52 protein-coding genes and 1 pseudogene are annotated in these 56,085 nt (G+C 70.2%); 26 read left to right on the plus strand and 27 right to left on the minus strand.

Features of this window, described 5'->3' with window-relative positions; all coding sequences use genetic code 11:
* The 3 genes and pseudogenes from VIP82_RS01170 to VIP82_RS01180 form a co-directional block, all read left to right on the plus strand.
* Positions 1-575: pseudogene (locus VIP82_RS01170) on the plus strand (aminomethyl transferase family protein); the annotation flags it as partial.
* A 44-nt stretch (positions 576-619) separates the two neighbouring features.
* Complete coding sequence (ligM, locus tag VIP82_RS01175) at positions 620-2,026, plus strand: vanillate/3-O-methylgallate O-demethylase (protein ID WP_331905471.1); 1,407 nt, start codon at positions 620-622, stop codon at positions 2,024-2,026.
* A gap of 98 nt (positions 2,027-2,124) precedes the next feature.
* Positions 2,125-2,985: an IclR family transcriptional regulator gene (locus VIP82_RS01180; protein WP_331905472.1), complete on the plus strand. Its 861-nt coding sequence runs from the start codon at positions 2,125-2,127 to the stop codon at positions 2,983-2,985.
* A gap of 83 nt (positions 2,986-3,068) precedes the next feature.
* Here VIP82_RS01180 and VIP82_RS01185 read toward each other — a convergent pair whose 3' ends face one another.
* The 4 genes from VIP82_RS01185 to VIP82_RS01200 all read right to left on the minus strand — a co-directional run bounded on the left by VIP82_RS01185 (position 3,069) and on the right by VIP82_RS01200 (position 8,089).
* Positions 3,069-4,691: a tannase/feruloyl esterase family alpha/beta hydrolase gene (locus tag VIP82_RS01185; RefSeq protein WP_331905473.1), complete on the minus strand. Its 1,623-nt coding sequence runs from the start codon at positions 4,689-4,691 to the stop codon at positions 3,069-3,071.
* A 155-nt stretch (positions 4,692-4,846) separates the two neighbouring features.
* Entirely contained in the window at positions 4,847-5,626 is a 780-nt protein-coding gene (locus VIP82_RS01190) for a DUF1932 domain-containing protein (protein ID WP_331905474.1), read from the minus strand.
* A gap of 10 nt (positions 5,627-5,636) precedes the next feature.
* On the minus strand, positions 5,637-6,566 hold the full coding sequence (locus VIP82_RS01195) for an IclR family transcriptional regulator (RefSeq protein ID WP_331905475.1): 930 nt from the start codon (positions 6,564-6,566) through the stop codon (positions 5,637-5,639).
* Between the two features lie 155 nt (positions 6,567-6,721).
* On the minus strand, positions 6,722-8,089 hold the full coding sequence (locus tag VIP82_RS01200) for an aminomethyl transferase family protein (RefSeq protein ID WP_331905476.1): 1,368 nt from the start codon (positions 8,087-8,089) through the stop codon (positions 6,722-6,724).
* Between the two features lie 284 nt (positions 8,090-8,373).
* Here VIP82_RS01200 and VIP82_RS01205 point away from each other — a divergent pair, with 284 nt between their 5' ends.
* From VIP82_RS01205 to VIP82_RS01225, 5 genes are read left to right on the plus strand one after another with little or no spacing between them, the layout of a single operon-like run.
* The gene (locus VIP82_RS01205) at positions 8,374-9,153 is read left to right on the plus strand and encodes an ABC transporter ATP-binding protein (RefSeq protein WP_331905477.1); all 780 of its coding nucleotides are present in this window, start codon (positions 8,374-8,376) and stop codon (positions 9,151-9,153) included.
* Positions 9,140-9,850: an ABC transporter ATP-binding protein gene (locus VIP82_RS01210; RefSeq protein WP_331905478.1), complete on the plus strand. Its 711-nt coding sequence runs from the start codon at positions 9,140-9,142 to the stop codon at positions 9,848-9,850. Before VIP82_RS01205 ends, VIP82_RS01210 begins: the two co-directional genes overlap by 14 nt.
* A 2-nt stretch (positions 9,851-9,852) precedes the next feature.
* The gene (locus VIP82_RS01215) at positions 9,853-10,734 is read left to right on the plus strand and encodes a branched-chain amino acid ABC transporter permease (protein WP_331905479.1); all 882 of its coding nucleotides are present in this window, start codon (positions 9,853-9,855) and stop codon (positions 10,732-10,734) included.
* The gene (locus tag VIP82_RS01220; protein ID WP_331905480.1) at positions 10,734-11,858 is read left to right on the plus strand and encodes a branched-chain amino acid ABC transporter permease; all 1,125 of its coding nucleotides are present in this window, start codon (positions 10,734-10,736) and stop codon (positions 11,856-11,858) included. The genes VIP82_RS01215 and VIP82_RS01220 overlap by 1 nt, the downstream gene beginning before the upstream one ends.
* Before the next feature lie 50 nt (positions 11,859-11,908).
* Positions 11,909-13,177, plus strand: a complete 1,269-nt coding sequence (locus tag VIP82_RS01225) for an ABC transporter substrate-binding protein (protein ID WP_331905481.1) — start codon at positions 11,909-11,911, stop codon at positions 13,175-13,177.
* An 81-nt stretch (positions 13,178-13,258) separates the two neighbouring features.
* On the opposite strand, the gene VIP82_RS01230 is transcribed toward VIP82_RS01225, so the two are convergent.
* The gene (locus VIP82_RS01230) at positions 13,259-13,918 is read right to left on the minus strand and encodes a GntR family transcriptional regulator (protein WP_331905482.1); all 660 of its coding nucleotides are present in this window, start codon (positions 13,916-13,918) and stop codon (positions 13,259-13,261) included.
* Between the two features lie 306 nt (positions 13,919-14,224).
* On the opposite strand from VIP82_RS01230, the gene VIP82_RS01235 reads away from it, so the two are divergent.
* Positions 14,225-15,721: an aldehyde dehydrogenase family protein gene (locus tag VIP82_RS01235; protein ID WP_331905483.1), complete on the plus strand. Its 1,497-nt coding sequence runs from the start codon at positions 14,225-14,227 to the stop codon at positions 15,719-15,721.
* 22 nt (positions 15,722-15,743) lie between these two features.
* Here the strand turns inward: VIP82_RS01235 and VIP82_RS01240 are convergent, their stop codons facing one another.
* The 4 genes from VIP82_RS01240 to VIP82_RS01255 form a co-directional block, all read right to left on the minus strand.
* A complete protein-coding gene (locus tag VIP82_RS01240; RefSeq protein WP_331905484.1) occupies positions 15,744-16,325 on the minus strand; it encodes a dihydrofolate reductase family protein in 582 nt (193 codons plus the stop codon).
* 63 nt (positions 16,326-16,388) lie between these two features.
* A complete protein-coding gene (locus VIP82_RS01245) occupies positions 16,389-17,228 on the minus strand; it encodes a helix-turn-helix domain-containing protein (protein WP_331905485.1) in 840 nt (279 codons plus the stop codon).
* A gap of 128 nt (positions 17,229-17,356) precedes the next feature.
* Entirely contained in the window at positions 17,357-18,787 is a 1,431-nt protein-coding gene (locus VIP82_RS01250) for an HNH endonuclease signature motif containing protein (RefSeq protein WP_331905486.1), read from the minus strand.
* A gap of 225 nt (positions 18,788-19,012) precedes the next feature.
* Entirely contained in the window at positions 19,013-20,800 is a 1,788-nt protein-coding gene (locus VIP82_RS01255; RefSeq protein ID WP_331905487.1) for a tannase/feruloyl esterase family alpha/beta hydrolase, read from the minus strand.
* A 183-nt stretch (positions 20,801-20,983) separates the two neighbouring features.
* Between VIP82_RS01255 and VIP82_RS01260 the strand changes: the two genes are divergently transcribed.
* Complete coding sequence (locus VIP82_RS01260; RefSeq protein ID WP_331905488.1) at positions 20,984-21,451, plus strand: MarR family transcriptional regulator; 468 nt, start codon at positions 20,984-20,986, stop codon at positions 21,449-21,451.
* Positions 21,452-21,498: 47 nt separating this feature from the next.
* Here the strand turns inward: VIP82_RS01260 and VIP82_RS01265 are convergent, their stop codons facing one another.
* The 4 genes from VIP82_RS01265 to VIP82_RS01280 all read right to left on the minus strand — a co-directional run bounded on the left by VIP82_RS01265 (position 21,499) and on the right by VIP82_RS01280 (position 25,486).
* Entirely contained in the window at positions 21,499-22,113 is a 615-nt protein-coding gene (locus tag VIP82_RS01265; protein WP_331905489.1) for a PadR family transcriptional regulator, read from the minus strand.
* Between the two features lie 114 nt (positions 22,114-22,227).
* A complete protein-coding gene (ligM, locus tag VIP82_RS01270) occupies positions 22,228-23,640 on the minus strand; it encodes a vanillate/3-O-methylgallate O-demethylase (protein ID WP_331905490.1) in 1,413 nt (470 codons plus the stop codon).
* 35 nt (positions 23,641-23,675) lie between these two features.
* Complete coding sequence (gene purU / locus VIP82_RS01275) at positions 23,676-24,551, minus strand: formyltetrahydrofolate deformylase (protein WP_331905491.1); 876 nt, start codon at positions 24,549-24,551, stop codon at positions 23,676-23,678.
* The gene (locus VIP82_RS01280) at positions 24,548-25,486 is read right to left on the minus strand and encodes a methylenetetrahydrofolate reductase (RefSeq protein ID WP_331905492.1); all 939 of its coding nucleotides are present in this window, start codon (positions 25,484-25,486) and stop codon (positions 24,548-24,550) included. The genes purU and VIP82_RS01280 overlap by 4 nt, the downstream gene beginning before the upstream one ends.
* A 337-nt stretch (positions 25,487-25,823) precedes the next feature.
* Between VIP82_RS01280 and VIP82_RS01285 the strand changes: the two genes are divergently transcribed.
* From VIP82_RS01285 to VIP82_RS01305, 5 genes are all read left to right on the plus strand, one after another.
* Positions 25,824-26,807, plus strand: a complete 984-nt coding sequence (locus VIP82_RS01285) for an ABC transporter substrate-binding protein (RefSeq protein WP_331905493.1) — start codon at positions 25,824-25,826, stop codon at positions 26,805-26,807.
* Positions 26,808-26,923: 116 nt separating this feature from the next.
* The gene (locus VIP82_RS01290) at positions 26,924-27,751 is read left to right on the plus strand and encodes an ABC transporter permease (RefSeq protein ID WP_331905494.1); all 828 of its coding nucleotides are present in this window, start codon (positions 26,924-26,926) and stop codon (positions 27,749-27,751) included.
* On the plus strand, positions 27,748-28,572 hold the full coding sequence (locus VIP82_RS01295; RefSeq protein WP_331905495.1) for an ABC transporter permease: 825 nt from the start codon (positions 27,748-27,750) through the stop codon (positions 28,570-28,572). Before VIP82_RS01290 ends, VIP82_RS01295 begins: the two co-directional genes overlap by 4 nt.
* The gene (locus VIP82_RS01300; protein WP_331905496.1) at positions 28,565-29,368 is read left to right on the plus strand and encodes an ABC transporter ATP-binding protein; all 804 of its coding nucleotides are present in this window, start codon (positions 28,565-28,567) and stop codon (positions 29,366-29,368) included. The genes VIP82_RS01295 and VIP82_RS01300 overlap by 8 nt, the downstream gene beginning before the upstream one ends.
* Complete coding sequence (locus VIP82_RS01305) at positions 29,365-30,225, plus strand: PaaX family transcriptional regulator (protein WP_331905497.1); 861 nt, start codon at positions 29,365-29,367, stop codon at positions 30,223-30,225. Before VIP82_RS01300 ends, VIP82_RS01305 begins: the two co-directional genes overlap by 4 nt.
* A gap of 38 nt (positions 30,226-30,263) precedes the next feature.
* On the opposite strand, the gene VIP82_RS01310 is transcribed toward VIP82_RS01305, so the two are convergent.
* Genes VIP82_RS01310 through phnD form a run of 5 tightly spaced genes read right to left on the minus strand, consistent with a single transcriptional unit; the run spans position 30,264 to position 35,979 of the window.
* Positions 30,264-31,232, minus strand: coding sequence for a PaaX family transcriptional regulator (locus VIP82_RS01310; protein ID WP_331905498.1), 969 nt, complete (start codon positions 31,230-31,232; stop codon positions 30,264-30,266).
* Positions 31,233-31,256: 24 nt separating this feature from the next.
* Positions 31,257-32,522: a cytochrome P450 gene (locus VIP82_RS01315; RefSeq protein ID WP_331905499.1), complete on the minus strand. Its 1,266-nt coding sequence runs from the start codon at positions 32,520-32,522 to the stop codon at positions 31,257-31,259.
* The gene (phnE, locus tag VIP82_RS01320) at positions 32,522-34,159 is read right to left on the minus strand and encodes a phosphonate ABC transporter, permease protein PhnE (protein ID WP_331905500.1); all 1,638 of its coding nucleotides are present in this window, start codon (positions 34,157-34,159) and stop codon (positions 32,522-32,524) included. Before phnE ends, VIP82_RS01315 begins: the two co-directional genes overlap by 1 nt.
* A 1-nt stretch (position 34,160) precedes the next feature.
* Entirely contained in the window at positions 34,161-34,946 is a 786-nt protein-coding gene (locus VIP82_RS01325) for a phosphonate ABC transporter ATP-binding protein (RefSeq protein WP_331905501.1), read from the minus strand.
* 37 nt (positions 34,947-34,983) lie between these two features.
* Positions 34,984-35,979: a phosphate/phosphite/phosphonate ABC transporter substrate-binding protein gene (gene phnD / locus VIP82_RS01330; protein ID WP_331905502.1), complete on the minus strand. Its 996-nt coding sequence runs from the start codon at positions 35,977-35,979 to the stop codon at positions 34,984-34,986.
* A 296-nt stretch (positions 35,980-36,275) separates the two neighbouring features.
* On the opposite strand from phnD, the gene VIP82_RS01335 reads away from it, so the two are divergent.
* Positions 36,276-38,912, plus strand: a complete 2,637-nt coding sequence (locus VIP82_RS01335) for an alpha/beta fold hydrolase (protein ID WP_331905503.1) — start codon at positions 36,276-36,278, stop codon at positions 38,910-38,912.
* Between the two features lie 154 nt (positions 38,913-39,066).
* Here VIP82_RS01335 and VIP82_RS01340 read toward each other — a convergent pair whose 3' ends face one another.
* The 6 genes from VIP82_RS01340 to VIP82_RS01365 all read right to left on the minus strand — a co-directional run bounded on the left by VIP82_RS01340 (position 39,067) and on the right by VIP82_RS01365 (position 44,826).
* A complete protein-coding gene (locus VIP82_RS01340; protein ID WP_331905504.1) occupies positions 39,067-39,528 on the minus strand; it encodes a DUF3237 domain-containing protein in 462 nt (153 codons plus the stop codon).
* Positions 39,525-41,096, minus strand: coding sequence for an acyl-CoA synthetase (locus VIP82_RS01345; RefSeq protein ID WP_331905505.1), 1,572 nt, complete (start codon positions 41,094-41,096; stop codon positions 39,525-39,527). Before VIP82_RS01345 ends, VIP82_RS01340 begins: the two co-directional genes overlap by 4 nt.
* Before the next feature lie 65 nt (positions 41,097-41,161).
* Complete coding sequence (locus tag VIP82_RS01350; protein WP_331905506.1) at positions 41,162-41,614, minus strand: MaoC family dehydratase; 453 nt, start codon at positions 41,612-41,614, stop codon at positions 41,162-41,164.
* A gap of 75 nt (positions 41,615-41,689) precedes the next feature.
* Entirely contained in the window at positions 41,690-42,895 is a 1,206-nt protein-coding gene (locus VIP82_RS01355) for an acyl-CoA dehydrogenase family protein (RefSeq protein WP_331905507.1), read from the minus strand.
* Between the two features lies 1 nt (position 42,896).
* Complete coding sequence (locus VIP82_RS01360; RefSeq protein ID WP_331905508.1) at positions 42,897-43,799, minus strand: amidohydrolase family protein; 903 nt, start codon at positions 43,797-43,799, stop codon at positions 42,897-42,899.
* Positions 43,800-43,896: 97 nt separating this feature from the next.
* Positions 43,897-44,826: an SDR family NAD(P)-dependent oxidoreductase gene (locus VIP82_RS01365; RefSeq protein ID WP_331905509.1), complete on the minus strand. Its 930-nt coding sequence runs from the start codon at positions 44,824-44,826 to the stop codon at positions 43,897-43,899.
* 93 nt (positions 44,827-44,919) lie between these two features.
* Between VIP82_RS01365 and VIP82_RS01370 the strand changes: the two genes are divergently transcribed.
* Entirely contained in the window at positions 44,920-45,384 is a 465-nt protein-coding gene (locus VIP82_RS01370; protein WP_331905510.1) for a MarR family winged helix-turn-helix transcriptional regulator, read from the plus strand.
* Between the two features lie 85 nt (positions 45,385-45,469).
* On the opposite strand, the gene VIP82_RS01375 is transcribed toward VIP82_RS01370, so the two are convergent.
* The 3 genes from VIP82_RS01375 to VIP82_RS01385 form a co-directional block, all read right to left on the minus strand.
* Positions 45,470-46,714 carry an MFS transporter gene (locus VIP82_RS01375; protein ID WP_331905511.1) on the minus strand — a complete coding sequence of 415 codons (1,245 nt, stop codon included), beginning with the start codon at positions 46,712-46,714 and terminating at the stop codon, positions 45,470-45,472.
* A gap of 178 nt (positions 46,715-46,892) precedes the next feature.
* Positions 46,893-48,077 carry a 4-hydroxybenzoate 3-monooxygenase gene (locus VIP82_RS01380; RefSeq protein WP_331905512.1) on the minus strand — a complete coding sequence of 395 codons (1,185 nt, stop codon included), beginning with the start codon at positions 48,075-48,077 and terminating at the stop codon, positions 46,893-46,895.
* A 98-nt stretch (positions 48,078-48,175) separates the two neighbouring features.
* Complete coding sequence (locus tag VIP82_RS01385; RefSeq protein ID WP_331905513.1) at positions 48,176-48,928, minus strand: IclR family transcriptional regulator; 753 nt, start codon at positions 48,926-48,928, stop codon at positions 48,176-48,178.
* 148 nt (positions 48,929-49,076) lie between these two features.
* Here VIP82_RS01385 and VIP82_RS01390 point away from each other — a divergent pair, with 148 nt between their 5' ends.
* The 9 genes from VIP82_RS01390 (at position 49,077) to VIP82_RS01430 (ending at position 55,968) form a co-directional block, all read left to right on the plus strand.
* Positions 49,077-49,835 (plus strand): IclR family transcriptional regulator, encoded by a 759-nt coding sequence (locus tag VIP82_RS01390; RefSeq protein WP_331905514.1) that lies wholly within the window; start codon positions 49,077-49,079, stop codon positions 49,833-49,835.
* Positions 49,836-49,951: 116 nt separating this feature from the next.
* Complete coding sequence (gene pcaH, locus VIP82_RS01395; RefSeq protein ID WP_331905515.1) at positions 49,952-50,821, plus strand: protocatechuate 3,4-dioxygenase subunit beta; 870 nt, start codon at positions 49,952-49,954, stop codon at positions 50,819-50,821.
* A complete protein-coding gene (pcaG, locus tag VIP82_RS01400; RefSeq protein WP_331905516.1) occupies positions 50,821-51,408 on the plus strand; it encodes a protocatechuate 3,4-dioxygenase subunit alpha in 588 nt (195 codons plus the stop codon). The genes pcaH and pcaG overlap by 1 nt, the downstream gene beginning before the upstream one ends.
* Positions 51,398-52,843 (plus strand): lyase family protein, encoded by a 1,446-nt coding sequence (locus VIP82_RS01405; RefSeq protein ID WP_331905517.1) that lies wholly within the window; start codon positions 51,398-51,400, stop codon positions 52,841-52,843. The genes pcaG and VIP82_RS01405 overlap by 11 nt, the downstream gene beginning before the upstream one ends.
* Positions 52,840-53,325: an alpha/beta fold hydrolase gene (locus VIP82_RS01410; RefSeq protein WP_331905518.1), complete on the plus strand. Its 486-nt coding sequence runs from the start codon at positions 52,840-52,842 to the stop codon at positions 53,323-53,325. The genes VIP82_RS01405 and VIP82_RS01410 overlap by 4 nt, the downstream gene beginning before the upstream one ends.
* A 17-nt stretch (positions 53,326-53,342) precedes the next feature.
* Positions 53,343-53,633: an alpha/beta fold hydrolase gene (locus tag VIP82_RS01415; protein ID WP_331905519.1), complete on the plus strand. Its 291-nt coding sequence runs from the start codon at positions 53,343-53,345 to the stop codon at positions 53,631-53,633.
* The gene (pcaC, locus tag VIP82_RS01420) at positions 53,630-54,031 is read left to right on the plus strand and encodes a 4-carboxymuconolactone decarboxylase (protein ID WP_331905520.1); all 402 of its coding nucleotides are present in this window, start codon (positions 53,630-53,632) and stop codon (positions 54,029-54,031) included. Before VIP82_RS01415 ends, pcaC begins: the two co-directional genes overlap by 4 nt.
* A gap of 38 nt (positions 54,032-54,069) precedes the next feature.
* On the plus strand, positions 54,070-54,504 hold the full coding sequence (locus VIP82_RS01425; RefSeq protein WP_331905521.1) for a MarR family winged helix-turn-helix transcriptional regulator: 435 nt from the start codon (positions 54,070-54,072) through the stop codon (positions 54,502-54,504).
* A gap of 96 nt (positions 54,505-54,600) precedes the next feature.
* A complete protein-coding gene (locus VIP82_RS01430) occupies positions 54,601-55,968 on the plus strand; it encodes an alpha/beta hydrolase family protein (protein WP_331905522.1) in 1,368 nt (455 codons plus the stop codon).
* The last annotated feature ends 117 nt before the right edge of the window (positions 55,969-56,085 follow it).

Below are 56,085 nucleotides of genomic sequence, written 5' to 3' on the forward strand. Positions count from 1 at the left end.
ACGACCGGCTCAGGGCCTATCGCGAGTGGCTGCCGGCCCCGGCTGCAGGGTCGCTGGGCGGCAGCTTCGATTCACCGGACATCGAGGACTACTACCTGACACCCTACGACCTGGATTACGGCCGCTCGGTGGCGTTCGATCACGACTTCACCGGGCGCGACGCACTTGAGGCCCTGCCCGAGGGGTCCCGGCGCACCAAGGTGACGCTCGTCTGGAACCCCGACGACGTGCAGGAGGCGATCGGCTCCCTCCTGCGCCCGGGCCTCCCGGCCAAATACATCGACCTGCCGAAGGCGCGGTACGCCCTGTACCAGGTGGATCGGGTGATGCTGGATGGTGCCACCATCGGCCAATCGTTCGACTGCGGCTATATCGCGAACGAGCAGTCCTTCGTGTCGCTCGCCAGCCTTGACCCCGGGACCGCCCGGGACGGCGACGAGGTAACCGTCCTCTGGGGTGAAACGCCCAACTCTGCCAAGCTCCAGGTCGAACCGCACCGGCAGGTTGAAATGCGGGCAATCGTCGCGCCCGCCCCGTTCGTACAGTACGCGCGCGAAAACTACCGCGCCGCCTGAGCGCGCGGCGCAGGAAACCGGACCCCTACCGAAGGAGAAACCTGATGGCCCAGACGACCCTGCAGGATGTGCTCGACGAGGCAGGCAACGCCGTCGAACTGTTGCGCAACTCCCAGCTTGGCACCTACATCTACCCGGTGGTGCCAGCGGAGTTCACCAACTGGCGGCGCGAGCAGCGGGCCTGGCGCGAAACCGCGGTGCTCTACGACCAGTCCCATCACATGGTGAACTTCTTCATGACGGGACCTGGCGCGCTTAAGCTCCTGTCCGACACTGGCATCAACAGCTTCGCGGGCTTCCCCGTAAACACCGCCAAGCAGTTCGTGCCGACGGCGTCCAACGGCGGCGTGATCGGCGACGGCATCCTCTTCCACCTGGCCGAACACGAGTTCGTCTACGTTGGGCGCGCCCCCGCAGCGAACTGGCTCCAGTTCCACGCCGAGACCGGCGGGTACGACGTCGAGTGCAGATATGACGACCGGTCGCCGTCGCGGCCCTACGGGCAGGCAGTCCAGCGAGAGTACTTCCGCTTCCAGATCCAGGGTCCGAACGCCTGGCAAATCATTGAGAAGCTCAACAGCGGAAAGCTTGAGCAGGTGAAGTTCTTCCACATGGGGCACCTGGCGATTGCTGGTGAGCAGGTACGCACACTGCGCCATGGCATGGCCGGCGCTCCCGGACTGGAGATCTGGGGACCGTATGGGCAGCACGGCAAAATCCGCGACGCCGTGCTGGAGGCCGGTGCCGAGTTCGGCATCGAACCCTGCGGATCCCGCGCGTACTCGTCGAACACCCTTGAGTCGGGCTGGATCCCTTCGCCGCTGCCGGCAATCTACAGCAGTGAGGCCGAACGGGCCTATCGGGAGTGGCTGCCGGCCACGAGCTACGAGGCGATCAACGCGCTGGCCGGCTCCTATGTGTCCCGGAACATCGAGGACTACTACCTGACGCCATGGGAGCTCGGCTATGGCTCGTTCGTGAAGTTCGACCACGACTTCATCGGCCGGGAGGCCCTCGAGCAGGTCGATCCCGAGTCGCAGCGCAAGAAGGTCACGCTCGCCTGGAACGACGAGGACCTGGGCAGGATCCTCACGAGCGTGCTCGACCGCGAAGGCCCGGGGTATCAGTTCTTCGACCTGCCGAACGCGAACTACGGATCGTCCAATTACGACGCCGTGATCGACGCGGACGGCAGCCACGTCGGGCTGTCGCTCTTCACCGGCGTCACCGCCAACGAGAAGCGCGGCCTCTCGCTGGCGACGGTCGACCGCGACGTGCCGATCGGCGCGGAGCTGCGCGTGGTGTGGGGCGAGCCCGACGGCGGCTCCGGCAAGACCACGGTCGAACCGCACGAGCAGATCGCGGTGCGCGCCGTCGTCAGCCCGGTGCCGTACGCCGAGACCGTGCGGCAGGAGTATCACGGCGGCTGGCGCACCGCGGGAGCGGCCTAGCCGGCGGCGCCGGGTCCCGGACGCTTCGACAGGCGCAGCGACCTGGCTCAGCGACCGGCGGCCCCGGCATCCGTCTCCCCACCCGAAGGAGGTTCGACGTGGCACGCGGCTCGGACGGCGAGTCCGTCCTGCACAAGCACCTGCGGGTGCTGCAGGCGTTCGACGTGCTGCGCCCGTTCCTCACGCTGACCGAGATCGTGGAGACGACCGGCCTCGCCGTGTCGACCACCCACCGCCTCGTCGCCGAGCTCGAGCGCGAGGGCCTGCTCGAACGGATGCCGGACCGCTCGTACCGGCTCGGCATCCGGCTGTGGGAGTTCGCGTCGCGAACCCCCGGCGCCCTGGGGCTTCGGGAGCTCGCCCGGCCGTGGCTGGAGGCCGTGCACTCGCGTGTGCGTCAGCACACGCAGTTGGGGGTGCTGAGCGGGCGGGACGTGCTCTTCATCGAACGCCTCTCGACCAGGGAGGCGGTCGTCAACGCCACCGTGATCGGCGGCCGCGTGCCGCTGCCGGTCAGCTCGAGCGGCCTGGTGCTGCTCGCCCACTCCGAGCCGGGCGTCGTGGCAGACGTCATCGCAGCCGGCTGGCCGGCGTACACGACGGCGACCATCCGCACCGGAGAGGAGCTGCGAGCGCGGCTGCGTCGGGTGCGGGCAGACGGATTCGCCGTCACCGACGGGCACATCCATCGTGAATCGCGGGGCATCGCCGTGCCGGTCCTCGATGCGCACGGCCTGGTGCACGCATCGCTGGGCGTCGTCGTGCCGAACGACGGCACCTCGCCGCAGGCCGCGGTCGAGCTCCTGACCGTGGCGGCGGCCGGCATCTCGCGTGCGCTCGAGGCGGCGGGTGGCGCGGGCGGGCACGGCATGCGCACGCTCGCCAGCACCTCGCGGCGATCGCTGGACTACTTCTCGTCGCTCGACGCCCACACCCTGCCGTCGGCATCCGCCGGCTGAACGGGGTGACGAAGGCCCGCGCTGCGAAGGCCCCGGGGCGGACCCCGGGGCCTTCGCGCGTCACGACGAGACGGGTCGCGCGGTCACCCCGTCACGCAGGTGAACGAGCTCGCGTCGTCGATCGATCCGGTTCCGGAGTACTCGGGCCAGGCCGGGTACTCGCACATCGGGCGCGTGCGATCGGCGCCCGCGTTGCCGTCGCTGGCGACGAGGCCGGACGGGGCGATGCCCTGCTCGACCCAGTCGACGATGGCGTCGAGGCCGTCGTACTGCGCCAGGAACCGGCCCTGGCCGTGGCCCCAGCCGGGCACCATGTAGAACTTCGCGAACTTGTCGAGGCGCTTGCCGAACTCGTCCTGCAGCGACTCCCAGTACTGCACGGTGTTGTGCGGCGTGATGAAGTCGTCGATGGTGCCGTGGGTCAGGATGATCTTGCCCCCGTGCGCGCGGAACTGGTTGAGCGAGACATCCGTCACGTCCATGATCTCGCCGACCTCCTGCACCCGATCGGCGTAGTCCAGCGGATCGACCGTGTACGGGTCGAAGCCGGGGGGATCACCCGCGACGCCGTACCGCATCGTGGCCTCGAACACGGCGAACTGCAGCCCCTGCGCCTGCGCGCTGGAGCCGAAGCCCGCGAAGCCCTGGTAAAGGGCCCCTTCGAGGAGCGCGCTCTTCGCGAAGATCGAGTTGCCCTCGATGTCGATGCCCAGGTCGTAGTCGGTGCTGATCTTCACCGCGGCTGCGATCTCGACGTCCGAGAGGCACGTGTCGACGGTGCCGGCATCCACTCCCGCAGGGCAGGCGAGGGACTGGATGTCGAACGCCGCGTCGCAGCCGGCGACATCGCTGATGATCCCGTCCACGGCACCGTCCAGCCCGTCGCACGTCGCGTAGACCGCGTTCGTGATCGTCGCCGTCTCGGCGGAGTTGAGGTGCCCGGCGCCGCCCTCGAGCTGCAGCGCGTCGCGGAAGTTGACCGCGCCGACGTGCATCATCGTGACGTTATAGGCCGGGTAGTTCGCGATGACGCCGTCGTAGTCCTTCGGGTAGCGCGCCGCCGCGTCGAGGGCCTCGTGCCCGCCCTGGGAGCCGCCGATGAAGTACGACCACTCGGCGTCCATGCCGTAGGCCGCGTCGATGACGACCGCGGCCGCATCGTGCGCCTTCTTGACCGACCACTGCCCGTAGTTGAGGAACAGCTCCTCGTCGAGCTGGAACGTGCCGTCGAACCCGGGCGCCCCCTGGTGCCCGCCGTCGGAGCCGAGGGTGACCCAGCCCTGCGACAGCGCGGTCGGGGTGCCGGCCGGCTGAGCGGTGTAGGCGCCGGTCGCGGTGACCAGGGATCCGTCGAACCCGCCGCCGCCGAACTGCAGCGTGCGCTCGTTCCAGAGCGCGGGAAGGTTGACCCGGAACTGCATGTCCTGCGGTGCCGAGACCGCACGGATCCAGCCGGTGACCGCGCAGTAGCTGCCGGCGGCATCCCACACCGCCGTCTCTACGTCGGCGCCGCTCGTCGGCAGTCCGATGTCCTTCGCGTCCATCGTGAGGCCGGCGAGCGACGTGCACTCGGATGCCGTGAGGGTGGGCGAGCCGGCGTGGGGACCGCCGGGTGCTGCCGTGGCCGACGTGACGCCGGCCGTGAGGACGAGAGCTGCGGCGATGCCCAGCGACACCGCTGACAGTCGCCTGAACGTTGATTTCATCGACGCTCCTTCGCGTTGTGAACCGCAGCCGCCGTGGGGTCGGCGCCGTGCGTGTGCGGCGAGGATCGCATCCGCTCACGCCGGCGGCAACGCCACTTCCGTCCAATGCGCTCCGCCGTTGTGCCGGGCGGGCGGTGCGGGTATCGTGCCGGGCTTCAGTCGTGATCGCGCTCGGCGACGAGCCGCTCGAACCAGGCCAGCGTCGCGCGGGTCATGTCGGCGGGCTGCCCTGACGACTCGAGTGCCGCCAGGGCCGCGCGCACCTCGTGCTCGCGGCGCACGGCGTGCAGGGTCGAGCCGTCGACGAGCCGCTCGACGAGCGCGGCGCCGTCGGGACCCAGCTCGTCCACCATCTGCCCGCGCAGCCACTCCTCGGCGCCGGCGGCGCGCGCGGCACCGAGCCCCTCGAGCACGAGCGCCGCGAGTCCCTTCATGAACACGCTCCGCAGCAGCCGCAGGCGCGCGGCTTCGCCCGCGTCGCCGTCGATGACCTCGACGGGCACCTCGAACGGGCCCACGCGCTCGGCGAACGCGCGTGCTCCGGGCCCGCTCGCGAGGAGCGGCGTCCGGTGCCCGGCCCGCACCACCGGTGCGAGCACCGCGACATCGGCCATCGCGAGTCCGCGGTCGGCGGCGAGGCGGGCGATGCGCTGCTTGAGGTCGGGGGCGGCGGTGTTGAGATCGGCGTACACGGCCCCCGCGGCGATGTGCGGCAGCGCCTCGCGGGCGACGGATGCCGCGGCATGCCCGGTGACGAGGCTCAGCGCCACGTCGGCCCCGGCGACGGTGTCGGCCAGCGTCGCGAACTGCGGAACGTCGGGATCGCCGAGGTCGTGGGCGGGGTCGAAGGCGCGGATGTCGGCCCCGGCATTCGCCAGACCGCGGGCGTAACGACGGCCGGCCTCGCCGAGGCCGAGGATCGCGATCGTCGTCATGGCCGCCACCCTAGAGCACCGGCGCAGGCCCGAGGCCGGCACCGGTGGCGGGATCGGAGGCACCCGGAGCGACGGGCGTTCCGGCGTCGTGCGGGTCGGTGTCGAGGCTCTCGAGATACTCGAGCGAGCGCCGCGACCCGCTCACGAGCGAGCGGATGCCGTGGGTGCGCTCGTCGACGTCGGGCCGGTAGGCGATCGCGAGCTCGCGGGCGATGCCGGCGGCGGCACGGCGCAGCAGTTCGGCGTAGCCGTGGGTCGAGGCGCCGTCGTTGGGCACCACCACCCCGATCGCCGCGTAGACGCTGCCGCCCGGTCCGGTCACGGGCACCGCGATGCCACGGGACTCGGGGTGGATCGCGCCCTCCGTCACCGCATACCCGTCCTCGCGCACGCGTCGCAGCTGCGCGCGCAGTTCTGCGCCGCTGCGGATCGTGTTGTCGGTGTACGGCCGCAGCCCGCGCGCGATCACGTCGTTGACGAGGGCGTTGTCGGCATGCGCCAGCAGCACGAGACCGCTGGACGACGCGTGCAGCGGGATGCGGCCGCCGATGAGCGTCGCGTTGACGACGGCCTCGCGGGTCGACATCCGGTCGATGAACAGCACGTCGTGCCCGCTCAGCACGCCCAGCTGCGCGTGCTGCCGCACCCGTTCGTGCACGGCGCCCAGCCAGGGCCGCGCGATCTCGCGGAGACCGACCGCGCCCGGCGTGCGGCTGGCGAACTCCCACAGCCGCACGCCGAGACGGTACGTGCGATCCGGCAGCCGCTCGAGGAGCCCCTCGCGCTCGAGCTCGGCGATCAGTCGGTGCGCGCTCGAACGGGGCACGCCCGCGGCATCGGCGATCTCGCTGAGCGTGAGGAACGGATGCCACGCGTCGAAGCTCTCGAGCACGCGCAGGTGCCGGTGCAAGACCGACTCACCCGCAGATCCTCGTGCCACGGCATCCTCCTCGATGACGCCGCCATCGTAACCCCGCGGTCATCGCGGAGTTCCGTTCAGCGGAAGCCCAGGGCGTTTCGTCTCGCTCGTTCCTCGCTCGCTCAACGACCGCTCGTTGAGCGAGCGAAGCGAGCCGAAACGCCCCCGAACGCGGCTCAGGCGTTCGCGCGATAGACCGTCCGCGCGTAGTCGTGGTACGGCGCGGGGGCGACGGTCGCACGGATGCGCACCTGGCGGTGGTCGGCGTCGACCGAGTCCTTGCGCGAGACCGGATCCTCGCCCCAGACGACCTCGACCTCGTCGCCGTCGCGGAGTCCCGCGTCCAGGGTGGCCAGCGACATGTAGAGCTGGTCGTACGCCACGTAGCCGGCATCCGTCGAGATCCCCACGCGCTCGCCGTCCTTCAGGATCTCGTCCATCTGGTACAGCCCGTAGCGGGCCTTGGGGAAGTCCAGGTACTTCGCGGGCGTGCCCGGTTCGACCTGCGAGCGGACGACCGCCGCGACGTCGTCGGCGTTCCAGATCAGCGTGACCTTGCGCCGGCGCTGGTTCTCGGCATGCTTCTCGAGCGCCTCGCGGCCGTGGAAGTCGTGGTCGAAGCGCACCGAGCGCCCGAGGCCGATGTCGAACGGCGTCATGTAGAAGTCGTGGACGTCGGTCGAGTACAGCGAGCCGGCGACCGAGCCGATGCGCGCGGCGGGGAGCCAGGCGCGGTACTCCGCGAAGTCCTCGTCGAAGACGGCGGGGAACGGCGTCGGCACCCACCCCGACTCCAGCGGCGACGACGAGTACGCCTTCGCGCCGACGCGGCGGATGTCGTGCTCCTCTCCGGCCGACATGAGCGCCTCGAGCACGATCTCGTTGTGTTCCCAGGGGCCGTAGAACTCGAACCCGGGCTGTCCGGCCATGCCGTGCCGGAGCGCCTTGACCGGCCGCCCGGCGATGGTCACGTCGCCGATGTGGAAGAACTTGATCTCGGGCGCCGGTCCGCCGAACACCTTCTCCATGACGAGGTCGGCGTGGGGGCCCTGCAACTCGTAGCGGTAGAAGGTCGGCGGTCCCTGCCGCATGTGAGAGTTCGCCTCGAGGCGGTAACGGACGTCCTTGCCGGCGGACTGCGCCTTCTCGACGTTGAACCGCACCCAGTCGATGAGGATGTGGTGCCCGATGAGCACGAGCCCCTCGGGGCCGTCGGAGTTGTAGAACAGGATCCCGTCGCCGATGAGGTAGCCGTCCTGGTTCACGGAGATGAGCTGCTTGGCGACGCCGGGCCGGAACGTCGCGAACGTGTTGGGCGAGATCGAGCTCAGGAGCGGGATGAGGTCGGCGCCGTCGAGGAACAGCTGCGTCATGTGGTGCGACTGGTCCATGAGCGCGACTGACGTGTTCCACGCCCGCTGCTCGTCGCGCCAGTTCGTGAACTCCGGTGCGACCGGGAATGTGAATGCCGGCCAGTTCTGGTTGCGCAGCAGTTCCACCGCGCTGCCTGCGCGATCGATCGCCTGGGCGAGTGTCTCGGTCATCGTCGACCCTCCTTCGTTGTTGCGGAAGCTGCGGTCAGCGTAGGAGCGATGCCGTGCGATCTCACGGGGCAGTTCCGTTGAGCGGAAACAGATGCCCGCGGCGGTCGCTCTGCGCGTCACCATCGAGTCGCAAGGTCACGGTCGCGGAACTTCACACCAAAATCGTTGACAATCTCGCCGCACGTCCGTAGTTTTCCCAGCAGGGGAGGACTCGAGTCCCCGGACCGGCCGCGACGACGCGAGATGCCAAGGCGCGATGACGCGAGAGTGCGAAAGGTGGAGCGATGGGCGCTCGGCTCGCAGTCCGTGACGTCAGCCTGCAGTTCGGCGGCGTCAAGGTGCTCGAAGACGTGACCTTCACGGTGGAAGCCGGGCAGATCTTCGGTCTCGTCGGGCCCAACGGCGCCGGCAAGACGTCGCTGTTCAACTGCGTCAGCGGCCACTACCGGCCGAGCTCCGGCTCGATCACGATCGACGGCGACGAGGTGTTGGGCTCCGCGCCGGCCACACTCGCCCGCCACGGACTCGCCCGCACGTTCCAGCATCCGGCGCTGCAGCTGCGGGAGACCGTACTCGAGAACGTGCTGCTCGGCGCGCACAGCCGTCTGCCGGGCGGACCGCTGGAGTGGTCGCTGCGCCTTCCGCGGACGGTGCGATCCGAGAAGGCGCTGCGCCAGGAGGCGCTCGCCCTGCTCGAGAGCCACGGCCTCGGCTGGGCCGCGAAGACGCGCGCCGACGAGCTCTCGCACGGACTGCACAAGGGCGTCGAGCTATGCCGGGCGCTCCTCATGAAGCCCCGGCTGCTGCTGCTCGACGAGCCCGCCGCCGGCCTCCCGCACTCCGAGGTCGAGCAGCTCATCGAGACCGTGCGCCGCGTGCGCGACGACGACATCACGGTCGTGATCGTCGAGCACAACATGGGTCTCATCTCCGCCCTCACCGACCGCGTCGTCGTGCTCGACCACGGCCGCAAGCTCATGGAGGGCTCGGCCGCCGACGCTCAGTCCGACCCGCGGGTCATCGAGGCGTACCTCGGAAAGGACGCGGTCGATGACGCTGCTTGAGCTCGCCGACGTCCGGGCGTTCTACGGACGCGTCCAGGTCCTCGAGGGCGTGTCGCTGACCGTCCCCGACGGCGGCGCCGTCGGCATCCTCGGCGCCAACGGCGCCGGCAAGACGACGACCCTGCGCGCCGTGTCGGGCACGGTCCGCTCGACGGGCACGATCCGCTTCGACGGCAAGGACCTCCGTGGCCTCCGTCCCGACCAGGTCGCGGCGCTCGGCATCGCCCATGTGCCCGAGGGGCGCGGCACGCTGTCCGATCTCACGGTGCGCGAGAACCTGCGGGTCGGCGCCTACCGCCGCAAGGACGCAAAGGGCATCCGCGCCGACGTCGACTACTGCCTCGAACTCTTCCCGCAGCTGCAGGACCGCGTCCGCTCGACCGGCTCGGCACTGTCGGGCGGCGAGCAGCAGATGCTGGCGATCGCCCGCGCCATCATGTCCAAGCCGCGGCTCCTGCTGCTGGACGAGGCGTCCCTCGGCCTCGCACCCAGCACCGCGAAGGCCGTGTACCAGGCGATCGGGCGGCTGCGCAGTGAGTCGGGCATCGCGATGGTCGTGGTCGAGCAGAACGCCAACCTCGCCTTCACGCTCGTCGACAGCGCCATCGTGCTCGAGACCGGGCGCAGCGTCCTGACCGGCTCGACGGCGGAGCTCAAGGGCATGGACGAGATCCGCCGCGCGTACCTGGGAGGTTGACGGTGGGCACCTTCATCCAGCTCGTGATCGACGGCCTGTCGACGGGATCGATCTATGCGGCGCTCGCGCTCGCGATCGTCCTGGTCAACCAGGCGACGGGCCTCATCAACTTCGCCCAGGGCGGCATGGCCGTGCTGTCGGCCTACATCGCGTGGGCCCTCAACGGCTTCGGCGTGCCGATCCTGCTCGCGATCCTCGCCGCCATCGTCGCCTCGTTCCTCCTCGGCGCGATCATCGAGCGGTACCTCATCCGCCGCTTCGAGCGGGGCGACCCCGACACCGCCGTCGTCGTCACGATCGGGCTCCTGACCCTGATCACCGGGTTCTGCGCCTGGGTCTGGACGTACAACAACCGCCTCTTCCCGTCGTTGTTCCCGCTCGAGACGATCCAGGTCGGTGGGGCCGTGATCAGCGTGCGCTCGCTCGGCACGATCATCGTCATCGTCGTGATCATGCTGCTGCTGCAGGCGCTCTTCCTCGGCACGAAACTGGGCCTGGCCCTCCGCGCGGTCGCGATCAACCCCGCATCCGCGGCGTTCTCGGGCGTCAACGTCGGCCGCAGCCTCATGGTCGGCTGGGGACTCGCCGCCGTCCTCGGCGCCGTCGCCGGCGTGCTGGTCGCCCCGCAGCTCACTCTGACCCCCGGGATGATGGACTCCGCCCTCGTGTACGCGCTCGCGGCGTGCATCCTCGGCGGTCTCTCCAGCCCCATCGGCGTGGTCGTCGCCGCGTGGCTGATCGGCGTGCTCGAGAACCTCGCGGCCGTCTACATCCCCTTCATCGGGCACGACCTCAAGATCGCCGTGCCGTTCATCCTCATCTTCGTCGTGCTCATCGTGCGGCCACAGGGCCTGTTCGGCCGGAAAGCGGTGGTGCGCGTCTGATGCCTTCGACCGCGGAGTCCTCGAGCCGGATCCCCTTCCTCGCCCGTCCCTGGGTGAGGTGGGCGGGGATCGGCCTCGTCGTCGTGCTGCTCGTGGTCGGGCCGCTCATCCTGCCCGAGTTCGCCAACCAGACGATCGCCCGCATCGGCGTCTTCGCCGTCGCCGTGCTCGGTCTCAACGTGGTGATGGGCTACACCGGTCAGGTCTCGCTGGGTCAGATCTTCTTCGTCGGTGTCGGGGCGTACGCCACCGCGTGGGGCGTGGAGCACGACTGGAACGTCGTGCTGGTGTTCCTGCTGGCGTGCCTGGTGCCCGCGGTCATCGGACTCCTCATCGCCCTCGCCGCGGCGCGACTGGGCGGCCTCGCCATCGCGATGGTGACGATCGCCCTGCCCATCGTCGGCGTGCCGCTCGCGAAGCGGCTGTCGGACCTCACCGGCGGATCCCAGGGCACCTCCGCGCGTTTCACCGACGCCCCCGAGTGGACCGGGCTGTACGACGACCAGTGGCAGCTGTACATCGTGATCCTCATCGGCGGCATCACGTTCCTGCTGACCCGCAACCTCGTCCGCGGCAAGTACGGCCGCGCGTTCGCGATCGTGAAGGGCAACGAGGCCGTAGCCGGCTCGATGGGCATCTCGCCGTACCGCTACAAGGTGCTCGCGTTCACGATCGCGTCGCTCATCGGCGGCGTCAGCGGCTTCCTCTACATGGTGGTGATCCAGTACACCTCGCCCGAGACGCTGCACTTCGGGCACTCGATCGAGCTCCTGGCCTCGATGGTGATCGGCGGTGCCGGCAGCATCGTCGGCTCCCTCCTCGGCGGCGCCTGGTACGTCCTGCTGCCGCAGATCACGAACCTCATCGACCCCAACATCACGGCGATGCTGCAGGGCGCGATCCTCCTCATCGTCCTCTTCATCCTGCCCGGCGGCCTCGTCTCGCTGCCGAGGCTGTGGCGCCGTCGCCGGCGCGACGGAGACTCGCCCCGCGGCGCCGCGCCGACCGGTGGCATGGCACGGACGGATGCCGCGGCCGGCGTATCGGGATCCTCCTCGGTCGCCGACGCACTGGGGGCTCCCTCGGCGCCCCCGCCCACGACCCCACCACCACCCACCCCCTGAGCAGTCTTCAAGCACCGTGCAGTCTTAATCCACACAGAGAGGCAGGACCAATGAGTACGAACCGCAGGAAGATGCGTGTCGCCTCGGTCGTCGCAGGGATCGGCATCGTCGCCGTCCTCGCCGCCGGCTGCTCGCGCGGCGGCGGCACGCCGAACAGCACCGAAGACGGGGCCGCCGAGGCGAGTCCCGGAATCACCGACACCGCGATCACGCTGGGCATCACCACGCCGCTGAGCGGCCCCACGGCAGGCCCGGGAACGTGCACCGTGGCCGGCATCACGGCCTACTTCGGCGCCAAGAACGCGGACGGCGGCGTCGAGTTCGGCGACGGCAAGACCCGCACGGTCGAGATCGAAGCGCTCGACGACGAGTACGACCCGCAGAAGGCCAAGGCCAACTACGACCAGCTGAAGAGCAGCGTGTTCGCGATGACGGCGGGCCTCGGCACTCCCACCAACCGTGCGTGGCGCGAGGCGGCGATCGCCGACGAGGTGCCGCAGGCGCTGATCATGTCGGGCGACCCGATCTTCAGCGACCAGCAGGAGAGCCCGTGGTCGCTCGGGTTCGTGCCGATCTATCAGAACGAGGGCCAGGCCTTCGGCGAGTTGCTGGCGAGCTCGGGGGAGGACCACACGGTCGCGATCCTGTCGCAGAACGACGATTACGGCGAGGGCTACGTCGAGGGCTTCAAAACCGGCATCGAGGGCGCCGACAACATCGAGATCGTGAAGGAGCTTACCTACGAGGCGACCGACACCTCGGTCGACGCGCAGCTGACCGAGCTCGCGGGCTCGGGCGCCGACGTCTTCTTCAACGCGATGTCGATCACGCCGCTCGTCATCTCGTCGCTGCAGAAGACGCAGGAGCTCGGCTGGCTGCCCTCGTGGTTCCTGCCGTCGAACACCTCGAGCCCGAGTGCCATCCTCGAGCCCGGCGGTGCGTCGGCGTTCCCTGGCGTCTACACCGTTGCGTTCGCCCAGTCGGCGGCCGCCCCGACGTTCGCTGACAGTGAGGACGGCGGCGCCTTCCTCGACGGCCTCAAGGAGTACGCCGACTACTCCGACGTGCCCGCGTTCCCGCACTGCGTCTGGTCGTACCAGGTCGGCGCGACGCTCGAGCAGGTCTTCGCGAAGATGACCGAGCCGACGCGCGACGACTTCATGGAACAGCTGCGCAGCATCTCGGGCTACACCGCGCCGCTCATGCTCGAGGGCTCCACCGTCGACACGACCGAGGACGGCCTGCCCGCCGTCTCGACCGTGCAGGTGCAGAAGTACAACGGCAAGGGCTACGCCCCCGCCGAGAGCTGGGACGAGTGAGCTAGCTCGCTCGACGCGTGAAGCGTGCGGAAGGGGCGGCCGGAGGCATCCGGTCGCCCCTTCCTCTTCGCCCGTCGCGGCTCACTCCATGCCGTGCAGGACCTCGACGATGCCAGCGAGGTGGGCGCGCGTTGCGGCCTCGGCGGCGTCGGGGTCCTTGGCGAGGATCGCGTCGATGATCGCGATGTGCTCGGGAGCCGACGTGGCGGCCCGGCCGGGGTGGAACGCGAGGCGGAACTGGTGGCGCGCAGACTGGGCCCGCAGGCGCTCGAGCAGCTGTGTGGCGGTGCCGTGACGGCTGAGGTCGCGGATGCGGCGGTCGAGCTCCTGGTTGAGACGCGAGTAGGCCATGAGGTCGCCCGACGTGATCGCCGCTTCGATGTCGGAGCGCAGCGCGCGCAGGCGCTCGGCGTCGGCGGGCGTGAGGTTCTCGGCGGCCTTGCGCGCGCAGAGCGTCTCGAGGCCGATGCGCACTTCTACGATCTCGATCGCCTCGTCGACGGTGATCGCGCGCACGCGCGCGCCGCGGTTGGGCAGGCGCTCGACCAGTCCCTCGCCGGCGAGATTGAGGAGGGCGGTGCGCACCGAGGCGCGGGACGCGCCGTACCGCTCGCTCAGGTCGGCTTCGATGAGGCGCTGATGCGGTGCGAACTGGGCGTCGAGGATCGCCTCGCGGATGACCTGGGTGAGGTCGGGCCGCTCCATCGTCGCGTCGTCACTGCGCACTGCGGCATCCGTCATCTCGGCCATCCCCTTCGGCGCCCTCGTCCGTGCACTGACACTATCTCTCGACGATGGTCCCACCGGGAAGCATTCCATACGAAATCTGCGCGAAAATCGTCGACAATCTTGATTCACGCGCATGCGGGAGGCACGCTGGGAGCAGGTGTCGACGGCGCATCCTGCGCCGACCCGCCGACAACCCGAACATCGTGCTTCGGCGATAGCCGGAGCGAGAAGAATGCACACGCCCCGGCGAGCGCCGGAGCCCGACAACACACGCCCTGGCGAGAGCCGGAGCAAGGAAGCACAGAGAGGTGGCGTTCCATGGGCGAGACCGCGATGGGGACATCGGTTCGGACGGGACTGTACATCGGCGGTGAGGAGCGGTTCACCGACGACGTGCTGACGATCCCCGACCCTGGCAGGCCTGGGGCGGTCGTCGGCGAGGCGGCCGCGGCATCCGTTTCTGATGTGAAGGATGCCGTTGCCGCGGCGAAGGCGGCCTTCCCGGCGTGGGCGGCGCTCACGGCTCAGGAGCGCGCCGCGAAGATGGCGGAGGCCATCGCCGGGATCGCAGATGATCGCGACGAGGACGCCGCGATCCTGTCGCAGGAGAACGGCAAGATCCGGATGGAGGCGTGGATCGACGCCCTCGTGTTCGAGATCCGCTGGAACCTCGCCCTGATGCTGGCCGACGAGGTGGACGCCTCCAAGACACTGCCGCCGGTGCCCGGGGCGATCCCGGTGTCGACCGAGGTGACGTATCAGCCGCTGGGCGTCGTGACCGTGATCGTGCCGTTCAACTGGCCCATCGCGATCCTCGGCGCCGCGCTGCCGCACGCGCTGCTGGCCGGCAACACCGCGATCGTGAAGCCGCCGCCCTCGGCGCCGCTGGCGACCACGCGGGTCGTGCAGCGGGTCGCCGAGAAGCTGCCGCCGGGCGTGCTGAACGTCGTCACCGGACGCGATCAGGACATGGCCGACCTCATCCAGAACCCCGACGTCGCCAAGGTCTGCTTCACCGGCAGTGTGAACGGCGGCAAGCGGATCATGGAGATGGCGTCCAAGACGCTGACCCGCGTGACGCTCGAGCTGGGCGGCAACGACGCGGCGGTGTTCCTCGACGACGCGATCCTCGACGACGCGCACCTCGACCGGCTCTACGCCGCGATCTACGACACCACCGGGCAGATCTGCATGAACGCCAAGCGGGTCTTCGTCCATCGTTCACGGCTCGACGAGCTGGTGTCTGGACTCGCCGCGCGGCTCGAGCAGGCCACGCTCGGCCACGGCCTCGACGAGGGCACCACGATGGGCCCGCTGCATCAGCCGGCGCAGAAGGCCTTCGTCGACGAGATCATCCAGGAGGCGAAGGATGCCGGGGCCGACGTGCGCGAGTACGGAGAGCTGCCCGGTGGCGACCTGGCCGGGGGCAACTGGGTCCGCCCCGCGATCGTCGTCGATCCCGAGCTCGACCTGCGCGTGGTCACCCAGGAGCAGTTCGGCCCCGTCATCCCGGTGATCCCGTTCGACGACGAGGACGAGGCGGTGCGCCTCGCCAACGACACGTGGGGCGGGCTCTGCGGATCTGTGTGGACCGGTTCGCCGGAGGCCGCGCAGCGCGTCGGCTCGCAGCTGGAATGCGGCTACGTCTGGGTCAACGACCACGGGGCGACCCGCCTCGACCTGCGGGCGCCGTTCGGCGGCATGAAGCAGTCGGGTTTCGGTCGCGAGCAGGGGATCGAGGGCGTCCGCGCCTTCCAGGACACCCGCTCGATCGCCACGCTCGACCCGGAGGTGCTGGCGTCGATGGCGCACTGACCGGGACAGGGTCGGCGGACGGTCAGCGACGCACCGGAAAGCGCAGGTGAAGCACCCGGCTGCCCAGAACAACGAGGTCTGGGTCTTCCAGCAGGTGCTGTGAGTCGACGGAGCCGAAGTAGCGCTTGCCGGATCCGAGCACGACGGGTGCGACGTCCATGCGCACCTCGTCGACAAGACCTGCGGCGAGCACTTGGCCGCCGACGTCGCCGGCGGCCACCTCGACAGTGCGGTCACCCGCGAGCTCCTGTGCCTTGGTCACGGCGGCCTCGATGCCCCGGACGAAGTGGAACGGCGCGTCGGGGTTCCAGCCTTCGGGCGCCGGCCGGTGTGTCACGACGACGACGTGGTCGATCCCGCTCGGAGGCTGCCCGTCCCACCCGTCCGTGATGTCGAAGCTGTGGCGGCCGGCGATCGTCACCCCGATCTCGTCCCAGTACGGCCGGATGTGGTCGTACGACGCCTGCGTCACGTTCAGTACGCCGCTGCCGTCCAAGGGCACGTCGCCGTTGACCAGCCATTCGAAGAGTGGACCGGGATCGTCGTTCTCAGCCGCGATGAAGCCATCCACCGAGACCGACGCGTTCATGACCACCTTGCCCATGGGCTTCTCCTCTGTTCGCAGTCACAAGTCTCGTGTGTCGTGCGTCGTGGATCTTGTAAGAAATCAATCGGCGGGCAGCGGCCACTCGGCCAGCACGTGGTCGGGATGTTCGCGGAGGAAGCGTTGCCGGACTTCGACATACCGTGTCGGTGTGAGCCCGGTGAACTCCCGGAACTCGTGGACGAAGTGGGCCTGGTCGAAGTAGCCTGCGCGAGCGGCGACGTCGCCCCAGTCGATAGGCGCGGCGACGTTGATCGCCAGCACGGTGGCGGTGAATCGGTAGCTGCGCGCCAGCCGCTTCGGCGTGACGCCGATGACCTCCTTGAACCGCTGAGCCAAGTACGTGCTGCTGGCGCGGGCTGCCACGCCGAGGTCGCTGATCGGCACCGCTCCGCCGGTCTCCGCGATGGCGCTGCTCATCTGGCGGACGATGTCCAGGCCGTTTATCGTGCGCCGCCGTCGCACCAGTTCCGCCTCGAGCAACGTCAGCATCTCGTACGGTCCGTCTGCCAAGGCCAGTCGGTGTCGCAACTCGGCGGTAGCGGGCCGGTCCCAGATCTGCTCCACCGTCGCCGGCCGGTCGCACAAATCGGCCGCGGGCATCGGAAGGAACGGCGCCAGCCCCCACGGTTTGAAGTGGACACCCACGGACCGCGTGGGTGTCGGGTAGCCGAACTCCCACGCCCGGGTGGGCGTGGTGACCGCGCAGCCGTCGGTGTACTGGACGGCTGCTACGTCGGTGCCTGCCCGGATGAGAAACGGCGACCCGAGGTTGACGATGAGTAGAGGCGCCGGGGCCGCCGGCAGCAGTAACCGGGAGTAGGGCGGGTCGCCCTCCAAGTAGTAGAGGTCGTCAACGAGCCCGTCGAGCGGCGGACCGGCCGCCCTGGATACGTACTCCACGCTGCCATCATGGCCGACCGCTCAACGCGCTCGGGTGGCGAGGATGCGCGTCCGCATTCCTCTCACCACGACTGCTGAGGCGCTCGCGAAGCGATCCCCGTACGCGCACGGGACTCTCGAACTGCCCGTCACACGCGTCGTGCGATGAGGTCGTGTTTTCGGGTGGGCGATGTGGTGGCGGGTCGCCATTTGACCTGGGCGTCCCACCAGTAAGGCCCTCTGACGTAGGGGATGCCGTCGATCATGCGGATCTGCCAGCCGCCACTGTCGATCGTCCGATGATGAAACCAGCAGAGCAGGACGCCGTTGTCGGTGTGGGTCGGTCCGCCGCGGGAGTGTTCTTCGACGTGGTGGATCTCGCACCATTGCGGAGGGACAGGGCAGCCGGGGATGAGGCAGCCGCCGTCGCGGAGGGTGATCGCTTTGCGCTGGTAGTGGTTGAAGATGCGGTCCAGGGTCGTGATCGACACGATTCGCCCGTTCTCGCCCAGCACGACGCGTTGGACGGCGCCCGTGCAGGCGATGTGCCGGGCGACCGCGACCGGGACCGGCTGGTCGTCATCGGGGAGGTGGGCGCGACCGCGGCCGGAGGCGAGGTCTTCCTGGCGTACGGAGACGACCAGCGTCGGTGCCGCACCGCCGAGCATGGGCAGCTCGCCGGATGCGGCCGCCGCGGTGAGCAGCACCGCGAACGCGTCATGCAGCTTCTGAGTGTGGCTGCGCAGGTCGGCGGCTGACGCCATCGGCTCCGATGGATCGCGGTCCGCATCATCGACGAAGCAGGGCCCCGGTGCGGGTGCGCCGTCGCCGCGCGGGTTGAGGACGCTGTCGAGTCCCAGCCGCAGCTGCGCGGCCACTTCGGGCAGCAGCAGGCCGCGGAGCGGGACGAGTCCGTCGCCGCCGCGGCGTCCCACGGTGATGCCGCGTTTGCGGAGGGCGCGGGTGTCGTCGGGTTCGGCGCCGTCCTGGTCGAGGTACGCCGCCCATACCTGCGCCAGGGCCCGTAGTTCATCGGCGGACGCGGGAGGTGCGGCATCCACCCCCTCGCCACACGCGGCGGCGGCCAGCTCAGTGTCTGCAGCGAGCATGCCGGCCCGACCGATCTGGCAGCCGCGGAACGCGCCGGTTGCCGCGATCACCCCGTCGATCCCGACCTGCCCGCCGCTCAGTGCGGCTCGCAGCCCCGGAAACTCCGCCGGCAGCACCTCCCCGGTGGACAACGCGACAGCCTGCTGCACCGCCCCCGCGGCCGCGATCATGTCGGACGCCGTCCGCCCCGAGACCCGGGTCGCGCGCTGCACGAGTTCACTGATGTTGCGGCATCCGTGACGCGTCGTGACCCGGTCAGCGTGACCGACGCCACGGTCGCGGTCCACGATCACCGCGACCGCCTCGACCATCACCGCTTCCGCGCTGCGGCGGATCCGGCCCGCCGTGGCGAGCGCACCGAGCACGTCGGCGTCATCGCACCCCCGCAACCCGCCGTCGGCGAGCGCCGCCGCGGACACCCTCGCGAGCGCATCGCCGAGCTCCGTGAGAGCGTCGGCGAGGTTCGTCATACCTCCATTCTGGCGGGAGCCACCGACATTCAAATACCCAGATCAGCATACGAAAAGGGGCTGTGGAGAACGTGAAGAAGAGGCCCGCGAGACGCGCCTGTGGAGGAACAGAGGCTCCGCCGACGACCACGACCACGGTAGGGCCCGAGGTGCCAGAGCCGACCGGCCGCGGCGAGAGGGCGGGTCCTGGCCGAGCCCACCCTCTCGCGCTTGCATGCCGACCGGTCAGCGCGTGCCGTAGGCGAGGCCGGGGCGCGGCGTCTCGCAGGCGAAGCTGGACGCGCTCTCGGGGTCGCCCGAGATGTACTGGGCGATCTCGGGGTAGACGCACAGCGGGCGCGTGCGGGTCCGAGACCAGTCCGCGGGCACCTCGGGGTTCGCGGGGTTGACCGACGCGATCAGCTGGTCGGGTGCGGATCCCTGCTCGACCCAGTCGATCAGGGCGGCGAGTCCGCGGTGCTGGTCGGTCGCCGGTCCTCCGGCGACGTGGCCCATGCCGGGAACCTCGAAGTACCGGGCGAACCGCTCGGCGTCACCGCCGTTGTTCCGGTCGAGTTCGTCGAACCACGCGGCGGTGTCGTCGGGCGAGAACACGCCGTCCGAGGCGCCGTGGATCACGATCATCTTCGCGCCGCGGTCGCGCAGCGTGTCGAGGTGGGTGGGGTCGGGCGGCGTCATGAACGACATCGAGCTCTCGGTGTAGATGCCCGAGGTGGCGTAGATCTTCGACGCCTCGGTGTCGACGTCGAAACCGAGCGCGTAGCCCTGCAGATCGGCGAGGATGCTGGGATCTGCCGGCGGCGTGGTGAAGATGAAACCGACCGCCGGCGCGTCGCGGGTGATCGGGGAGCCGAACTTCCAGCCGGCCCAGCCGCTCTGGGTCAGGCCCGGGTCGAAGGGGAAGGACGAGTAGATCGCCTTGTTGTTGCTCGTGTGCGCTCCGGCGAAGATCTCACCGATCACGTCCTGCTGCTCCTTCGTGAGGCAGGTTCCGTTCCGCTCCCCCGTGCACCGCGGCACGTCCCGCTTGATCGAGAACGCCTGCTGACACGTCGTGCTGTTCTGGACCATGCCGTCGGCCAGACCGTCGAGGCCGTCGCAGCGGGCCAGGATCGCCTGGGCGACGAGCGTCCGCTCGGCCGGGGTGAAAGCGGTGCTCAGGTCTGCGGGAGTCGTGGCGACTGTCGCCCACTGCTGCGCGCCCCACAGCTGGGCGACCGCTGCCTGCGGCAGGTTGAAGCCCGGCGAGATGGCGAGGAAGCCGTCGTACTCGTCGGCGTAGCGCGCGGCGGCCACCATCGTGTGACGGCCTCCGTTCGATCCGCCCGTGATGTAGGAGCGATCCGGTCCGCGGCCGTATGCATCGGTGATCAGAGCCTTGGCCATCGGCGTGAGTGTGCCGACGGCCTGGTAGCCGTAGTCCAGACGCGCCTGCGGTTCGCGACCGAACAGCGGATTCTGGCTGCCGTTGTGGCCGGCGTCGGAGCTGATGACAGCGAACCCCATCTGCAGTCCGCTCTCGCCCCCGCGCGTGGCGCCGAGCGCGGGGGCGATCGAGCCGTCCAGACCCCCGTTGCCCTGGTAGAGGAAGCGCCCCGCCCAGGCCGAGGGGAGCCGCATCTCGAACCCGATGGCGTACGTCTGGCCGTCGAACGTGCTCACGCGCTCGTTCATCGTGCCGCGCACTAGGCAGTGCTCGCCGATCGGCTGGCCACCGTTGCTGACCGTGCCCGCCGCCACCCGCGAGACCTGGGTGATCTTCGTCGAGGGGAAGGCGAAGTCCACGAGACTCTCGCACGCCTGCAGCGTGCCCGGCTGTGCGGGCGAGAGCTGCGGCAGCGAGCTCGTGCTCCCTGGCGGCGCGGCGGCGGCGGGCATTGCGAGGCCGACAGTGAGGACGACGGATGCTGCGGCCGCACCCACCAGCGCCGACAAGCGGTGTCGCCGACGGGCGTGCCGAGATCGTGCGTCTCGGGGGATGCCCCCGCGTGTGCCGTCGAAGAAGCGTGACATGGAGTCCTCTTCCGGGTCCGGTCCGGCGAGGTCGTTCTCCCCGGACGATCGGGATGCCCGCTTCGTTGCGGGTGTGCTGACAAGCTAGAGAAATTAGTTGCGCATTGCAACTGTTCTCTCAGTGAGCGGGTGTCGGCGTGGCTAGAATTCGAGTCACAGGTCGGGGCACGGAACGGGGATTCGTTGGCACAGGGGAGCGACGCGCGCGCCGCAGGACACCTCGCCGGCAATCCCGGCTTCCTCTCCGCTCGGTTCACATCGGTCGCCGCAACCGTGTCCAACCGGGTGCTCGCCCCCTACGGACTGCGCGCCCGCAGCTACTCCCTCGTCGAGGTGGCCGTGGCATCCGGGGGCCTGTCGCAACGAGACATCGGGCGCATCCTCTGCCTCGACAAGGCGCACGTCGTGCGACTCGTGGATCAGGTCGCCGCGATGGGGCTCGTCCTGCGCACAAGGGATCCCCGCGACGGCCGCGTCTGGCTGATCCGGGCCACGCCGCAGGGAGCCGCGATCGCGGAGGAGGCCGGCCGCGCGCTCGACGTCGCCTTCGGGCAGCTGCTGCGGCGCCTGAGTGAGACGGAGCGCGACGCAGCGATGACGACGCTGCAGCGACTCGCGTTCGACCTCGAGGCCTCCGACGACGAAGACTGAGCCCTGCCGTCGGCGCGGACGGGAACTCGCCCCGTGCTGTCGGAGGCCTATGCCTTCGCGATACCGGAGACCTCGGCTTCGGCGCCGTCCAGGCGGTCCACGAGCTCGAGGCCGCGGCGCGCCCAGGCGATCTCACCCTGCGCGCGCTCGACGAGCCCTTCGTAGGCGAAGCGCTTGTAGGCGATGGTGCGCTCACGGTCGGCGTCGGCGGTGACCGCGAGGCGGCGCACCAGCATGGGGTTGGCGACGGCGTCGATGCGGTCGAGCTCGCCCTCCCACTGGGCCAGCTCGCCGGCCCACTGCGCGATATGCCGCTCGAGGAACCCGCGCGCATCCTCGGGCGTGGCGGCCTCGAGGTAGGCGGCTCGCAGGTGAGCGGGGTCGCGAACCCGCTGGTAGTCCAGGGGAGAGGCCATCCAGTCGAGGAACGCCCGGTTGCCGGCATCCGTCACGTGGTACATGCGGCGCGTGCCGCGCTCGCCGCGCGTCTGCTCCTCGCCCTCGATGAGGCCGAGCTCCTCCATCTTGCGCAGCTCGGGGTAGATCTGGGAGTCGGGCGCATGCCACACGTGTCCGACGGACTGGTGGAACTGCTTCTGCAGGTCGTACCCCGACAGCGGACCCACCCGCAGGATCGCCAACAGCGCGTACCGCAGACTCATGCGACTCCTTTCCCTCCACGAGAGTAGCGATCAGCGGATGCCGCGCCCCGCCGGCTCGGCGGAATGGTACGAGGGGGCCCGCCCGAGCGGGCGGACCCCCTCGGGTCTCGTGGGTCAGGCGGGCTGGGGCTCGTACCCGGTGCGCCAGCCGCCGTGGTAGCTCTGACGCACCACGGTGGAGTACGGCACGGGCGAGACCACCGCGCGGACTTCGAGCTGCTGGTGCGGTTCGACCGAGGCCTTCTTGGTGCCGCCGTTCGGCTCGCCCCACACGACCGTCACCTCGGCGCCCTCCGGCACGTCCGGGTTCACGGTCGCGAGCGAGAGTGCGCGCTTCTCGTTGGCGCTGTACCCCGTGAACATAGAGAAGCCCACGACGCTGCCGTCGGCATCCGTCACCGAGTCGTAGTTCGCCGACCCGTAGTTCGCCAGCGGCAGGTCGAAGAACTTGTAGCTGTCGCCTTCGACGTCGAACAGCGACGCGAAGATCTTCGTCACGTCCTCGGGGTTCCACGCGAGCGTCACCTTGCGGCGCTGCGTCTCGGGGTCGACCTTCTCGAGCGCGTCGCGGCCGATGAAGTCGTGGTCGAACTTCACGAACGAGCCGTAGCCGAGCTCCCAGGGCGTCAGGTAGTAGTCCTCGATGTTCTCCGACACGAACGAGCCGGCGAGCGTGCCGGTGGCCTCGTAGCTGTCGACGCCGAGCCACTCGCGGTAGCCGCGCTCGGCCTCGCCGGAGTAGATGGCGGGCAGCGGCGACGGGATCCAGCCCGACTCGAGGGTGTTCGACGGGTACGCGCGCGAGCCGACCGGGACGAGGCCGAACTCCGCGCCCGCCTCGACGATGATGTCGCGGACGCGGTGGTGGTCCTCGTACGGTCCCCATACCTCGAGGCCGGGCGCTCCCGCCATGCCGTGGCGCAGGGTGCGGACGTTGGCGTCGCCGATCTGCATCTCCGACATGCTGAAGAACCTCAGCTGCTCGAGGGGTCCGCCGTTCAGCTTCTCGATGACCTGCCATGCCGCCGGGCCCTGGATCTGGAACCGGTAGTAGCGCCGGCTGACGGCGTCGCCATAGGGACGCGAGGGCGAGCGGCGGTCGACGGTGACGTCGAGGTTCGCATAGCCGCCGGTCTCGCCGTGGTACAGCAGCCAGTTCGATGCCGGCGCCCGACCGACGTAGACGTACTCGTCCTCGGCCTCGTGGAACAGGATGCCGTCGCCGATGACGTGCCCCGACGCGGTCGTCGGCACGTACTGCTTGGCGCGGTTCACCGGGAAGGTCGCCACGGAATTGATCGCGGTGTCGGAGATCAGGCGGATCGCATCCGAGCCCTTGAGGAACACATTGTCCATGTGGTGGGACTGGTCGTAGAGCACGGCGGTGTCGCGCCATGCTTTCTGCTCCTTGATCCAGTTCTGGAAGTCCGCGGGGACGACCGGATAGATGTACGAGCCGATCTGCGAGTTACGCAGCATCTCGACGGCGTTCTGGCCGTCGAGTAGCTCCTGCAGATTCTTCGCCATGGGGAACCTCTCTGTTCGTGGGGTGTGGTTCGGGATTACGTGAAGACGATCGTGCTGTTGCCGTGGCGGATCACGCGGTCTTGCGCGTGCCATTCGACCGCCCGCGAGAGCACCGCGCGCTCGACGTACGCGCCGCGGGCCTGCAGGTCTCCGGCGGTCATCGCGTGCGTGACGCGGGCGACGTCCTGCTCGATGATCGGCCCCTCGTCGAGGTCGGCGGTGACGTAGTGGCTGGTCGCGCCGATGAGCTTGACGCCGCGCTCCTTGGCCTTGCGGTAGGGGGCCGCACCGATGAACGCGGGCAGGAACGAGTGGTGGATGTTGATCACCGGCACGCCGACCTCTTCGAGGAAGCGATCCGACAGGATCTGCATGTAGCGGGCCAGCACGACGAAGTCGACGTTGCCCTTCAGCAGCTCGACGATCCGTGCTTCGGCGGCCGACTTGTCGGCTCCCTGCGAGGGGACGTGGAAGAACGGGATGCCGAAGCTGCGGACGTCCTCCGCGGTGTTGGTGTGGTTCGAGATGACCATCGGGATCGTGACCGGCAGCTCGCCGCGACGGTGTCGCCAGAGCAGCTCGAGCAGGCAGTGGTCCGACGTCGAGGCGAGGATCGCCATGCGCTTGGGGATCGACTGGTCGGTCAGTCGCCACTCGAGACCGAGCGGGCCGAGCGTCTCGTCGAGGTCGGCCTCGATCGCGGGCAGGGCCGCCTGCAGGTCGACGCGGTGGAAGACGACGCGCTGGAAGAACTCGCCGCCCTCGGGGTTGTCGGAGTACTGGTCGAGCGTCACGATGTTGCCGAGATTGCGCGCGACCAGCGCGGTCACCGCAGCGACGATGCCGGAGCGGTCGGGGCCGTGCACGATCAGGCAGGCGTGATCCCGCCGCACGTCGAGGTGCGGCGTCATCGCCGCGCCCCGTGCGCCTGCGCGGCGACGAACTCCCGCGCCCACTGCGACGTGGCGAGCAGGCCGCCGAACGTGTAGAAGTGCAGCTTGACGTCGCCGTACGCGCTCGTCGCGCCCGTTCCCGCCGCCGCTGTGTCCATCGAAGCGCCGGCCGGCTGAGGGGCCGAGGTCAGGCGCTCGGCCAGGTCGGAGACGAAGCGGTCGGGGCCGGCGGTGCCCATGAGGTTGGTGAGCGAGAACCCGTACTTCTTCACGATCATCGCGTTCGCACCGATGCCGAAGCGGCGCGCGAAGCCGAGCAGCCGCTTGATGCCGGCAGGTCCGGGCGTGCCGATGCGGATCTGCGCGTCGATGCCGCGATCGCGCACCTGGCCGATCCAGGTCATCACCGGATCGGTGTCGAACGCGAACTGGGTCAGGACGACGGCATCCAGTCCCTCCTGCGCCAGCGTGAGCGCCTTCTCGTCGAGGTGGCGCCAGAGCACGTCGGCGGGGATGTCGGGGTGGCCCTCGGGATATCCCGCGATCGACACCTCGCGCACGCCGAACTTCTGCAGCACGCCCGACCGGATCACGGTCAGCGCGTCGGGGTACGGACCTTCGGGCTCGGCCGGGTCGCCGCCGACCGCGAACACGTGCTCGGTCGCGCCGACCTCCTGGAGGCGCCCGAGGAACTGCTCGAGCTCGTCCTGCGACCGCAGCCGCCGCGCCGACAGGTGTGGGACGGGGATGAACCCCATCTCCTTGACGGCCTTTGCGGCCGCGACGCGCATCTCGAGGTCTTCGTTGCCGAGGAAGGTCACGTTGACCTTCGTCCCCTGCGGGATCGTGTCGCGCGCCTCTTCGAGGCCGGCGATGTCCTTGCCGGTCATCTCGAGCGAGAAGCCGTCGACGAGGGCGGCCGCCGAGGGCGATGCGGGGGTCGCGTGGGCCATGAGAGAGGTCCTTTCCTCTTCCGGGTGCGTCTCTGCACCGCGGTAAACCGAGAATACCTATGACCATAGGTAATGGCAATAGGCACGCAGTGCGTGCGGACCCATCCTGCGCGGGGCGGCTCGCGACGCACGCCACGATTTCCATTGAGCGGATGCCGCGGCGCGAAGTCCCGGGCTGATTCATGCAATCCGTGACGCGCGTCACAAAAGCATTGACAATCGACGCTGAGAGGCGCACGATGACTCTTGTCCGGCACGCCGCGGTGCCGACCCCGACTCCTGGTCGGACGGACGCGGCTGACGGCACCCACAGCACCCGCTTCTGAGAGGCCCGTCAATGAAGAAGAGTCTTGTCACCCTCGGCGTACTCGCCGCCGCCGCGCTCGCGCTCAGCGGCTGCACCGATTCCGCCGATACTCCGTCCTCCACCCCGTCCGGCGACGCCGGCGGCGGGGAGCTCACCAAGGTCCGCGTCGCCGCGCTGCCCATCGCCGAGACCGGCGCCCTCTGGGCGGCGATCGACGAGGGCATCTTCGAGGATCACGGCCTCGAGATCGAGGTCGTGCCCGCCCAGGGTGGCGCCAATGCCATCCCGGCGCTGCTGAGCGGCGACATCCAGTTCGCCATCGGTCAGCCGTTCGGCCCCATCCGCGCGGACGTCCAGGACCTCGGCGTCGTGATCGTGGGCAACTACGCCAACAGCCTCGCCGAAGGCGACGACGTCAACGCGGTCGTCGCGCTGGGCGACTCCGGCATCACGCGGCCGGCCGATCTCGCCGGCAAGAAGGTCTCGGTGAACACCATCGGCGCCGCCGGAGACCTGACCATCCGCAAGGCCGTCCAGGACGACGGCGGCGATCCGTCGACGATCGAGTTCGTCGAGGTCGCGTTCCCCGACGTTCCCGCACAGCTCGCCGCCGGCACCATGGACGCCGCGTGGGCCCCCGACCCGTTCCGCGCAATGGTCCTCGGCGACGGCGGCGTCTCGGTCGTCGCGCCGTACCAGGCCACGATCCCCGGGCTGTCGGTGCTCACGAACATCACGACGCAGGCGCTCCTCGACGACGACCCCGACCTCGTCGCCGACTACTCGGCCGCGATGGCGGAGGCGCTGGAGTGGGCGAGCGACAACGAGGACGCCGTGCGCGCCGCGATCGCGACCAACCTCGACATCCCCGAGGAGGCGGCTGCCGGCATCACGCTCCCGACCTTCACGTGGGACCTCGCCGACGCCGGCATCGAGGACCTCGGCACGCTGGCGGTCGAGTTCGGCTACATCGACGCCGAGCCCGACTTCGACCGGCTGCTCCAGCAGCAGTAGCCCCGTGACAGGAGGGTGACGGATGTCTCGAGTCGAGGCATCCGTCACCGCCCACGTCCCTCGAGGGTCACACCCCGCCCTCACTCACCCCCGACATCCTCACCGATCGGAGCCTCATGGCCACCGTCGCCGCCGCGCCCGCCCCCCTCAGGCGAGGTCCCCGGCGGATGCGCACGCTGCGCAAGTTCGCGCTGGGCGTGGCCGGCATCCTCGGCTTCCTCATCACCTGGCAGCTGCTGCCCACGCTCGGCATCGTCGACCCCGCCTACTTCCCGACGGCGACCGCCACGCTCGCCGACCTCGGGCAGCAGTTCCGCGACCTCGAGTTCTGGCGGAACGTCGGGCGCACCATGACCGCCTGGGCGATCGGCCTCGTGATCGCCACCGTTCTGGCGGCCGTGCTCGGCACGGTGATCGGGCTCGTGCCGTTCCTGCGCCGGGCGACCCACACCACTGTGGAGTTCCTCCGGCCGATCCCGTCGGTCGCGCTCATCCCGCTCGCGGTGCTGATGTACGGCTACCAGCTGCAGGCCGCACTCGTGATCATCGTGTTCGCGAGCTTCTGGCAGGTGTTCATCCAGGTGCTCTACGGCGTCGCCGACGTCGATTCGGTCGCGCGCGACACCGCCCGCAGCTTCGGGCTCTCACGGGGCTCGCGCATCGTGAACCTCGTCTTCCCGACCGCGCTGCCCTACCTCATGACGGGGCTGCGCCTGGCGGCGACCGTCGCCCTGATCCTCGCGATCACCGCCGAGATGTTCATCGGCAATCCGGGGCTCGGACGCGAGATCGTGTTCGCCCAGTCGGCCGGGGACTGGCCCCTGGTCTACGCGCTCGTGCTCGTCACCGGCATCCTGGGCGTGCTGATCAACCTGGTCTTCCGCATGATCGAGCGCCGGTCGCTGTCGTGGCATCAGTCCGTGCGAGGGGAGGAAGTGCTGTGACGCTGTACACGAGCACCGTGGTGACGCCCCGTCGCCGCTCGCGAGTGTGGTCGAAGCTCGGCGAGAGCACGCTCTACGCCATCGGGCTGCCCATCATCCTCCTCGTGATCTGGGGAGTCTGGGCCACCCTCGCGCCCGCGACCTTCTTCCCGCCGCCGCTGGAGATCCTCGACGCCTTCGTCGAGACCTGGATCGGCCCGGCGTTCCTCACCGACGTGCTGCCCAGCCTCGGCAGGCTGGCCATCGGCATCGTGCTGTCGATCGTCATCGGCATCGTCGCCGGCACGCTGATCGGCCTCAACCGGTGGCTGCGCGAGCTGCTCGAGCCGGTCTTCGAGTTCTTCCGCGCCGTCCCGCCGCCGGTGCTGCTGCCGATCGCCGTGGTGCTGATGGGCCCGACCGACGGCATGAAGGTCGTCGTGATCATCATCGGCTCGGTCTGGCCCATCCTCCTCAACACCATCGAGGGCGTCCGCGCCACCGACTCGGTGATGACCGAGACCGCGCGATCGTTCGCGCTGCGCCCGACGGAGCGGCTGCGGTTCCTCACCCTGCCCTCGGCGAGCCCCCGCATCATGGCGGGCGTGCGCCAGTCGCTGTCGATCGCCCTGATCCTGATGGTGATCTCGGAGATGTTCTATTCGTCGTCGGGGCTCGGGTTCAAGATCGTCTACTTCCAGCGCAACTACCTCATCGCCGAGATGTGGAGCGGCATCCTGCTGCTCGGACTGATCGGCATCCTGCTCGCGGCGATCTTCAGTGTCGTCGAGCGGCGCGTGCTTCGCTGGTATCACGGAATCAAGGAGGTCGAGCGTGCCTGACACACTGCTGAACGTCGAGCACCTGCGCAAGGTGTACGAGTCGACGACCGGGAACGTCGAGGCGATCGGCGACATCGGATTCCGGATGGATGCCGGTGAGCTGGTGTGCATCGTGGGCCCGTCGGGCTGCGGCAAGACCACGCTGCTCAAATGCATCGCGGGGCTGCTCAAGCCGACCTCGGGCGTCATCGAGCTCGGCGGTCGACGCGTGACGGCGCCGCCGCCGAACATGGCCCTGGTCTTCCAGGAGTACGGTCGCAGCCTGTACCCGTGGCTCACCGTTCGCGGCAACGTCGAGCTGCCGCTGAAGCACAAGAAGCTCAGCCGCACCGAGCGGGACGGGCTCGTCGACGACGCGCTCGTCGCGGTCGGCCTCGAGCACGCGACCAAGAGCTACCCGTGGCAGCTCTCCGGCGGCATGCAGCAGCGCGTCGCGATCGCGCGGGCCGTCGCGTATCAGCCGGAGGTGCTCATCATGGACGAGCCGTTCGCTGCGGTCGACGCCCAGACGCGCGCCGACCTCGAAGACCTGGTGCGCAAGCTCCACCGCGAACGCGGGATGTCGATCCTCTTCGTGACGCACGACATCGACGAGTCCGTGTACCTCGGCGAGCGGGTCATCGTGCTGTCGAAGTCGCCGACGTGGGTGCAGGAGGACCTCGCCATCGACCTCGCGCCCGACCGCGACCAGATCACGACACGCGCGCTGCCGCGCTTCACCGAGTTGCGCACCCACGTGTACGAGCAGATCCAGCGTGCCAAGCGCGGCGAGGCCGTCCGCCCGGAGGCCGCGTGAGCGTCGCAGCCGCCAGGGCCGCCGTCGCGGTGCCGGCGCTCTCGGCCGTCGAGACGTCGGTGCTCACGCGCAAGCCGCGGCAGCTGCTCCTGGCGTTCTTCGGCGAGTACGTGTGCGACCGGTACTTCGAGCCGCTGCGCGCGAGCGTGCTGATCGGCGCCCTCGAGAGCGCCGGCGTCGCGGCCTCCGCGGTGCGGACCAATCTCGACCGCATGGTGCACAGCGGGCTGCTCGAACGCCGGCGCCTCGGCCGTGAGATCGGGTTCGTGCTGACCGGGCACGGCAGCGAGGTGCTGCGCGAGGCATCCGGACGCGTCAACGGCCCGGCGCCTTTCGAACCCCAGGGCGAAGGCTGGACCCTCGTCACGTACACCGTTCCCGAGCACCTGCGCGACCTCCGCCATCGCCTGCGCGCAGCCCTGACGTGGTCGGGGTTCGCCGTGCTCCGCGACGGACTGTGGATCGCGCCCGGCGCGGTCGACCTCGCCGCAGCGCTGGGAGCGATCATCCCCGACCTGCCGCCGGGGTCGGTCAACGCGTTCTCGGCCGCCGAGCTCGACGGATTCCCCATGGTCGAAGCGGTGCGCGTCGCGTGGGACGTCGAGCGCATCCGAGAGGCGCACGACGAGTTCATCGCGCACTGGGAGCGAGAGGATGCGGCATCCGATCTCCCTCCGCTCACCGCGCGCACGCTGCTGGTCGCCGACTGGCTCGCGCTGCTGCGCGCCGATCCGCGCCTGCCGCGCCAGTACATGGGCGAGGACTGGCCCGCCGACCGCTCGTTCGCGCTGTTCACGCAGCGCCACCGCGAGTTCGCCTTCCCCGCGGTGCGGGACTTCGCCGCAATCGTCGGCTGAGCCCTCGCAGCGCTCATCGGGCGAGCCGCGGCGCGCGGTCAGGGAGTGCGCGCCGCGGGGACTCTCGTATACGCGGCGAAGGTGTGATGCGACACCAGCTCCGCCAGCTCCGCGGAGTGCGGCTCGAGGAGGCGGCGGAACTCCGCCTCGGCAGCCGGACCCGTCGAGTCGTAGATCATCGAGCAGACGGACAGCGCCCGCTCGAACGGGAAGTCGTCGCCGAGGAGCGGCTGGGGCAGCATCGGATCTGCGTGGCGAAGCTCGCGCCACTCGCGCATGATCGACGTTCGCAGCCGGAGCGCATCGCCATCGCGAGGCGCGCGCTCGTCATGAGGATCACGGTGGCGTGCGCGTCCGCTCTCCTGAAGCTCCGCCGCGATCGGCTCCCACCGGACCGTGAAATCGCGGTACGCCGTGGCGATGTCGTCAAGGCCGAAGGCGTCGCGTGCGGTGGTCGGCACGCTCTCATCGGGCAGACGTGCACCCACGAAGACCGTCAATTGCCCCGCTGACGGTCGATCCGCGAGTTCGCCGACGATCGACTCCACGTCCGATCGACGATCTCCGGGCCGGATCCAGAGACCGTCGTGAACGTTGCCGAAACCTGATTGCCGCAGCCGCTCTCGGAGGGCGTTGCGCGTGCCTCGCTGGTCCTCCCCCAGGGAGTATCCGACAACAGTCCATGTGCCGTCCCACGGGCGGGGGATGTGACTGCGGAAGAGCAGCTCCACGTGGGCGTCGACCGACTCCTGGCTCATCGGCGAGACGGAATACGAGGTCGTCCGCCCGCTCTTGACGCTGACGAGGAATCCGCGCTTCGCGAGGCGCTGGATCGCCGCCCGGGCGCCGGCGGGTGTCACGTCGAACAGCTCCAGCAGCGCGACCAGCGCCGCCGACGGGATGGGTTCTGTGCGCAGGTGCCAATAGTCGCCCAGGAGCACGATGAGAAGCTGCTGCGAACGGGCGCCCTGCTGGTCGCGCGGAAGCAGATCGTCGGCTGGCCTCATGGAGCGATTGTGCCAGTCAGCCGGTCACGCGACGTTCGCCGGCACGAGCGCGAGGGGAACGGCGCGCGGACCGTACTCGAGCCAGTTCATCATCCGGACTTCGCCGGCCAGCTCGAACGACGTCGTCCGCTCCAGCAGCGTCTGCAGCGCGATGCGCAGCTCGAGCCGGCCCAGCGTCGCGGCGGGGCACTTGTGTGCGCCGCGACCGAAGGCCAGGTGGGAGTTGTTCTTGCGATGCAGCACGAACTCGTCCGGCCGGTCGAAGGCTGCGGCATCCCGGTTGGCCGAGGGGAACACGAGCGCCACCGGTTCGTTCTTGCGCACCATGCGTCCGTGCACCACCGTGTCTTCCCTCGGCGTGCGCGCGAAGACGCGATAGGGAGCGTGGAGGCGCAGGAACTCCTCGATGGCCGAGGGGAGATCCTCCGGGTGGCGACGCAGGTGCTCTTGCAGGTCGCGGTCCTGCGCGAGGTGGACGACGCAGCTGCCGAGCACGGCCTGAGGCGCCCCCATACCTGCGACGATCATCTGCCGGATCGTCGCGATCGCCGTCCGCTCGGTGATCTGGTTCGCGGGATCCATGGCGGCGGCGTGCAGGCTGCCGACGAGGTCCTGCGCCGGGTCGGGGTCGACGGCGAGACGCGCGCCATAGACGCGTTCGGCGATGTCGTAGAGCTGGACGCTGCACTCGGCGATGATGTCGGCGTCCATGTCCTGGATGGCGAATCCGTAGCGCACACCGATCGCTCGCACGTGCCGCGTGAGCTCGACCGGGACGCCGAGGAAGGCCGCGAAGCAGTCGACGACGAAAGGTGCGGCGAAGTCGGCGACTCCGTCGGCGTTCCCGCGAGCGAGCATGTCGCGCACCAGCTCGTCGGCGCTCGCGCGGAACTTCGACTTATGCGTCGCGACGACCGCGCGGCGCATCACCGGATCGATCGCCTCACGATAGGCGGTGTGCTCAGGAGGGTCGAAGTGCAGCGGCGGGCGACGGGCCGATCGCGGGACGTGAGGCACGACATTCTGCACCGATGTGATGAAGCGCTCGTCCTGGGCGATGGCGACGACGTCGTCGTACGTCGTCGCTGCCCAGAAGCCACCGAAATCCTCGCTCCAGGGGAATGGATCGGTCCGCCGCAGTTCGGCGTAGTCGCGGTGTGCGCTGCCGAACGTCTCGTCCAGTGCGGGCGACCACTCGCTCCGGCGCTCGGAGCGCGTGCGCGTGTCGACAGAGGCAGACGGCACGGCGCTCTCGTCCTGCGACGTGAAGCCGAAGGGGCACGTGGCCATCAGATCACCTTCCTGCGCGCCCAGCGCGCAACGGACTCGAGGCTCACGACGACCGCGATGAGCCCGATGAGGATGCCGGCGGTCGTCTGGTAGTGAAGCGTGGCCACCGACTCCTCGAGGAGGAAGCCGATGCCACCCGCACCGACGATGCCGAGCACCGCGGACTCCCGCAGCGCGAGATCGGAGGTGAACAGGCTGTTCCCGATGAAGCTCGGCACGAACTGGGGCCACACGCCGCTGACGAACACCTGCACGCGGTTGGCGCCCGTCGCCTCGAGGCTGCGCAGCGGCGCGGGATCGACCTTGACGAGCGAGTCCGTGAAGAACTTCGCCGCGAGCGCGGTGCACGAGATCGCGAGGGCGAGGAAGCCCGCGAACGGTCCGAGGCCGAGTGCGGCGACGAACAGAAGGGCGTAGATGATGTCGGGGACGCCGCGCACGAGCACCATCAGCCCGCGCAGTGCGAGGGACAACGGCTCGAAGCGGATCAGATGACGAGTCGACAGGACGGCGATCACGAGGCCGATGATCACGCCGAAGGTGGTCGCCGAGATCGCCATGATGACGCTCTCGAAGATCCCGTAGGCGATGTCGAGCGTGAAGACGGGCGGAAAGAACCCCGAGATGACGGCGAGCGCGTTCTCCCAGATCCGCGCCAGTCGAGGGGCGTCGGCGAACAGCTGGGCGAGTGAGAAGACGAAGAGGGCGAGCACCGCGACACCGGAGCCCACGCGCAGGATGCGCGAGCGGTTCCATCCCGGCGTTGCCGGCGTGCGTCCGGCTCCGTACAGCTCAGCAGTGGTGTGCTCTTCGGCGTGCTCGGCAAGGGCCCGCTGGGCGAGGTAGGCCACGGACTCGAGCAGGAGCAGCATCACGACGATGACGAGGATGATCCCGAGAGCCCGGTGGTAATCGAGCGATCCGATGGCAGTCTGCAGCGCCACCCCGATGCCTCCTGCGCCGACGAGGCCGAGCACCGCGGAGGCGCGGATGTTGATGTCGAGGCGGTACAGCACGATCGACGTGATGCTCGGCAATGCTCGGCTGAACGTCGTCGCGACGAAGTTCTGCGACCGGCTCGCTCCCACGGCCGCCACCGCCTCGCGTGGGGCGGGATCCTGCTCTTCGAAGACATCGGCGAACATCTTCCCGATCATTCCGACCGAGTGGAACGCGATGGCCAGCCCACCGGCCAGTGGGCCCAGCCCGACGATCCGCACCAGGATCAGGGCGAAGACGAGCGAGGGGACAGCGCGAGTCACGATGATGATGCCGCGCGCCAGCCAGCCGAGGACCCGCGGTCCGGTGAAGTTCCGGGAGGCGACTGCGCCCAGGAAGACCGAGGCGATCGTGGCGAGGCCGGTTCCCGCGATGGCGATCCACAGCGTCTCGAGAGCGAGCGTGACGAGGTTCGCGGGATCGCCGACGGTAGGCGGCACCATGCGCTGCAGCAGGGCGGCGATGTCTTCCAGCCCGTCGATGAGGGCAGCCGGACGGATGTCGAGCCACCACATGCCGAAGAGCGTGATGGCGAGGTAGGCGAGGGGGATTCCCACGGTCGCGGCCGACGCGCGGGGACGGCGGGGCTCCGGATGCGCCGGAGCGTTCACCGGGGGCCGGTCGACGGTCAGTGACATGTCAGGCCGGCTTCCCCTGCTCGTACACGGCGCGGATCTGCTCCTCGGTGGTGTCCGCCGTCAGGGCATCGTGGACGAACGCACCATTCCTCACCGCTACCACGCGATCCGACACGGCCAGGGCGAGTTCGACCTGGTGCAGGGAGCAGATGACGGTGAAGCCGTCCTCGGCGCTCAGCTTCTTGAGCGTCTGCAGCACCGAGACGCTCGCGTTGGGGTCCAGCGACGCGACCGGTTCGTCCGCGAGCACGAGCTCGGCCTCCTGCATGAGCGTGCGCGCGATGGCCACCCGCTGCTGCTGGCCGCCGGAGAGGGTGTCGCAACGCTGGTAGCGCTCGTTGAGGAGTCCTACCCGCTCGAGATTCGCCACCGCACGCTCCCGCAGTGCCCTGGGATAGGTCGAGATGCCGTAGCGCGGCATCCGCAGCGAGCCGAGCGCGCCCATGAGCACGTTCTCCATCGCGCTCAGTCGCCCGACGAGCCCGAACTGCTGGAACACGAATCCCACGCGGGTGCGAAGTCGCTGGAGGGCGCCTCGGCCGCACGTCGCCGGGTTCACTCCGAGCACCGACAACGCGCCACCGGTCGGCCGGTGGCTGCCGTTGATGAGACGCAGCAGTGTCGACTTCCCCGCGCCGGATGGTCCGACGAGGGCGACGAACTGGCCGGTGGTCACCTCGAGATCGACTCCCTTCAGGACCGTCTTGTCGCCGAAGCGCATGCTGACGTCGCTGAGCGCGACACTCACGGTCCCGGCGTCGATCGGAGCGGTTGTCTGGTCGGGCATATCAGGCGCCTTCTGCATCACCGGGACGGTCATCGGGTCATTCCTCGCCGCGGCAGACGTCGGTGTTGAGCGTCTGGCAGATGGCGCTGATCACGTCGTAGTCGGATGAGGTCGCCGGCTCGAACGCGAAGGCGCCCGTTCCGCCCCACTTGCACGCCGTCTCCCCGGCGAACTCCTCACCCCACTCGGCGGGTGCTTCGCGGTTCTGCTCTTCGCACAGGCCGGCCTCGAACGCGGTGACGGCGTTGTTTTCCGTCACGGCCTCCACGATCTGGTCGCGGAGTTCCTCGTTCAGCCAGTTGCCGACGACGATCGGCGTGCCGGGGATGGGATCCGAGGTCCACACCGTCTCGGTGTCCCCCTCGGCGATGACGCCTCGATCGGGCAGGATCGTCGTCACGAACGTCTCGGCCACGAAGGCGATGTCGCAGTCCCCGGCCAGCATCTGCGTCACGGCGACGTCGTGCGATCCGACGAAGAGCGGGCTGATGTCGGCCTCGGGGTCGATACCCGCGTCGGTCATCGCCGCCGCCGCCGTGAGGTAGCCGGTCGTGGAGGCCGGGTCGGTGAAGCAGACGTTCTTGCCGGCGACGTCCTCGATCGACGAGATGGCCGAACCAGGTGCGACAACGCCCACGGAGTTCACCGCGCCGGAACCGGCCTCGGGCGTGCGCTGGTCCTTTGCGATGGGTGCCACGTCCGCGACGTCCGCAGCCAGGTAGTAGGAGAAGGCGCCATACGTCGCGATGTCGACGCGCTCGGCCACCTGCGCTTCGATGACTCCGGCGTTGCTGCTGACGGCTTCGATGCGCGTCGGGATCCCCGTGGTCTTCTCGATGGCAGCGACGACGGGCAGAAAGCTGTTCTCGAGCTCCTCGCTGTCATCGGTGGGAACGACCGCGAAGACCAGCTCGGCGGGCGCATCAGACGCGGCTCCACCGTCATCCGGTCGCGCGTTCGGGCTCGCGCCGCATCCCGCCAGGAGCAGCCCGGCTGCCATGACGCTCACGGCCAGAACCATTGTCTTCTTCATGTCGGCACCTTTCGACTTCGGGAAGACGGCCGCGACGCTTCGCACCGACACTGGTGAGAAACACATTGAACTACGTCCGTCGTTGGAGGTGTGGTCTATAAACAGAAACACGCATCGTTGCGATTGTCAACGGATCGGTTTCGCAACCGTTGACATCGTCAACCGATCATGTCAAGGTCAAACGGCAACACATCCCGCTGCGCACGTCACCACAAGTGTCGTGCGCTCGGTCAACGAAGACCTGATGGTGCGACGCTCGACGGCGAGCCCCGCTCGTGCGTCGCGGGAAGGGAACCATGTCATCTCGCTCGATCCGCGTCGGAGTCGGTCTTGCCGCGTCCGCCGCTCTCGCCCTCGCTGCCGTTCCGGCAGCTGCGGCGCCGCCATCGCAGCCGACGGAGATCCGTGGCTCGTTGCCCAGTGGCGGCCAGTACGTCCTTCACGAGCCGGAGCGATGGAACGGCACCCTGCTGACGTGGAGCCCGGGGTATGGCGGCGGAGGAGGGACAGCGTCCGCAGGCCCCTCGAACGAGGTCGTGTCGTGGCTCACAGGGCAGGGATACGCGCTCGCCGGCGCTGCGGCCGGGACGGGATGGGCGGTCGAGGACCTCCTCGTGGCGCAGCCGCAGGTCGTGGATGCCGCGACAGCTGTGCTCGGTGAGCCCGAGCACGTCGTCGCGTGGGGGGCTTCGATGGGAGGCCAGATCTCGGTCGCGCTCCTTGAGCAGCATTCCAGCACCTTCGACGCCGCGCTGCCGCTGTGCGGGTCGATCGCGGGGGCCATTCCGATGCTCAATGGTTCGCTCGACGGCACGTACGCGCTGAAGACCCTTGTCGCCCCCGAGGATGCGCGGCTGGAGCTGGTCAACGTGACGAACGAGCCGGCGCGGCAGGCTGCGTTCACGGAGGTGCTCGACGCCGCCCATCAGACGACCGAAGGGCGGGCGCGGATAGCCCTCGCCGCCAGCCTTGCCCAGATGCCGACGTGGTCGCAGACCGGGACCGCGCAGCCGGACAGACATGACATCGACGCGCAGCAGGAGCAGCTCTACCGCATCTTCATGTGGGGCGCGGTCTCGCCCCGGCAGCCGCTGGAACAGCGAGCGGGTGGGAACTTCTCGTGGAACACCGGAGTGGACTACGCCGACGCTCTCCGCGAGTCGGGCAACCTGCAGCTCGTCCGTGAGCTCTATCGCGACGCCGGACTCTCGCTCGACGACGATCTCACGGCGCTGAATGCCGGGGACCGGATCGCCGCAGACGAACCGGCTGTCGCGTACATGCAGCAGAACGCCACACCGACCGGGGACATCCACGGCCCCGTCCTGTCGCTTCACGAGACGGGTGACGCCGCACCGGTCGTCGCCCAAGCGGGAACGTACGCGGATCGCGTCCGGGCCCGCGGGCAGGCAGCGCTCGTGGAGCAGGCTTTCGTCGACCGCCCGGGTCACTGCGCCTATGCCGACGCGGAGGTGGCGGCGCTGGTCACCGCCCTGCAGGACCGGCTCGATTCCGGCCGGTGGAAGAACCTCGCGAACCCCCGAGCCCTCAACGACCGCGCCGACGCCATCGCCGAGAGCAGCGGCCTGGAGCGAGGGGGCACGTTCGCCCGCTATCAGGCGGGCTCGCTGCTGCGACCCGAGCGCGAACCGGAGGTCTTCGCGCCACGCCCTGAGGACCGCACGACACGCACGGGTGCACTTCCGGACGGGGCGGCCTACACCGCCGTCACCCCCGGCGGATGGAACGGATCGCTCGTCGTCGTGCCGGGGCGTTCCACCGCGGAGTTCGCCTCGGCGGAATGGCTGCTGCAGCGCGGCACAGCGGTGATCGGGTACGACCTCTCCGACGGCTGGGACCTGGTGCGCGATCGCGACAACGCCAGTGCGGCCGTCGCCCGGTTCACCGACCTCGTCGGCGCACCCGACGACGTGGTGCTCGCCGGACGGTCGCAGGGCGGACTCGTCACCCGGATCGTCGCCGATTCCGCACCTGCATGGCTCGACGGCGCGGTGCCGATGTGCGGCGGAGGCGCCGGAGCGGTGAGCACGTGGAACTACAAGCTCGACACGGCCTTCGTCCTGCGGGAGCTCGTCGACCCGGCGTCCGCGATGCGGATCACCGGAATCGCGGATCTCGAGACCGAGATCGCGGAGCTGAACGCGCTCGTGGCGAAGGCCGGGGGGAGCGCGGAAGGACGAGCGCGGGCGACTTTCGCGGCAGCGCTCAGCAAGATCCCCGCCCTCGACCCGGCCACGGGTGCGGAGATCACGGACCGCGACGCGCGGATCGACCGCTACCTCGTCTCCCTGCCGTTCGCGGTCGGTTCTCATGTGCGTGCAGGCTATGAAGCCACCGTCGGCGGGACGTTCTCGTGGAACACCGACGTCGACTACGAACGCGCGCTGCACGACTCCGGAAGATGGAGCGAGGTCTCGGCCGCCTACCGGGACGCCGGGCTCTCGCTCGACGATGATCTGCGTACGCTCGCTCGAGCCGACAGGCTGGAGGCGGACCCCGCAGCCGTCGGGTTCGTCGAGCGCATCGCGTCATTCACCGGCGACCTCGAGGTGCCTGTGCTGTCGCTGAGCACCGCCGGCGACGGTGCCGGCTCGACGCAGGATGACGAGGCCTACGCCACGACGGTGCGCGACGCGGGGGAGCGAGCGCAACTGCGTCAGGCGTTCGTCCAGGCGGAAGGGCATTGCACCTTCAACGCGGCCGAGGAGGCTGCGGTGTTCGAGGCCATCTTCACGAGGATCGCCGAGGGCGGGTGGCCCTCCACGTCGCCGAACGCACTCGTCGAACGGGCAGCGGCGATCGACGAGCAGAGCGGCCTCGTGCTCGGTGAGGCCCGCTTCGAGGGCCCGCGGCATGGCGGCATCCCGGCCCGGATGTGGGATGCCGACGACTGGGGCTCGTACGGCGGATAACTGAGTTCCGGACGCGCGAGCGAAGGCCCCGGGATCCGTCACTCGGATGCCGGGGCCTTCGGCCCGTTCGAGCTGTTCACGCAGCGCCACCGCGGGTTGGCATTCCCGCGTTGCGGATCTTCGCCGCACCTCGTCGGCCGAGCCGCGGCGTGGGTCAGGTGACGCGGTAGGCGACGTACCGGACGCGGCTCGCCTCACGGATGTACGACGCGACGTAGACCGCGCGCTCGAACTCGGGGTGCGACGCGGATTCCAGCGTGAGCGCGGCGCGGAAGTAGTAGGCGTCGGGATCGACGTCGTCGCCGCCCAGCAGCGCCTCGAGCACCTCGGGGTCGCCGCTGCGCACACCGCGGGCGCGGATGTAGAGCAGCGACCCGTCGTCGCCGCGGGCGCTATAGCGGCCATCGATCTCGATGGAGCCGTCCGCTCGGACGGTCTGCCAGTCGGCGCCGCCGGCGAGGAGCGTGCCGGTGAAATCACCAGTGACGGTGCCACCCACCACCGGGATGATGCGCCGATGGCCGGCGCGCGTCATGCCGTGGTCCTCGAGCGGGCCGAGTTCGGCGACCACCTCGAACGCCGGCTCGAGCGACGGCACCGGCGGGATGCGCGTCATCGGCTCTCGCCGAACCGCGTGCGCAGGTCGGCCTTGCGCACCTTGCCCGAGGCGGTGCGCGGCAGCTCTTCCACCACGACGACGTTCTTCGGCAGCTTGTAGCGGGCGAGCACGCCGTCGAGGTGCGAGCGCACGATCTCGGTGTCGACCTCGGCACCCTCCTTGAGCGTCACCACGGCCCACGGCACCTCACCCCAGCGATCGTCGGGAACGCCGACGACGGCCACCCCCGAGATCCCCTCGATGTCGGAGATGAGGTTCTCGACCTCGGCGGGATAGATGTTCTCGCCGCCGGAGATGATCATGTCCTTCAGTCGATCGGCGATGTAGAGGTAGCCGTCGGCATCGAGGTAGCCGAGATCGCCCGAGCGGAACCAGTGGTCGTCGGTGAACGCGGCCGCCGTCGCCTCGGGCTGGCCGTGGTAGCCGAGGAAGACGTTGGGGCCCGAGATCTCGATCTCGCCGACGGTCCCGCGTGGCACGACGTCGCCGTGCTCGTCGGTGATGCGCACCTCGGTGAAGAAGTGCGGGAGGCCGACACTGCCCTGCTTCTCGCGGGTCATCGAGGGTGCGAGCGACGTCGCGCCCGGGGAGGTCTCGGTCATGCCGTAGCCCTGCGAGAACGACAGCCCGCGTTCCTCGTACGCGTTGAGGATGCGGGTGGGCACGGCCGACCCGCCGCACGTGAGCTTCTGCAGCGTCGAGATGTCGGTCGCCGCCCAATCGGGGTGGTCGGCCAGCATCTGGTACGTGGTCGGCACGCCACTGAGCATCGTGATGCCGTGGCGCTGGATCTGCGCGAGCGCGCGCCCGGGCTCGAAACCCTTCTCGAGGACGAGCGTCGCGCCCTTCAGGATCACCGGCAGCGCGCCCATGCCGAGCGAGGCGACGTGGAACAGCGGCGAGATCATGAGCGAGACGTCGGTCGAGACGACGTCGTAGTCGACGATGCAGTTGACGGCGACCCACGTGAGGTTGCCGTGGCTCAGCACGGCGCCCTTCGGACGCCCCGTCGTGCCCGACGTGTAGATGATGGCGGCGGGGTCGTCGAGGCCGACCTCGGCGACGGTGTGGCCGCCCGGGGCTTCGGACACGAGTCGGGCGAGACCGGGGTGCTCCGGCAGCCCGTCGCCGGTCACGATGACGTGGGCGACGCGCCCGGCCTCGATGCCCGGCATCGCCCGTTCCAGGAACTCCGGGTCGAGCACGACGGCGCGCGCACCGGAGTCGACGAGGATGTGCTGCATCTCGGGACCGGCGAGCCGCGTGTTCAGCGGCACGAAGACGGCGCCCAGCTGTGCCGCGCCGAACATGACCTGCAGGAACTGCGGGCTGTTCTCGCCGATGTAGGCGACGGCGTCGCCACGACGGATGCCGCGGTGCCACAGCACGGCGGCGACATGGTCGGCGGCATCCGCGAGCCGGCGATAGCTCAGCTCGTCGTCGCCGAAGACGACGGCCGTCTTGTCGGGGTCCTTCAGCCGCCGCTTGGCGAGCCAGAACCCGATTCCCTCGTGCATCGTTGCGGAGTCCTCTCCCTCGAGGAAGGTGGTCGTTTCGGGCCACATGGGCCTTGAGCCTTGTCTGGTCGCTGAACTTGTCGAAGGCGCTTCGACAAGCTCAGCGACCGGGGTCAGGCGTAGAAGCGGTAGAGCCCTCGCGCGACGACGGCGGGCTTCTCGCCGCCTTCGATCTCGATCGTCTGGTCGACGGCGAACTGGTAACCGCCGCGCACCTCGGTCACCTCGTCGATGACGGCGTTCATGCGCACGCGGGACCCGACGGCGACGGGCGAGACGAAGCGCACCTTGTCGAGGCCGTAGTTCACGCGGGTCGTCACGCCGGTGACGTCGAACAGCTCCGACCAGAACTTCACGGTGAGCGACAGCGTCAGGAACCCGTGGGCGATGGGCCCGCCGAAGGGGCCGTCGGCCGCGCGCTCGGGGTCGACGTGGATCCACTGGTGGTCGTCCGTGGCTTCGGCGAAGAGGTTCACGCGGTCCTGCGTGACCTCGAGCCACTCGGTCCAGCCGAGGTCGGTGCCGGCGAGCCCGGCGACGTCGGCGTAGTCGACGGTGGTGGTCATGGGTTCTCCTTCGGTGGGGTGGTGCTTCGACAAGCTCAGCAACCAGTCGGGGCGAGTCAGCTATCGGTGGGTCGATCACGTGAAGGCCGACGCGCCGGTGAGCGCGCGGCCGACGATGAGGGCGTTGATCTCGTGCGTGCCCTCGTACGAGTACACGGCCTCGGCGTCCGCGAAGAAGCGGGCGACGTCGTGCTCGAGCAGGATGCCGTTGCCGCCGAGCACCTCGCGCCCGAGGGCGACCGTCTCGCGGGCGAGGCGGGCCGTCTGCATCTTCGCGAGCGCCGAGTTCTCGTCGGCGAACGCGCCGGCGACCTCGGGGGAGCCGTCCTGCTGGAGCGACAGCTGCACGACGAGGGCGAGCGACGCCACGCAGTTGCCCAGCATGCGGGCGAGCTTCTCCTGCACGAGCTGGAAGCCGCCGATCGGCCGGCCGAACTGGTGCCGCTCGCGCACGTAGCGCACGGCGGCGTCGAGGACGCCTGCCTGGAGCCCGGCGGCGATCCAGGCGACGTCGGCGCGCATGGCCCGGAGAATGCGCGCCACATCCGCCCACCCGTTCACGTTCTGCAGCCGTGACTCCTCGAGGACACTCACCCCGTCGAGCGTGATGAGGGCGTTCTGCATCGGTCGCAGCGAGACCTTGCCGCCGATGGTCTCGAGGCGAACCCCCTCGGCCCCGGTCGGGACAAGGAACGCCTTGACCGCGCGGTCGTCGACGTCGCGCGCGAAGACGACGAGGACATCGGATGCCGCCGCCCCGCCGATCCACTTCTTGCGGCCGTCGAGCACCCAGCCGTCGCCCACGCGCCGGGCACTGGTGGCGAGTCCGCCGGCGATGTCGGAGCCGTGCTCGGGCTCGGTGAGTGCGAACACACCCTTGAGCTCGAAGCTCCGCACGCGCGGATCGAGGGCGGCTGCCTGCGCGGGCGATCCGCCGAGGGCGATCGCCGTCCGGAAGAGGCCGGACTGGGCGTTGTAGAGGGTGGCGACCGAGACGTCGGTGCGCGCCAGCACGTAGTTGCGGAACCCCGAGTAGACGCTCGACGACGCCTCGGCGGGATCCATCCCCTCCGGTTGCATGAGATCGAGCGGGATGAGCGCGTCGAGTACCTCTGGCGGCATGGTGGCCGTCTCCCACGCGTCGGCGAGGAGGGGGCGGATGTCGCGGGCCAGGGCGGTCTGCAGCCGCCCGAGCGTCGCGCGTGCGGCGGGGCTCAGCCGAGCGGCAGCGATCGCGTACGGGTCGAACCCGAACGTCGCATCCGCCTCGAGCGCCGGCATGTCAGCCGCCGAGTCCGAGGAGTCGCACGGCGTTGTCCTTGAGGATGCCCGGCAGCGCCTCTGCCTTGAAGCGCGGGGCGCCCGAAGCGGTGGGCAGGTCGGCGTCCCGCAGCCAGCGGTCGGGCGTGAGCAGCGGGAAGTCCGAGCCGAAGAGCACGCGGTTCTTGAGGTACGAGTTGGCGGCGCGCACGAGCGACTCGGGGAAGTACTTCGGGCTCCAGCCCGACAGGTCGATCCACGTGTTGTGCTTGTGCGTCGCGACGGAGAGGGCCTCGTCCTGCCACGGCACCGACGGGTGCGCCATGATGATCTGCAGCTCGGGGAACCGGGCCGCGACAGGGTCGAGCAGCATCGGGTTGGACAGGCCGAGCAGCAGGCCGCGCCCGCCCGGAAGACCCGCGCCGATCCCGGTCTGGCCGGTGTGGAAGAGCGCGACGACGCCCGCGTTCTGCAGTGTCTCGTACAGCGCGGAGTGCGCGGCGTCGGACGGGTCGAAGCCCTGCACGGTGGGATGGAACTTGAATCCGCGCACGCCGTGGTCCTCGATGAGGCGGCGCGCATCGTCGACCGCGGTCGGCTTCAGCGGGTCGACCGAGCCGAACGGAATCAGCACGTCGTTGTTGCGAGCGGCTCCCTCGGCGATATCGGCGCTCGAGATCGGCGACTGGCCGAGATTCGTCTCGGCGTCGACCGTGAACACGACGGCCGCCATCCGCCGTTCCCGGTAGTAGGCGGCGACGCCGTCGAGGTCGGGGTTCGGCCCGTCGGTGCTGAAGTACGCCGCAGCCGCATCGCGGAGGTCGTCGGGCAGCGACGAGTGACCGTGATGGTCGACCTCGATGTGCACGTGCACGTCGACCGCGGTGAGCGCGTCGACGTCGATCGCGGGTTCGTAGCGGGTCATGGCTGGTCCTCAGGGGTCGGTGGCCGGTCCCCTGAGCTTGTCGAAGGGTCCGTCGACAAGCTCAGTGACCGATTCCGGCGTGCTCGGGGGCGAGGCGTCACGGGCGCTGGAGCTCTTCCGGGAGCGGCGGGAACTTCTCGCCGACCGACTGCAGGTCGCCGGCCGCGTCGGCGAACCCGGTCGCCAGGTCGTCGTACGACCAGCCGCCGTCGTGGTACGCGGTCGTGACGGCCTCGGGGTGCGACCACACCTGCAGGCGGTCGCCGCCGATGCCGATGGCCTGCCCGGTGACGCCGGCGGCGGCATCCGATGCGAGATAGGCGATGAGCCCGGCGACGTCGTCGGACGTGCCGAACCCGAGGTCGTGCCGGAAGAACGCGGGCATCGGGTCGCCGGCGGCCTCGGCCTCGACCGCCGCGGCGAAGTAGGGGACCGTCGCGGTCATCGCGGTCGCGGCGACCGGGATCACGGCGTTGGCGGTGATGCCGGCCTTCTTCAGCTCCAGCGCCCACGTGCGCACCATGCCGACGATGCCCGCCTTGGCGGCCGCGTAGTTCGTCTGTCCGAAGTTGCCCCGCTGACCGGTGGGCGAGCCGATGCAGATGATGCGCCCGGCCACCTGGTTCTCGCGCATCCAGGTCGCCGCCTCGCGCACGCAGGTGAAGGTGCCGCGCAGGTGCACGTTGATGACCGTGTCGAAGTCGTCGTCGCTCATCTTCCACAGCACGGTGTCGCGCAGCACGCCCGCGTTCGTGACGAGGATGTCGAGCCGCCCGAACGTGTCGACGGCGGCCTGCACGAGCTGCTTGGCGGTCTCGGTGGGGCCGACCGGAGCGACGACGGCGACGGCTCGGCCGCCCTCGGCCTCGATCGAGGCGACGGCCTCGGCGGCGGTGGCCTCGTCGACGTCGTTGATCACGACGGCGGCGCCCTGGCGGGCGAGTTCCTGGGCGTAGGCGAGGCCGAGGCCGCGGCCCGAGCCGGTGACGATGGCGACCTTGCCGTCGAGGGGGGCGTGCGAAGACATGCGTGAACTCCTTCGTGTCGGGTCCATTGAAGTCCTAACCGTTGAGAAAGTCAATCATTCCGTTCATCCATGAAGTGGACTAGCATCGTGGCCATGCCGAAACCCGCCGACGCCGTCGCACCCGAGGGGCTCCGCTCGTCCGCCCTGACCGACGACGTCAGCTTCCTGCTCGCCCGCGCGAACGCCATCGCGCTCGCCGCGGGCAATGCCGCACTGGCAGAGCACGGGCTCAAGGCCCGGTCGTACTCGGTCCTCGTCCTCGCGTCGGGCGATGCCCGGCCCTCGCAGCGGGAGCTCGCCGAATTCCTCCGGCTCGATCCCAGCCAGGTCGTCAGCCTCGTCGACGAGCTGCAGGCACGCCGCCTCGTGGAACGTCAGCCCGATCCGTCCGACCGGCGCGCCAACGTCGTGGTGGCGACCGACGCCGGCCGCGAACTCGTCTCCGTCGCCCGCGAGTCCGCCCGGGCCGCCGAGGAGCGGGTCCACGCGCAGCTCAGCGCCGACGATCGCGAGACCCTGGGTGCCCTGCTGCGGGCGCTGGCCTTCCCCGACGAGTGAGCCGAGCACCGCTGTGGCCGGCGCTGAGGGGTCACGGCATACGGCGACGCGCGGTGGTATGCCGCGCCTCGTGACACCTGAAACCTCAGGCGCGGGCCGGCGGCTGGGGACGTTCCAGGACGTAGCGGTCGCGCCCGGCGAACACTCCGACGACCGTGAGTGCGGCCAGCACCGCGAGCACCAGTGCGAGGGAGGCGATCCAGTCGCCGGTGAGGCTGTGGAGCGTGCCGAAGGCGACCGGACCGAGCGCGGCGATCACGTATCCGACCGACTGCGACATGCCTGACAGGGCGGCCGACGCGTCGTGGTCGCGCGCGCGCTGCGCCATCAGCGTGAGCGACATCGCCAGCGTCGCGCCGCCGGTGAGTCCGATGAGCGACGCCCACAGCAGGATCGCGTCGGGCGCGATCATGAGACCCGCGACGCCCACGATCGCGAGCGACGGGATGAGGGCGGGCGCCCACCGCTCCAGGCCGCCGCGCAGGATCAGCGGCAGCAGCAGGCAGCCTGCGAGCGAGAACAGCTGGTAGACCATGACGTCGATGCCGGCGACCACTTCGGTGCGGCCGATCGACATCGACAGCGGGGCGAGCCAGGTCACGAACATGTAGAACATGGATGCCTGCAGGCCCATGTACACGGCGACCAGCCAGGCGATCGGGTCGCTCCAGATGCCCGTGCGGCCCCGCGGCGCGGATGCCCGGACATGGGCGTGCGACGCGCCCCGGTGCGCCCACCACCACCCGGCGATCGCGAACGGCAGCAGGGCGGCGCCCGTCACGAGGAGCGCGAACCGCCACCCGGCGGGGTCCCCGTCGAGGGGGATGTGCGAGATCGGCACCACGACCCCCGACGACACCGCGCCGAGCCCGGCGAGCAGCGCCGTGTAGGCGGCGGTCACCGCCGGGACGTGCGTGGCGAAGTCGCGCTTGACCACCGCCGGCATCAGCACGTTGATGATCGCGATCCCGATGCCGATGATCGCCGTGCCGACCCAGAGGCTGACGACCGGCCCCGGGATCGAGCGCACCAGCGTGCCGACCAGCAGGACGAGGAGCGACCACATCAGCACCCGTGGCTGCCCGAACCGCCGGCTCAGGTCGTGCGCGAGCGGTGAGAACAGCGCCCACGCGACCAGCGGCACGGCGGCGAGCACTCCGAGCGCCGAGACCGACATCCCGGTGTCCGCGCCGATCTGGTCGAGAAGCGGTCCGAGTCCCGTGATGGCCGGCCGCATGTTCGCCGCGACCAGGCACACGGCCACGAGCAGCATCGCGACCGAGGTCGTCCGCGACGGCTCGGACGGTGCGGTCCGCGACGATGAGGCCATGGGCACCGGACTATAGCCGAGACCCGCCGTGCGGCATCCGTCCATTCCCGTTGAGCGGCAGTCGCCCGGCGGGCGTACCTGCGCTGTTCGTACGCTTCGGCGGCTCATTCCCGTACGTGTGGCGCAAGTGAACCCGGGTGGAGCGAGCGCGGGGGCGGAGGCGGGAGGGGGACGCGGGTCAGGCGAGGCCCTCGAGCGGCCACCCGGTGTAGGCCTCGGCGAGGAAGCGGCGGCCGGCCTCGGACTCGACGACGGAACGCAGCTCACCGAGCTGGCGCAGGCGGTCGAAGTCCGACGCGTCGGGTGCGACGTGCAGCATGTTCGTCATCCACCACGAGAAGTGCTGGGCCTTCCAGATGCGGTGCAGCGCCTTCTCGGGGAACGCCTCGATGAGGCGGTCGTCGTTCTCGAGCAGCAGCGCCCGCAGTGCCCGCTCGAGCACCAGCACGTCGGCGACGGCGAGGTTCATGCCCTTCGCACCGGTGGGTGGCACGGTGTGCGCGGCGTCGCCGATGAGCGCGACGCGGTTGTTGAGCAGCTGGTGGGCGACGAAGCTGCGGAAGCGCAGCACGTCGCGTTGGAAGATCGGTCCCTCCTTCAGGGTCGTGCCGGGCACGCGGGCCTGCAGCGCCTCCCACAGCTGCTCCTCGGAGAGGGCGTTCGGGTCGGCATCCGGGTCGCACTGGAAGTACATGCGCTGCACCGTGGCGCTGCGCTGGCTGATGAGCGCGAAGCCGTTCGGCGAGTTGCTGTAGATGAGCTCGTCGGCGCTCGGCGGCGCCTCGCACAGGATGCCGAACCACGCGAACGGGTATTCGCGGAAGTATCCGCCGGTGTGCGAGCCGGTGACCGCCTCGCGCACGACGCTGCGGGACCCGTCGGCGCCGACGACGAAGTCGGCCTCGATCTCGAGCGGCGATCCGTCGGCGTCGGTCGCGATGAGGCGCGGGCGATCGGATGCCGCCTCCTCGACCCGCACCGCGGTCACGCCGAAGCGCAGGTCCTGGCCCTTGCCCAGACGCACGGCGATCAGATCCTTGAGCACCTCGTGCTGCGGGTACAGCCACACACCGCGGTCGACGAGCTCGGCGAAGTCGATGCGGTGGCCGGCACCCGCGAAGCGGAGCTCGATGCCGTCGTGGCGGTTTCCCACCGTGCGCACGCGGCTCGAGGCGCCGGAGGAGTCGAGCACCTCCACGGTGCCCTGCTCGAGGATGCCCGCGCGGATCGTCGTCTCGATCTCGTCGCGCGAGCGCTGGTCGATGACGACGGACTCGATGCCCGCGATCCCCAGCAGGTGCGAGAGCAGGAGGCCGGCGGGCCCGGCGCCGACGATGGCGACGCGGGTGCGGATCGTGGACATGAGCGTCTCCTTCGACGTTCGGAAGCGGGTGCCTCGGCCCAGTGTGGCCCCGCGGCGTCGGCGTTGCATCGGATTCCCGTTCATCGGGAAGTGAGGAGTCAGCGGCGGTCGGCGCGGAGTGCGGCCTCGATGCCCGCGGCGGCATCGCGCAGGGCTGCGACGGCGGCATCCGGTTCGGTCTCGCGAGGCAGCACCACCGACAGCGCGGCGACCACCTCTCCGGCGTCGCGGAGGGGGACGGCGACGCCGGTCGAGACCGCCTCGATCGAACCCGGCGCGACCACCACTCCGGCGCGGCGGACCTCGGCGAGCAGGCGACGCAGGCGTGCGGCATCCGTCACCGTCTCGGGCGCGAGGGCGCGCAGCGTGCCCGAGAGAACGCGCTCGCGCAGCGCCGCGGGCGCAAACGCGAGCAGCACGAGGCCGGACGAGGAGGCGTGCAGCGGCAGGCGGCCGGCGATGCGGGTGATGTTCGCGCCCGCGTCGGGATGCGAGAGGCGCTCGAGGAAGAGCGCCTCGTCCTGCTCGAGCACCGCGAGCTGCGTGTGCTCGCGGATGCGGGCCTGCACCTGCTCCATGTAGGGGAGCGCGGCCTGGCGCAGGCGGAGCGCGGCCGAACCGCGCAGGGCGAGCTCCCACAGGCGCAGGCCGAGGTGCACGCGGCGGTCCTCGTCGCGTTCGAGCAGCCCCGCGTCGACGAGCTCGTCGACGATCCGGTGCGCCGTCGACGACGGGAGCCCCGCGCGCCGCCCGATCTCGGCGGCCGACTGCATCGAGCGCTCGGCCGTGAACGTCTCGAGCACGCGCACGATGCGCGCCGTCATCGAGTCGCCGGAGGGCGAGTTGGCCATGCGCCCACTCTGCCATTGAGGTGCGCACGGCGCGTTTCGTCTCGCTCGTTCCTCGCTCGCTCAACGACCAGGCGGGAGGTGGCGGCCATTCGGCCCCGAGCTCGCTCGGACGCCGGGCCCGGCGGGTAACGTCGCTCGGGGAGGAAGCATGGCGGACGGCGAGGGCGTGCTCGAGCGCACGCTGCGGGTGCTCGGATGCTTCACCGACGACGACCCGGCCGTCACCGCGACGACGCTCGCGGCGCGCACCGGGCTCGCCACCTCGACGCTGCATCGCCTGCTCGCCACGCTCGTCGCCGAGGGCCTCCTCACGCGGGGCCCCGGGCACACCTATGCCATCGGCCCGCGGCTGTGGGAGCTCGGCGAGCTCTCGCCCCTGTCGCTGCGCCTGCGCGAGACGGCACTGCCGCACATGGTGCGCCTCTACGAGGCGACCGGTGAGAACGTGCACCTCGCGGTGCTCGACGGCGCGACCCCCGAGACCACCAGCGCGCTGTACGTCGGGCGCCTCACCGGCCGCCAGTCGATCCCGACCCTCAGCCGCATGGGCGGGCGCGGGCCGCTGCACACCACCGGCGTCGGCAAGGCGCTGCTCGCGACGCGCGACGAGAGCTGGCTGCGGCAGTACTTCCGGGCGCCGCTCGAGCGCGAGACCGTGAACTCCATCACGAGCGAGGCCGACCTGCGCGCCGACATCGCCCGCACCCGCGCGCTCGGCTACGCCACGACGCGCGAGGAGATGACGCTCGGCAACGTCTCGGTCGCCGCGGCGCTGCCCCGGGTCGAGGGCCTGCCGCCGGTCGCGGTCGGGCTGGTCGTGCACCTGGAGCGCGCCGACGAGCGCCGTCTGGGCCCGCTGGTGGTGCAGGCCGCGAAGGACCTGCACCACGACCTGCGTCACACCTGAGCGGAGAGCGGATGCTCGCCCGCGGCATCCGTGATTCCCACTGGGTGGGAATCTGCGACGCGGACCCGACGGGGCGGTGGGACCCTGGGACGACCCGAGTCGTCGAAGGAGACCTCATGACCGCGACCCAGCCCGATCCCCGGGGCGAGGAGGCGTTCTCGTCGTCGGTGGTTCTCGAGCAGAACGCGGCAGCGCCGGAGTCGCTGCTCGCCTCGCCCGACCAGCTGACACAGAACGAGATCACGCAGGAGATCATCGACTACCACGCCACCGCCGCGCGGCGCGAGGAGGCGGGGGAGCGGCAGAACATCAGCCTGCACGACTTCCCGCCGTACCGGTCGAGCCTGCTGCGCCACCCGACCAAGAACCCGAAGCTCGTCGACCCCGAGACGATCGAGCTGTGGTCGCCGGCCTTCGGCCAGCGGGATGTCGCCGCCATCGAGTCCGACCTGACGCTGCAGCACATCGGCGAGCCCCAGGGCGAGCGCATGACCGTCGAGGGACGCGTCCTCGACTCGTGGGGACGCCCGGTCGCCAACCAGCTGGTGGAGATCTGGCAGGCGAACGCCGCGGGCCGCTACATCCACCAGCGCGATCAGCATCCTGCGCCCCTCGACCCGAACTTCACCGGCGCCGGCCGCACGGTGACCGACGACGACGGGTACTACAAGTTCACGACGATCAAGCCCGGCGCGTACCCGTGGAAGAACCACGTGAACGCCTGGCGTCCCGCGCACATCCACTTCTCGATCTTCGGCTCGGGCTTCACGCAGCGCGTCGTGACGCAGATGTACTTCCCCGGCGACCCGCTGTTCCCGCTCGACCCGATCTACAACACCATCTGGCGGCAGAAGGACCGCGACCGGCTCATCGGGCTGTACGACCACGACCTGTCGGTGCCGGAGTTCTCGATGGGCTACCGCTTCGACATCGTCGTCGACGGCCCCGACGCCACCTGGTTCGAGCCCGAAGAAGGAGAGCACTGATGGCCGCCGACTCCGCGCGCGTGAAGCGCGACCTGGGCCCGAAGACGCACGAGGCCACGGGCGGGCAGACGGTCGGCCCGTTCTTCGCCTTCGGCCTGGACTACCCGAAGAAGCACGAGGTCGTCTTCCCTCACAGCCCCGGTGCGATCGTGCTCGGCGGCACGGTGCTCGACGGCGCCGGCGCGCCGATCCCCGATGCGGTCGTCGAGATCTGGAGCGCCGACGAGAACGGCGAGATCCCGCGCGCCCACGGCGCCTTCCGCCGCGACGACCACTCCTTCACGGGCTTCGGCCGGGCGGCGACGACGGATGTCGGCCGCTACGAGTTCTGGACCCGCAACCCCGGTCCGATCGACGGCGGTGCCCCGTTCTACTCGGTCGTGGTCTTCGCGCGGGGACTCCCCGACAAGCTCGTGACCCGCATCTACCTGCCCGAGCACGACGACCTGCTGGCGGCGGACCCGCTGCTGTCCTCGCTCGACGAGGAGGAGCGCGCTACGCTCATCGCGACGCGCCTGGCAGATGGCAGCCTTCACCACGACATCCATCTGCAGGGCGAGAAGGAGACCGTGTTCCTTGCCTTCTGACCGTGACCGGCCCCCGGTGGACGAGGGCCTGCTCTCGCCGGTGACCGTCGGTCACGACGAGACGGTGACGGATGCCGCGTACCTCGACGCTCTGGTGACGGCCGAGGTCGCGCTGGCCCGGGCCTACGGCGAACTCGGCCTCGCGTCGGCGGAGGCGGTCGATGAGATCGAGGCGGAGTTCGGCTGGCAGGGCGGCCTGCGCGGCTGCCCCGACCACGGCGTGGACCTGGCGGCGCTGGCGGCGGCATCCGTGGCAGGGGGGAACCCCGTGATCCCCCTCGTCGCACGGCTCAAGGAGCGCGTGTCGGACGACGCTCGAGCGTGGGTGCACCGCGGTGCGACGAGCCAGGACATCGTCGACACCGCCGTGATGCTGCTCGCCCGCAACGCGACCAGCAAGGTCGTCGCCGCGCTCGCGCACACCGAGGTCTCGCTGCGCTCGCTCGCGCGTTCCCGTCGCGACGAGGTGGCCGCCGCCCGCACGCTCACCCAGCACGCGGTGCCGACGACCGTGGGCCTCCGCGCAGCGGCATGGCTGCGAGGGGTGGCGCGTGCCAAGGAGCGCGTCCAGGCGGTGGAGCAGCACCTGCCGGCGCAGCTGGGCGGTGCCGCCGGCACGCTCGCGTCGTTCGTCGAGATCGCCGGACCCGGGGCGGCCGCCGACCTGCCCGCCGTGTTCGCGCGCGAGCTCGGGCTCGCGGCGCCCGATGCGCCCTGGCACACGACTCGCTGGCCCATCACCGAGCTCGGCGACGCCCTCGTGCAGGCGATCGACGCGGTCGGCAAGATCGCGGGGGATGTCGCGACCCTCAGTCGCACCGAGATCGGCGAGCTCGCCGAGGGCTCGGGCGGCGGGTCGTCGGCGATGCCGCAGAAGCGCAATCCCGCGGCATCCGTCCTCATCCGCTCCGCCGCGCTGCGCGCGCCGCAGCTGGGTGCGACGCTGCACCTCGCGTCCGCGCTCGCGGCCGACGAGCGGCCCGACGGCGCCTGGCACGCGGAGTGGCCGACGCTCCGGGAGCTGCTGCGTCTGGCGCTCGGCGCGACGGCCCATGCGTCTGCACTCGTGGCCGACCTGCACGTCGACACCGACGCCGTGGCGCGCAACCTCCGCGCGACCGGCGGGCTCATCGTGGCCGAGCGGCTCTCGCTCGTGCTCGGCCCCCTGGCGGGCACCGAGGCCGTGTCGCGCCTCGTGTCGGATGCGGCCGCGGGCGGCGACCTGGCGTCGGCGCTGGCTGCCTCGCCCGACGTGATCGCGCTCGCCGCCGAGCGCGGCGCGACACCGCGGGCCTTCGTCGCCGATCTGCTCGATCCGGCGAACTACACCGGCCTGGCCGGAGCTCTCGTGGACGACGCGGTCGCGCTTCCCGGCCGGTCCGGCGCACGTGACGCGCCCCGCACCCCGCTCTCGGACCAGGAGGAGAACCCGTGACCCTTCCCGCCATCGCCGTCACCGCAGCCGTGGGGCCTTCGACGGGCTCGGGCACCGACGCGCCGACTCTCGTCCTCGGGCCGTCGCTCGGCACCTCGACGCTGCTGTGGGAGCGCGTGATCCCGGCACTCGCCGAGCGGTATCGGGTCGTGGCGTGGGACCTTCCCGGCCACGGCGCCGCCCGGGCGGCGACCGAGCCGTTCACGATCGCCGAGCTCGCCGATGCCGTCGCCGAGGCGGTCGAGGGCCCGTTCCTGTACGCCGGCGTGTCACTCGGGGGCTGCGTGGGCCTCGAGCTGCTGCGGCGCCACCGCGACCGCATCGGCGCTGCCGCGATCATCTGCTCCGGTGCGGCGATCGGCGCACCCCAGGGATGCATGACCGTGCCGCGCAGGTGCGTGCGCAGAGCACCTCGAGCCTCGTCGTCGGATCGGCGCAGCGCTGGTTCGCGCCGGGCACGATCGCGCGCGACCCCGACCTGACCGGGCGCATGCTGCACGTGCTGCAGGACACCGACGACGAGAGCTACGCGCTGTGCTGCGAGGCGCTCGCCGCCTTCGACGTGCGGGACGGGCTCGGCGAGATCGCCACCCCGGTGCTCGCGGTCTGGGGCGATCACGACGGCGTCACGCCCGAGGCGTCCGCTCGCGAGATCGCCGACGGCGTGCAGCGCGGCCGGGCCGTCGGGATCTCGGATGCCGCCCATCTGCCGCCCGCGGACGATCCGGCCGCGACGGCCGCAACGCTGCGAGAGTTCTTCGACGCCGCCGTGCGCGAGCGTGCCGCATGAGCCGGCCCGCGGGTGAGGGCCTCACCGACGAGGAGCGCTACGACCAGGGGATGGTCGTCCGGCGCGAGGTGCTGTCGGACGCGCACGTCGACCGGGCGATCGCCGGCACGACCGAGCTCACCGCCGACTTCCAGGACTTCATCACCCGCGTCGCGTGGGGTGACGTCTGGTCGCGCCCGGGCCTCGATCGGCGATCGCGCTCGGTCGCCGTGCTCACGGCGCTCATCGCGCTCGGGCACCACGAAGAGCTGGCGATGCACCTGCGCGCGGCCCTGCGCAACGGACTGACCGTCGACGAGATCAAGGAAGTCATCCTGCAGGCGGGCGTGTACTGCGGCGTCCCCGCGGCCAACACGGCTTTCCGCATCGCCAAGGACGTGTTCGCGGAGGAACGCTGACGCCGTAGGCTTCATCGCATGACGGACCCGGGGACCGCATGACGGCCGAGCACGCGCCCCGGATCCTCTATCAGGTGAAGCAGGTCGAACTGGCGGTCCGCGGGCGCCTCGACGCGGTCGTCCGACCGCACGGCATCACCGTCACCCAGTACACGGCGCTCACCGTGCTGGAGCAGCACCCGGGAATGAGCTCGGCCCAGCTCGCCCGGCATGCCTTCGTCTCGGCGCAGGCGATGGAGGGGATCGTGCGCGCCCTGGGCGAGGCCGGGCTGATCGAGCGCGTCCGCGACGCCGACAACCGCCGGCGCATGACGATCTCTCTCACTGCGGCGGGCACCGCGCTGCTCGCCGTATGCCGGAGTGACGTCGACCGCATCGAGGCCGAGGCGTTCGCCGGCCTGTCGTCGACGGAGCGCTCGGCGCTCGGGCGATGGCTGCAGGATGCTCGACGCGCACTCGAGCAATCGACCTGACCCATTGACTCATCATCAGGAAACTTGATAATTGGTCCTAGCTCCGTCGCCGACGTCGGAGTCCCTGTCGATGATGACAACGGAAGGACCACCCCCATGTCCCCGCACGTACGCACCCGCGTCCTCGGCGTCGCAGCGGTCGCCGCCGGCGCGCTGCTCTCCGCCGGTCTCGTCGCCCCGCCCGCCGTCGCAGCCACCCCAGGCGAGTACTCCGGCTCGCTCCCCACTGGAACGACCTGGCTCGCCTCGGTGCCCTCGGACTGGAACGGCACCGTCCTGCTCTACAGCCACGGCTATCGGCCCTCGTTCGTCCCCGGCAATCCCGCATCCGTCGCCCCCAGCGATGCCACGAAGGCACTGCTGCTCGAGGAGGGCTACGCGCTCGTGGGTTCGTCGTACGCCGCGAGCGGCTGGGCGGTTCCCACCGCCGTCGACGATCAGCTGCAGTCGCTCGACGCGATGCTCGACCAGACCGGCCTCGATCCCGACCACATCCTGGCGTACGGCACCTCCATGGGCGGCCTCGTCACCGGCCGGATCGCAGAATCCGCGGGCGACGTCATCGAGGGCGCGATGCCCACGTGCGGGCTCATGGAAGGCGGTGTCGACCTGAACAACTACCAGCTCGACGGGGCGCACGCGATCGACCAGCTGCTGGCCCCCGCGCAGGACATCGACATCGAGGGCTACGCCACCCTCAACGACGCTCGCGCGGCATCGGCGGCACTGAGCGCGGCGGTGCAGGCCGGCCAGCAGACACCCGAGGGACGCGCGCGCATCGCCCTTGCCGCCGCCCTGTTCCACCTCTCGGACGGCGTCCTCGCCGCAGACGCGCCCACCGACCCCGCCGTGCTCCAGCAGTCGCTCTACGAGCAGCTGGTCGGCACCATCGGGTTCGTCACGCCGGGGCGCTTCGACATCGAGTCCACCGCGGGTGGCAACGCGACGTGGAACGTCGGCGTCGACTACCAGAAGCTCTTCGCCCAGTCCGCGGATCGCACGCTCGTCCAGGAGCTGTACCGGCAGGCCGGTCTCGACCTGGAGGCCGACCTCGCCACCCTGACGCAGACCGCCGACGTCGCGGCGGACCCGGGATCGGTCGAGACACTGCAGGAGTCGTCGGGACTCACCGGCGATCTGCAGATGCCCGTACTGTCGCTCCACACGCTCGACGACGTGCTCGCCCCGGTGCAGGTCGAGCAGGAGTACGCGGAGGACGTCCGTGCGGCGGGCGACAACAACCTGCTCCGTCAGTACTTCGTCGACCACGTCGGCCACTGCGTCTTCACGCCGGCCGAGATCGCGGCCGGCATCGAGACGCTGATGGACCGCGTCGAGAGCGGACACTGGGGCGGCCAGTCGGCCGAGCTCATGAACCGCCTCGCGGCGTCGCTGGATGACAGCGGATCGGCCTTCGTGCCGACGAAGCCCGGCGAGTTCCTCGCCGACCGCGATCGGCGCTGACCAGCGCGGATCGCCGCACCTGCGGGAGGCCGCACCCGAACTCCGGGTGCGGCCTCCCGCGTCTCTGTCGGCGCCGTCGCCGGTTCGGGGTCACGACGCGCGGCTACGCGGTGCGCG

Source organism: Microbacterium sp., assembly GCF_036566905.1.
Classification (GTDB): domain Bacteria; phylum Actinomycetota; class Actinomycetes; order Actinomycetales; family Microbacteriaceae; genus Microbacterium.

Excerpts from the sequence above, each read along its gene's own strand:
- ligM (WP_331905471.1), top strand. The coding sequence starts at position 620 with ATGGCCCAGACGACCCTGCAGGATGTGCTCGACGAGGCAGGCAACGCC.
- VIP82_RS01185 (WP_331905473.1), bottom strand. The coding sequence starts at position 4,691 with ATGAAATCAACGTTCAGGCGACTGTCAGCGGTGTCGCTGGGCATCGCC.
- VIP82_RS01190 (WP_331905474.1), bottom strand. The coding sequence starts at position 5,626 with ATGACGACGATCGCGATCCTCGGCCTCGGCGAGGCCGGCCGTCGTTAC.
- VIP82_RS01200 (WP_331905476.1), bottom strand. The coding sequence starts at position 8,089 with ATGACCGAGACACTCGCCCAGGCGATCGATCGCGCAGGCAGCGCGGTG.
- VIP82_RS01205 (WP_331905477.1), top strand. The coding sequence starts at position 8,374 with ATGGGCGCTCGGCTCGCAGTCCGTGACGTCAGCCTGCAGTTCGGCGGC.
- VIP82_RS01210 (WP_331905478.1), top strand. The coding sequence starts at position 9,140 with ATGACGCTGCTTGAGCTCGCCGACGTCCGGGCGTTCTACGGACGCGTC.
- VIP82_RS01220 (WP_331905480.1), top strand. The coding sequence starts at position 10,734 with ATGCCTTCGACCGCGGAGTCCTCGAGCCGGATCCCCTTCCTCGCCCGT.
- VIP82_RS01225 (WP_331905481.1), top strand. The coding sequence starts at position 11,909 with ATGAGTACGAACCGCAGGAAGATGCGTGTCGCCTCGGTCGTCGCAGGG.
- VIP82_RS01230 (WP_331905482.1), bottom strand. The coding sequence starts at position 13,918 with ATGACGGATGCCGCAGTGCGCAGTGACGACGCGACGATGGAGCGGCCC.
- VIP82_RS01235 (WP_331905483.1), top strand. The coding sequence starts at position 14,225 with ATGGGCGAGACCGCGATGGGGACATCGGTTCGGACGGGACTGTACATC.
- VIP82_RS01240 (WP_331905484.1), bottom strand. The coding sequence starts at position 16,325 with ATGGGCAAGGTGGTCATGAACGCGTCGGTCTCGGTGGATGGCTTCATC.
- VIP82_RS01250 (WP_331905486.1), bottom strand. The coding sequence starts at position 18,787 with ATGACGAACCTCGCCGACGCTCTCACGGAGCTCGGCGATGCGCTCGCG.
- VIP82_RS01255 (WP_331905487.1), bottom strand. The coding sequence starts at position 20,800 with ATGTCACGCTTCTTCGACGGCACACGCGGGGGCATCCCCCGAGACGCA.
- VIP82_RS01265 (WP_331905489.1), bottom strand. The coding sequence starts at position 22,113 with ATGAGTCTGCGGTACGCGCTGTTGGCGATCCTGCGGGTGGGTCCGCTG.
- ligM (WP_331905490.1), bottom strand. The coding sequence starts at position 23,640 with ATGGCGAAGAATCTGCAGGAGCTACTCGACGGCCAGAACGCCGTCGAG.
- purU (WP_331905491.1), bottom strand. The coding sequence starts at position 24,551 with ATGACGCCGCACCTCGACGTGCGGCGGGATCACGCCTGCCTGATCGTG.
- VIP82_RS01280 (WP_331905492.1), bottom strand. The coding sequence starts at position 25,486 with ATGGCCCACGCGACCCCCGCATCGCCCTCGGCGGCCGCCCTCGTCGAC.
- VIP82_RS01285 (WP_331905493.1), top strand. The coding sequence starts at position 25,824 with ATGAAGAAGAGTCTTGTCACCCTCGGCGTACTCGCCGCCGCCGCGCTC.
- VIP82_RS01290 (WP_331905494.1), top strand. The coding sequence starts at position 26,924 with ATGGCCACCGTCGCCGCCGCGCCCGCCCCCCTCAGGCGAGGTCCCCGG.
- VIP82_RS01310 (WP_331905498.1), bottom strand. The coding sequence starts at position 31,232 with ATGAGGCCAGCCGACGATCTGCTTCCGCGCGACCAGCAGGGCGCCCGT.
- VIP82_RS01315 (WP_331905499.1), bottom strand. The coding sequence starts at position 32,522 with ATGGCCACGTGCCCCTTCGGCTTCACGTCGCAGGACGAGAGCGCCGTG.
- phnE (WP_331905500.1), bottom strand. The coding sequence starts at position 34,159 with ATGTCACTGACCGTCGACCGGCCCCCGGTGAACGCTCCGGCGCATCCG.
- VIP82_RS01325 (WP_331905501.1), bottom strand. The coding sequence starts at position 34,946 with ATGCCCGACCAGACAACCGCTCCGATCGACGCCGGGACCGTGAGTGTC.
- phnD (WP_331905502.1), bottom strand. The coding sequence starts at position 35,979 with ATGAAGAAGACAATGGTTCTGGCCGTGAGCGTCATGGCAGCCGGGCTG.
- VIP82_RS01335 (WP_331905503.1), top strand. The coding sequence starts at position 36,276 with ATGTCATCTCGCTCGATCCGCGTCGGAGTCGGTCTTGCCGCGTCCGCC.
- VIP82_RS01340 (WP_331905504.1), bottom strand. The coding sequence starts at position 39,528 with ATGACGCGCATCCCGCCGGTGCCGTCGCTCGAGCCGGCGTTCGAGGTG.
- VIP82_RS01345 (WP_331905505.1), bottom strand. The coding sequence starts at position 41,096 with ATGTGGCCCGAAACGACCACCTTCCTCGAGGGAGAGGACTCCGCAACG.
- VIP82_RS01350 (WP_331905506.1), bottom strand. The coding sequence starts at position 41,614 with ATGACCACCACCGTCGACTACGCCGACGTCGCCGGGCTCGCCGGCACC.
- VIP82_RS01355 (WP_331905507.1), bottom strand. The coding sequence starts at position 42,895 with ATGCCGGCGCTCGAGGCGGATGCGACGTTCGGGTTCGACCCGTACGCG.
- VIP82_RS01360 (WP_331905508.1), bottom strand. The coding sequence starts at position 43,799 with ATGACCCGCTACGAACCCGCGATCGACGTCGACGCGCTCACCGCGGTC.
- VIP82_RS01365 (WP_331905509.1), bottom strand. The coding sequence starts at position 44,826 with ATGTCTTCGCACGCCCCCCTCGACGGCAAGGTCGCCATCGTCACCGGC.
- VIP82_RS01370 (WP_331905510.1), top strand. The coding sequence starts at position 44,920 with ATGCCGAAACCCGCCGACGCCGTCGCACCCGAGGGGCTCCGCTCGTCC.
- VIP82_RS01375 (WP_331905511.1), bottom strand. The coding sequence starts at position 46,714 with ATGGCCTCATCGTCGCGGACCGCACCGTCCGAGCCGTCGCGGACGACC.
- VIP82_RS01380 (WP_331905512.1), bottom strand. The coding sequence starts at position 48,077 with ATGTCCACGATCCGCACCCGCGTCGCCATCGTCGGCGCCGGGCCCGCC.
- VIP82_RS01385 (WP_331905513.1), bottom strand. The coding sequence starts at position 48,928 with ATGGCCAACTCGCCCTCCGGCGACTCGATGACGGCGCGCATCGTGCGC.
- VIP82_RS01390 (WP_331905514.1), top strand. The coding sequence starts at position 49,077 with ATGGCGGACGGCGAGGGCGTGCTCGAGCGCACGCTGCGGGTGCTCGGA.
- pcaH (WP_331905515.1), top strand. The coding sequence starts at position 49,952 with ATGACCGCGACCCAGCCCGATCCCCGGGGCGAGGAGGCGTTCTCGTCG.
- pcaG (WP_331905516.1), top strand. The coding sequence starts at position 50,821 with ATGGCCGCCGACTCCGCGCGCGTGAAGCGCGACCTGGGCCCGAAGACG.
- pcaC (WP_331905520.1), top strand. The coding sequence starts at position 53,630 with ATGAGCCGGCCCGCGGGTGAGGGCCTCACCGACGAGGAGCGCTACGAC.
- VIP82_RS01425 (WP_331905521.1), top strand. The coding sequence starts at position 54,070 with ATGACGGCCGAGCACGCGCCCCGGATCCTCTATCAGGTGAAGCAGGTC.
- VIP82_RS01430 (WP_331905522.1), top strand. The coding sequence starts at position 54,601 with ATGTCCCCGCACGTACGCACCCGCGTCCTCGGCGTCGCAGCGGTCGCC.